This is a genomic window from Luedemannella helvata (assembly GCF_039528415.1).
GTDB classification, from domain to species: Bacteria; Actinomycetota; Actinomycetes; order Mycobacteriales; family Micromonosporaceae; genus Luedemannella; species Luedemannella helvata.
In genome coordinates this window covers 115343-172276 of the sequence record NZ_BAAALS010000013.1, presented here as the reverse complement: position 1 = coordinate 172276, position 56934 = coordinate 115343, and the positions used below count along the sequence as shown (strand labels likewise).

52 protein-coding genes and 2 tRNA genes (2 of these 54 only partly in view) are annotated in these 56934 nt (G+C 72.5%); 12 read left to right on the top strand and 42 right to left on the bottom strand.

Features of this window, described 5'->3' with window-relative positions; genetic code table 11:
• The 12 genes from ABD191_RS15310 to betA form a co-directional block, all read right to left on the bottom strand.
• A protein-coding gene (locus ABD191_RS15310) for a sarcosine oxidase subunit delta (protein ID WP_344082021.1) crosses the window boundary here: on the bottom strand, window positions 1-97 show its start. The gene continues 146 nt to the left of window position 1, outside the view; the window shows 97 of its 243 coding nt (coding positions 1-97); the start codon lies at window positions 95-97; its stop codon lies beyond the left edge, outside the window.
• Between the two features lie 14 nt (window positions 98-111).
• Window positions 112-1305: a sarcosine oxidase subunit beta family protein gene (locus ABD191_RS15305; protein WP_344082019.1), complete on the bottom strand. Its 1194-nt coding sequence runs from the start codon at window positions 1303-1305 to the stop codon at window positions 112-114.
• On the bottom strand, window positions 1302-3731 hold the full coding sequence (locus ABD191_RS15300) for a GcvT family protein (RefSeq protein WP_344082017.1): 2430 nt from the start codon (window positions 3729-3731) through the stop codon (window positions 1302-1304). Before ABD191_RS15300 ends, ABD191_RS15305 begins: the two co-directional genes overlap by 4 nt.
• Window positions 3732-3957: 226 nt before the next feature.
• Window positions 3958-4479 carry a DUF1707 SHOCT-like domain-containing protein gene (locus ABD191_RS15295; protein ID WP_425560724.1) on the bottom strand — a complete coding sequence of 174 codons (522 nt, stop codon included), beginning with the start codon at window positions 4477-4479 and terminating at the stop codon, window positions 3958-3960.
• A 60-nt stretch (window positions 4480-4539) separates the two neighbouring features.
• A complete protein-coding gene (locus ABD191_RS15290) occupies window positions 4540-5502 on the bottom strand; it encodes an ABC transporter substrate-binding protein (RefSeq protein ID WP_425560722.1) in 963 nt (320 codons plus the stop codon).
• A 1-nt stretch (window position 5503) separates the two neighbouring features.
• Complete coding sequence (locus ABD191_RS15285; RefSeq protein ID WP_344082015.1) at window positions 5504-7522, bottom strand: ABC transporter permease; 2019 nt, start codon at window positions 7520-7522, stop codon at window positions 5504-5506.
• Complete coding sequence (locus tag ABD191_RS15280; protein WP_344082013.1) at window positions 7522-8598, bottom strand: quaternary amine ABC transporter ATP-binding protein; 1077 nt, start codon at window positions 8596-8598, stop codon at window positions 7522-7524. Before ABD191_RS15280 ends, ABD191_RS15285 begins: the two co-directional genes overlap by 1 nt.
• Window positions 8595-9188 (bottom strand): GTP-binding protein, encoded by a 594-nt coding sequence (locus ABD191_RS15275; RefSeq protein ID WP_425560721.1) that lies wholly within the window; start codon window positions 9186-9188, stop codon window positions 8595-8597. Before ABD191_RS15275 ends, ABD191_RS15280 begins: the two co-directional genes overlap by 4 nt.
• On the bottom strand, window positions 9172-9573 hold the full coding sequence (locus ABD191_RS15270) for a DUF742 domain-containing protein (protein WP_344082008.1): 402 nt from the start codon (window positions 9571-9573) through the stop codon (window positions 9172-9174). The genes ABD191_RS15275 and ABD191_RS15270 overlap by 17 nt, the downstream gene beginning before the upstream one ends.
• A 35-nt stretch (window positions 9574-9608) precedes the next feature.
• Complete coding sequence (locus ABD191_RS15265; RefSeq protein WP_344082006.1) at window positions 9609-10034, bottom strand: roadblock/LC7 domain-containing protein; 426 nt, start codon at window positions 10032-10034, stop codon at window positions 9609-9611.
• Complete coding sequence (locus ABD191_RS15260; protein WP_344082004.1) at window positions 10024-12744, bottom strand: sensor histidine kinase; 2721 nt, start codon at window positions 12742-12744, stop codon at window positions 10024-10026. Before ABD191_RS15260 ends, ABD191_RS15265 begins: the two co-directional genes overlap by 11 nt.
• Before the next feature lie 185 nt (window positions 12745-12929).
• Window positions 12930-14585: a choline dehydrogenase gene (betA, locus tag ABD191_RS15255; RefSeq protein WP_344082002.1), complete on the bottom strand. Its 1656-nt coding sequence runs from the start codon at window positions 14583-14585 to the stop codon at window positions 12930-12932.
• 38 nt (window positions 14586-14623) lie between these two features.
• Between betA and ABD191_RS15250 the strand changes: the two genes are divergently transcribed.
• On the top strand, window positions 14624-15397 hold the full coding sequence (locus ABD191_RS15250; protein ID WP_344082000.1) for an IclR family transcriptional regulator: 774 nt from the start codon (window positions 14624-14626) through the stop codon (window positions 15395-15397).
• Here ABD191_RS15250 and ABD191_RS15245 read toward each other — a convergent pair.
• Window positions 15369-16505, bottom strand: a complete 1137-nt coding sequence (locus ABD191_RS15245) for an aromatic ring-hydroxylating oxygenase subunit alpha (RefSeq protein ID WP_344081998.1) — start codon at window positions 16503-16505, stop codon at window positions 15369-15371. The genes ABD191_RS15250 and ABD191_RS15245 overlap by 29 nt on opposite strands.
• Before the next feature lie 213 nt (window positions 16506-16718).
• Between ABD191_RS15245 and ABD191_RS15240 the strand changes: the two genes are divergently transcribed.
• The gene (locus tag ABD191_RS15240; protein ID WP_344081996.1) at window positions 16719-17246 is read left to right on the top strand and encodes a hypothetical protein; all 528 of its coding nucleotides are present in this window, start codon (window positions 16719-16721) and stop codon (window positions 17244-17246) included.
• 69 nt (window positions 17247-17315) lie between these two features.
• Here ABD191_RS15240 and ABD191_RS15235 read toward each other — a convergent pair whose 3' ends face one another.
• The 11 genes from ABD191_RS15235 to ABD191_RS15180 all read right to left on the bottom strand — a co-directional run bounded on the left by ABD191_RS15235 (window position 17316) and on the right by ABD191_RS15180 (window position 28507).
• Window positions 17316-17777: a ribosomal protein L7/L12 gene (locus ABD191_RS15235; protein WP_344081994.1), complete on the bottom strand. Its 462-nt coding sequence runs from the start codon at window positions 17775-17777 to the stop codon at window positions 17316-17318.
• A gap of 40 nt (window positions 17778-17817) precedes the next feature.
• A complete protein-coding gene (locus tag ABD191_RS15230) occupies window positions 17818-19875 on the bottom strand; it encodes a hypothetical protein (RefSeq protein WP_344081992.1) in 2058 nt (685 codons plus the stop codon).
• Between the two features lie 94 nt (window positions 19876-19969).
• Window positions 19970-21466 (bottom strand): collagen-binding domain-containing protein, encoded by a 1497-nt coding sequence (locus ABD191_RS15225; RefSeq protein WP_344081990.1) that lies wholly within the window; start codon window positions 21464-21466, stop codon window positions 19970-19972.
• An 85-nt stretch (window positions 21467-21551) separates the two neighbouring features.
• Window positions 21552-22334 (bottom strand): IclR family transcriptional regulator domain-containing protein, encoded by a 783-nt coding sequence (locus ABD191_RS15220; protein ID WP_344081988.1) that lies wholly within the window; start codon window positions 22332-22334, stop codon window positions 21552-21554.
• Window positions 22331-23491 carry a bifunctional 3-oxoadipate enol-lactonase/4-carboxymuconolactone decarboxylase PcaDC gene (gene pcaDC / locus ABD191_RS29265; protein ID WP_425560720.1) on the bottom strand — a complete coding sequence of 387 codons (1161 nt, stop codon included), beginning with the start codon at window positions 23489-23491 and terminating at the stop codon, window positions 22331-22333. Before pcaDC ends, ABD191_RS15220 begins: the two co-directional genes overlap by 4 nt.
• Entirely contained in the window at window positions 23488-24543 is a 1056-nt protein-coding gene (gene pcaB, locus ABD191_RS15205; protein WP_344081986.1) for a 3-carboxy-cis,cis-muconate cycloisomerase, read from the bottom strand. The genes pcaDC and pcaB overlap by 4 nt, the downstream gene beginning before the upstream one ends.
• Entirely contained in the window at window positions 24536-25093 is a 558-nt protein-coding gene (gene pcaG / locus ABD191_RS15200; protein ID WP_344081984.1) for a protocatechuate 3,4-dioxygenase subunit alpha, read from the bottom strand. Before pcaG ends, pcaB begins: the two co-directional genes overlap by 8 nt.
• Window positions 25086-25799, bottom strand: a complete 714-nt coding sequence (pcaH, locus tag ABD191_RS15195; RefSeq protein ID WP_344081982.1) for a protocatechuate 3,4-dioxygenase subunit beta — start codon at window positions 25797-25799, stop codon at window positions 25086-25088. Before pcaH ends, pcaG begins: the two co-directional genes overlap by 8 nt.
• Window positions 25796-26974, bottom strand: coding sequence for an acetyl-CoA C-acyltransferase (locus ABD191_RS15190; protein WP_344081980.1), 1179 nt, complete (start codon window positions 26972-26974; stop codon window positions 25796-25798). The genes pcaH and ABD191_RS15190 overlap by 4 nt, the downstream gene beginning before the upstream one ends.
• On the bottom strand, window positions 26971-27717 hold the full coding sequence (locus ABD191_RS15185) for a CoA-transferase subunit beta (protein WP_344081978.1): 747 nt from the start codon (window positions 27715-27717) through the stop codon (window positions 26971-26973). Before ABD191_RS15185 ends, ABD191_RS15190 begins: the two co-directional genes overlap by 4 nt.
• Window positions 27707-28507: a CoA transferase subunit A gene (locus ABD191_RS15180; RefSeq protein WP_344081976.1), complete on the bottom strand. Its 801-nt coding sequence runs from the start codon at window positions 28505-28507 to the stop codon at window positions 27707-27709. The genes ABD191_RS15185 and ABD191_RS15180 overlap by 11 nt, the downstream gene beginning before the upstream one ends.
• A 157-nt stretch (window positions 28508-28664) precedes the next feature.
• On the opposite strand from ABD191_RS15180, the gene ABD191_RS15175 reads away from it, so the two are divergent.
• Both ABD191_RS15175 and ABD191_RS15170 read left to right on the top strand, forming a co-directional pair.
• Complete coding sequence (locus tag ABD191_RS15175; protein ID WP_344081974.1) at window positions 28665-29831, top strand: 4-hydroxybenzoate 3-monooxygenase; 1167 nt, start codon at window positions 28665-28667, stop codon at window positions 29829-29831.
• Window positions 29832-30058: 227 nt separating this feature from the next.
• On the top strand, window positions 30059-30601 hold the full coding sequence (locus ABD191_RS15170) for a Uma2 family endonuclease (protein ID WP_344081972.1): 543 nt from the start codon (window positions 30059-30061) through the stop codon (window positions 30599-30601).
• Here ABD191_RS15170 and ABD191_RS15165 read toward each other — a convergent pair.
• The 3 genes from ABD191_RS15165 to ABD191_RS15155 are packed head-to-tail and all read right to left on the bottom strand — an operon-like array spanning window position 30562 to window position 32351.
• Entirely contained in the window at window positions 30562-31479 is a 918-nt protein-coding gene (locus tag ABD191_RS15165; RefSeq protein ID WP_344081970.1) for a diacylglycerol/lipid kinase family protein, read from the bottom strand. The two genes, ABD191_RS15170 and ABD191_RS15165, sit on opposite strands and share 40 nt — an antisense overlap.
• Window positions 31464-32030: a DUF1206 domain-containing protein gene (locus tag ABD191_RS15160; RefSeq protein ID WP_344081968.1), complete on the bottom strand. Its 567-nt coding sequence runs from the start codon at window positions 32028-32030 to the stop codon at window positions 31464-31466. The genes ABD191_RS15165 and ABD191_RS15160 overlap by 16 nt, the downstream gene beginning before the upstream one ends.
• Before the next feature lie 12 nt (window positions 32031-32042).
• Window positions 32043-32351 carry a DUF1206 domain-containing protein gene (locus ABD191_RS15155; RefSeq protein ID WP_344081966.1) on the bottom strand — a complete coding sequence of 103 codons (309 nt, stop codon included), beginning with the start codon at window positions 32349-32351 and terminating at the stop codon, window positions 32043-32045.
• Between the two features lie 76 nt (window positions 32352-32427).
• Between ABD191_RS15155 and ABD191_RS15150 the strand changes: the two genes are divergently transcribed.
• Complete coding sequence (locus ABD191_RS15150; protein WP_344081964.1) at window positions 32428-34008, top strand: phosphatase PAP2 family protein; 1581 nt, start codon at window positions 32428-32430, stop codon at window positions 34006-34008.
• A gap of 91 nt (window positions 34009-34099) precedes the next feature.
• Window positions 34100-34738 (top strand): hypothetical protein, encoded by a 639-nt coding sequence (locus tag ABD191_RS15145; RefSeq protein ID WP_344081962.1) that lies wholly within the window; start codon window positions 34100-34102, stop codon window positions 34736-34738.
• A 77-nt stretch (window positions 34739-34815) separates the two neighbouring features.
• Here the strand turns inward: ABD191_RS15145 and hutH are convergent, their stop codons facing one another.
• The 8 genes from hutH to ABD191_RS15105 form a co-directional block, all read right to left on the bottom strand.
• A complete protein-coding gene (gene hutH / locus ABD191_RS15140) occupies window positions 34816-36399 on the bottom strand; it encodes a histidine ammonia-lyase (RefSeq protein WP_344081960.1) in 1584 nt (527 codons plus the stop codon).
• A complete protein-coding gene (hutI, locus tag ABD191_RS15135) occupies window positions 36396-37598 on the bottom strand; it encodes an imidazolonepropionase (RefSeq protein WP_344081958.1) in 1203 nt (400 codons plus the stop codon). Before hutI ends, hutH begins: the two co-directional genes overlap by 4 nt.
• On the bottom strand, window positions 37595-38920 hold the full coding sequence (locus ABD191_RS15130) for a formimidoylglutamate deiminase (RefSeq protein ID WP_344082040.1): 1326 nt from the start codon (window positions 38918-38920) through the stop codon (window positions 37595-37597). Before ABD191_RS15130 ends, hutI begins: the two co-directional genes overlap by 4 nt.
• A complete protein-coding gene (locus tag ABD191_RS15125; RefSeq protein WP_344081956.1) occupies window positions 38917-40137 on the bottom strand; it encodes an allantoate amidohydrolase in 1221 nt (406 codons plus the stop codon). The genes ABD191_RS15130 and ABD191_RS15125 overlap by 4 nt, the downstream gene beginning before the upstream one ends.
• Before the next feature lie 303 nt (window positions 40138-40440).
• A complete protein-coding gene (hutU, locus tag ABD191_RS15120; RefSeq protein ID WP_344081954.1) occupies window positions 40441-42117 on the bottom strand; it encodes a urocanate hydratase in 1677 nt (558 codons plus the stop codon).
• 65 nt (window positions 42118-42182) lie between these two features.
• Window positions 42183-43184 (bottom strand): glycine betaine ABC transporter substrate-binding protein, encoded by a 1002-nt coding sequence (locus ABD191_RS15115; protein ID WP_344081952.1) that lies wholly within the window; start codon window positions 43182-43184, stop codon window positions 42183-42185.
• 150 nt (window positions 43185-43334) lie between these two features.
• Entirely contained in the window at window positions 43335-44084 is a 750-nt protein-coding gene (locus ABD191_RS15110) for an ABC transporter permease (RefSeq protein WP_344082038.1), read from the bottom strand.
• Window positions 44081-44779, bottom strand: a complete 699-nt coding sequence (locus tag ABD191_RS15105; protein WP_344081950.1) for an ABC transporter permease — start codon at window positions 44777-44779, stop codon at window positions 44081-44083. Before ABD191_RS15105 ends, ABD191_RS15110 begins: the two co-directional genes overlap by 4 nt.
• Window positions 44780-44782: 3 nt before the next feature.
• Between ABD191_RS15105 and ABD191_RS15100 the strand changes: the two genes are divergently transcribed.
• Both ABD191_RS15100 and ABD191_RS15095 read left to right on the top strand, forming a co-directional pair.
• Window positions 44783-45766 (top strand): ABC transporter ATP-binding protein, encoded by a 984-nt coding sequence (locus tag ABD191_RS15100; RefSeq protein WP_344081948.1) that lies wholly within the window; start codon window positions 44783-44785, stop codon window positions 45764-45766.
• Between the two features lie 4 nt (window positions 45767-45770).
• Entirely contained in the window at window positions 45771-46586 is an 816-nt protein-coding gene (locus tag ABD191_RS15095) for an MOSC domain-containing protein (protein WP_344081946.1), read from the top strand.
• 15 nt (window positions 46587-46601) lie between these two features.
• Here the strand turns inward: ABD191_RS15095 and ABD191_RS15090 are convergent.
• From ABD191_RS15090 to ABD191_RS15075, 4 genes are all read right to left on the bottom strand, one after another.
• Window positions 46602-46674 (bottom strand) — tRNA-Leu (locus tag ABD191_RS15090).
• A gap of 27 nt (window positions 46675-46701) precedes the next feature.
• Complete coding sequence (gene bcp / locus ABD191_RS15085) at window positions 46702-47178, bottom strand: thioredoxin-dependent thiol peroxidase (protein ID WP_344081944.1); 477 nt, start codon at window positions 47176-47178, stop codon at window positions 46702-46704.
• Window positions 47179-47188: 10 nt separating this feature from the next.
• On the bottom strand, window positions 47189-47902 hold the full coding sequence (locus tag ABD191_RS15080; RefSeq protein WP_344081942.1) for a DsbA family protein: 714 nt from the start codon (window positions 47900-47902) through the stop codon (window positions 47189-47191).
• The gene (locus ABD191_RS15075; protein ID WP_344081940.1) at window positions 47841-48419 is read right to left on the bottom strand and encodes a MauE/DoxX family redox-associated membrane protein; all 579 of its coding nucleotides are present in this window, start codon (window positions 48417-48419) and stop codon (window positions 47841-47843) included. Before ABD191_RS15075 ends, ABD191_RS15080 begins: the two co-directional genes overlap by 62 nt.
• Before the next feature lie 117 nt (window positions 48420-48536).
• On the opposite strand from ABD191_RS15075, the gene ABD191_RS15070 reads away from it, so the two are divergent.
• Window positions 48537-50204 (top strand): copper resistance CopC/CopD family protein, encoded by a 1668-nt coding sequence (locus tag ABD191_RS15070; RefSeq protein ID WP_344081938.1) that lies wholly within the window; start codon window positions 48537-48539, stop codon window positions 50202-50204.
• Window positions 50205-50284: 80 nt separating this feature from the next.
• Window positions 50285-52183 (top strand): hypothetical protein, encoded by a 1899-nt coding sequence (locus ABD191_RS15065; protein WP_344081936.1) that lies wholly within the window; start codon window positions 50285-50287, stop codon window positions 52181-52183.
• 826 nt (window positions 52184-53009) lie between these two features.
• On the opposite strand, the gene ABD191_RS15060 is transcribed toward ABD191_RS15065, so the two are convergent.
• The gene (locus ABD191_RS15060) at window positions 53010-54230 is read right to left on the bottom strand and encodes a glycosyltransferase 87 family protein (protein ID WP_344081934.1); all 1221 of its coding nucleotides are present in this window, start codon (window positions 54228-54230) and stop codon (window positions 53010-53012) included.
• Window positions 54231-54337: 107 nt separating this feature from the next.
• Here ABD191_RS15060 and orn point away from each other — a divergent pair, with 107 nt between their 5' ends.
• Together orn and ABD191_RS15050 are read left to right on the top strand one after the other, a co-directional pair.
• Entirely contained in the window at window positions 54338-54955 is a 618-nt protein-coding gene (orn, locus tag ABD191_RS15055) for an oligoribonuclease (protein ID WP_344081932.1), read from the top strand.
• 116 nt (window positions 54956-55071) lie between these two features.
• A tRNA-His gene (locus ABD191_RS15050) sits at window positions 55072-55147 on the top strand.
• A gap of 42 nt (window positions 55148-55189) precedes the next feature.
• Here ABD191_RS15050 and ABD191_RS15045 read toward each other — a convergent pair.
• The gene (locus ABD191_RS15045; protein WP_344081930.1) at window positions 55190-55726 is read right to left on the bottom strand and encodes an Rv1352/Rv1906c domain-containing protein; all 537 of its coding nucleotides are present in this window, start codon (window positions 55724-55726) and stop codon (window positions 55190-55192) included.
• 80 nt (window positions 55727-55806) lie between these two features.
• Window positions 55807-56934: the 3' portion of a L,D-transpeptidase gene (locus ABD191_RS15040; protein WP_344081928.1), read on the bottom strand. The gene runs 90 nt beyond the window's last position; only the last 1128 of its 1218 coding nucleotides appear in the window; its start codon lies off the right edge, out of view — the gene reads right to left on this strand; it ends in the stop codon at window positions 55807-55809.

Sequence of the window (56934 nt, the reverse complement as noted above, 5' to 3'; positions counted from 1 at the left end):
CGCCCGGATCGGCCGGGTAGGTCACGCCCGCCTGGCCGCCGTAGTGGAACTCCGTCTCGTTGCGCGGCCCGCACCAGGGACAGCGGATGAGCAGCACGGCATGGACTCCGTTCAGTGCGCCACGGCGGCGGCGCCGTGCTCGTCGACGAGGGCCCCGGTGGTGAACCGCTCCAGGGCGAACGGCACCGCGAGCGGGTGGGGGCGGCCGTGCGCGATCGTGTCCGCGTAGACGTCGCCGATGCCCGGGGTGGCCTTGAAGCCGCCGGTACCCCAGCCGCAGTTGATCATCAGGCCGTGGATGCCGGTCGGGCCGATGATCGGCGAGGCGTCGGGGGAGACGTCGACGACGCCGCCCCAGGTCCGCAGCACGTGCGCGCCCGCGAAGACCGGGAACAGTTCCAGGGCGGCGGCCATCTGCGCCTCGATGACGTGCGGGCCGCCGCGCTGGGTGTACGAGTTGTACGCGTCGATGCCCGCGCCCATGACCAGCTCGCCCTTGTGCGCCTGGCTGACGTACACGTGGACGGCGTTCGACATGACGACCGTCGGGTGGACGGGTTCGAGCAGCTCGGACACCAGCGCCTGGAGCGGGTGGCTCTGCAGGGGCAGCGGCAGGCCGACCAGCTCGGCGAGCACGCTCGTGTGGCCGGCGGCCGACAGCGCGACCGTGGACGCGTGGATGTCGCCCCGGTTGGTGCGCACCCCGGTCACCCGCGAGCCGGACCGCACGAACCCGGTCACCTCGCAGTTCTCGATCAGGTCGACGCCCAGCCGGTCGGCGGCCCGGGCGAAGCCCCAGGCCACGTGGTCGTGCTTGGCGATGCCGGCGCGCGGCTGGAACGTGGCGCCGAGCACGGGGTAGCGGGCGTCCGGGTCCACGTTCACGATCGGGCAGACGTCCAGGATCCCGGCCGGCGACAGCCAGTCGGCGTCGATGCCGGCGAGCCGGTTGGCGTGCACCCGCCGCACCCCGTCGCGGACGTCCTGCTCCGAATGGGCCAGGTTCAGCACGCCGCGCTGGCTGAACAGCAGCGGATAGTCCAACTCCGCCTCAAGGCCCTCCCACAGCGCGAGGGCGTGTTCGTAAATGCCGGCGCTGGGCTCCCACAGGTAGTTCGACCGGATGATCGTCGTGTTGCGGGCCATGTTGCCGCCCGCGAGCCAGCCCTTGTCGAGGACGGCCACGTCGGTGATGCCGTGCTTGCGGGCCAGGTAGTACGCGGTCGCCAGCCCGTGCCCGCCCGCGCCCACGACGACGACCTCGTAGGCCCGCTTCGGGGTGGGGTGGCGCCACAACGTCGTCACGCGCGCAGCCTCGTCATGGCCGGGTCGAACAGCGGGGCGTTCGCCACGACCGCGTCGACGCGCTCGTCGAAGTAGCCGATCTGCACCTCGCGCCCCGGCACGGCCAGCGCCGCCGGCAGCCAGGCGTAGGCGATCCCCTTGCCGACCGTGTACCCGTACCCCGCGCTGGTGACGTAGCCGACGCAGCCCGTCCCGTCGTACACGGGCTCCCTGCCCATGACCACGTCGACCGGGTTGTCGATGGTCAGGCAGGCCAGCCGCCGTCCCGGCCCGGCCGCGGCGCGCAGCAGCAGCGCGTCGCGCCCCACGAACTCCCGCCCGTCGTCGAGCTTCACGGCGAAGTCCAGCCCCGCTTCGTACGGGTCGTGCTCGTCGGTCATGTCGAGCCCGTACGCCCGGTAGCCCTTCTCCAGGCGCAGGCTGGTGAACGCGCCCCGGCCGGCGGCGATCGCGTCGTGGTCGCGGCCGGCCGCCCACAGCGCGTCCCACAGGGCCAGCCCGTGGTCGGCGGTCGTGTACAGCTCGTAGCCCAGCTCGCCCACGTAGGACAGCCGCAGCGCGGTGACCGGCGCGGCGCCGATGTGGGTGCGGCGGCCCTGGAAGTAGCGCAGCCCGGCCAGGTCCGGGGTCAGCTCGCGCAGCAGGTCGCGGGCGCGCGGGCCCCACACGCCGACGCAGCAGGTGGCGCCGGTGATCTCGGCGATGTGGACCGGGGCGGCGACCGCGTCGGCGTGGCGGGTCAGCCAGTCCAGGTCGAGGTGCGAGTTGACCCCGATCTGGTAGTGGTCGGCGCCCAGCCGGGCCACGGTCACGTCGCTGCGGATGCGCCCGTCGGCGTCGAGCAGCAGGGTGTAGGTGACCGAGCCGACCGCCTTGTCCACCGTTCCGGTCGTGAGCCAGCGCAGCAGCGTGGTCGCGCCCGGACCCGTGATCTCCAGGCGGCGCAGCGGCGTCATGTCGTAGAACGCGACCGCCGACCGGGTGTGCAGCGCCTCCGCGCCGACGATCGGCGACCAGTGCCGCGCGGCCCAGTCGTTGGGCACCGGCACGGCGTACCGGCCGAGCAGGCCCGCGTTCGCCTCGAACCACTGCGGGCGCTCGTAGCCGCCGGCCTCCAGGAAGTATCCGCCCAGCTCCTGGTGGCGTGGGTGGAACGGGCTCGTGCGCATCGGCCGCAGCTCGACCATCGGGTCGAGCGGGTGCAGCACGTCGTACACCTCGACGTAGTTGCGCTTGTTCTTGGTCTCGATGTAGACCGGTCCCAGCTGGTACGGCTCGAAGCGGTTCACGTCGCACTCGTGCAGCGCGAACGACTCGCTGCGCCCCTCCACCAGCCACTCGGCCACCGCCCGGCCGACGCCGGCCGAGTGGGTGACCCACACGGCCTCCGCCACCCAGAACCCGGCGACGCCGCGTGCCTCCCCGAGCAGCGGCAGGTTGTCCGGCGTGAACGAGAACAGCCCGTTGATGCCCTCGGCGACCCGCGCGTCGCGCAGCGCGGGGATCAGCGCCTGCGCCCCGGCCCAGCCGGGGGCGAAGTCGTCCGGCGTGAAGTCGAGCTCGGAGCCTTCGATGTCCTCCGGCGCGACCGGGATCGGGTCGTGGCCGTAGTAGCCGACCCCGAGCCGGTCGAAGCGCTCCCGCAGGTACAGGTCCGCGCCCTGGTGCCGCAGGATCGGGCGGGTCGCCTCGCTGGTCGGGTCCAGGGCCGGCAGGGGGGTCGACCAGGCGAGCTGGTGCGCCAGCGGCGTCAGCGGCAGGGTGACCCCGACCATGCCCGCGATGATCGGGCCCCAGATGCCGGCCGCGCAGACCACGATGTCGGCCGGGAGGTCGCCCTGGTCGGTCACCACGGCGGTCACCCGGGGCCGCCCGTTGGCGCCCAGGTCGCTGTCCGTGGTCGTGCGGATGTCGAGCACCCGGTGCCGGTCCAGCACCCGTACGCCTCTGCGCCGCGCGCGGTCGAGCTGGGCCCCGACCGCGTCGACCGCGTGGACGAGGCCGTCCGACGGCACATAGAGCCCGCCCAGCACCACGGAGGGGTCGAGCAGGTCGTGCTTGTCGACCGTCTCGGTCGCGTCGAGCACGTGCGACAGCAACCCCCACGAGGTGGCCCAGCCGTGCCGTCGGTGCAGCTCCGCGAGCCGCTCGCTCGTCGTGGCGACTTCAAGACTTCCCGTACGGGTGAAGCACGGCCGCCCCTCGTGCGACATCGCGCCGAGCTTCTCGACGGTGTAGCGGGCCAGTCGCGCCATGGTCTTCACGCTGTTGACCTGGAACACCAGCCCGGGCGCGTGCGAGGACGAGCCGCCGGGCCTGGGCAGCGCGCCCTGGTCGACGACGGTCACGTCCGTCCACCCGCGCACGGACAGCTCGTCGGCCAGCGCCGCCCCGACCACCCCGGCGCCCACGATGACTACCTTCACCGCCCGCCTTCCCGGGCATGAGGCGCCCTGAGCAACACGTGCGAATGCCGCAACAAGCGTCCCGGCCACTCACGGGCCCTGTCAACGCCCGAGGTGGTGAAGGTCGGGCGCCGAGGTATCTATCGGCTGATGGGGCGGGCGCAGTTTTGTGGACATCGTGTGGAAGCGCTGTGGAAGCTCTGTAGCAGCACGGTGCTCGACGTGCGGTGTGGGCCGCGCGCCGGACTCAGTCGTCCTTGCGGGACTGACGGCGGGACTCGCGGTAGGCCGCGCGTTGTTCCTCGTTGTGGTCCGGGTCGATGAAGCTGCGGATCGTGCGGGCCAGGCACACCGCGCCCCACGGGCCGATCACCCAGACGGGCCAGAAGTACTGCCAGTGCCAGCCGCTGCCGGCGGCGGACGAGGCCGCCCAGACACCGGTGCAGATGACGGACGTGGCCAGCCAGGAGCCCCACATGCCGGCCAGCCAGCGCCGGGGCGGGTCGGCGTCAACGGCGCCGGCCACGGCCGGCTCGGCGGCGGGCGCGCGCGGGGCGAGCTGCGAACGGGCCTCGGGCGCGACCGGCGGGAGATCGTCGAGCAGCCCGTCGAGGTCGCCGTACGTCCTGGCGGCGTACGCCTTCTGCAGGCGCTCGTCATACTCGTGCAGGTCGAGGCGCCCCTCGTCGACCGCCTCGCGGAGGCGGTCCGCGACGGCCTGCCGGTCGGCGTCGGCGGCCCGCATTTTTGCTCGTTCGTCCACGCCCATGAGCATGCCACCAATGCGCACGGGCCGGTCGCTGGGACAGCGACCGGCCCGTGCCACGACCTACTTGAGCCAGGCGGCGACCTTGTCGGCGTTCGCGTCCACCCACTTCTTGGCCGCGTCCTCGTAGGAAACCTTCTTGGAGATGTCGATGGCGACCGAGTTCTGGTCGTCGTTGGTCCACTGGAAGTTCTTGATGAGGTTCACCGCGGGGCTGTTCGAGTCGGCGAACTTCTTGCTCACGATCTTGTCCAGGTCGTACGGCTGGTAGTCGCAGGCGACCTTCTTCGGGTCCGCGTCACAGCCCGGGGTGTACGGGGGCAGGTTGACGTGCGCCAGGGCCACGTCGGAGAGGAACCACTGCGGCTCGTAGAAGTACCCGATGAGCCACTGCTTCTGCTCCTCGGCCTTCTTGAACGCGGCGATGAGCGCGTCCTCGCTGCCGGCGTACACCACCTTGAAGTTGAGGCCCAGGTTCTTCACGAGCGCCTCGTCGTTGGTCACGTACGACGGGTCGCCGTCCAGGAGCTGGCCCTTGCCGCCCGACTCCGAGGTGGCGAACTTGTCGGCGTACTTGTTGAGGTTCTTGTAGTCGAGAACGTCGGGGTACTCCTTGGCCAGCCACGGCGGCACGTACCAGCCGATGATGCCCTTGTTGCCGGTCAGGCCGCTCTCGACCGCGACCTTCTGCTGCTCGATGTACTTCTGCTTGAGGTCGTTGTGGCCCCAGTTCTCGAGGATGACGTCGACCTGGCCGTTGGCGAAGCCCTGCCAGGACACCTCCTCGGTCAGCTCCTTCAGGGTGACCGTGCAGCCCAGCTTCGTCTTCGCGACGTACTGCACGACCGCCGCGTTGGCCTCGTAGCCGACCCACGGGTTGACCGCGATCGTGAACGGGTCGCACGGGACGGCGCTCGCCGAGGCCGGTGCCTCCGTCTGTTCGATCTTCTTGCCACAGCCGGCGAGCACCAGGGCCGCCACGGTGACGCCCGCCACCGCGGTGGCCCAGCGTGTACCTACCTTCACCTCACACATCTCCTTGTGTCGTGGACAGAGGGCTTTGGATGGGACGTCGTTGCCGCGCCGCGGCACCCTGGGCGATGCGGTCCAACATCAGCCCCAGCAGGACGATCGCGAAGCCGGCGGCCAGGCCCTTGCCGAACACCCTGTTCTGCACCAGGCCCGCGACCACGAGATAACCGAGGGCGCCGGCGCCGACGAGGCCGCCCACGACGACCATCGAGAGCACGTAGTTGAGGCCCTGGTTGGCGGCGAGCGCGACCGCGCGGACGGCCAGCGGCAGCTGCACCTTCGCGACGAGCTGCCGCGCGGTCGCGCCGCTCGCGGTGGCCGCCTCGACGACCGTGGCGGGCACCTCGCGGATGCCGGCGGCGATCAGCTTGATCGCGACGGGGGCGGCGAAGACGACGGCCGCGACGATCGCGGTGAACCGGGTGGGGTCGAACAGCGCCACGCACGGCACCAGGTAGACGAACGCCGGCATGACCTGCGCCGCGTCCAGCACGGGGCGCAGCAGGCGGTCGGCCCGGTCGCTGCGGCCGAGCCAGACGCCGAAGATCAGCCCGACGATCAGCACGAGGGCGGTCGCGATGAGGGTGATGGTCAGCGTCTGCATGGCCGCCTCCCACAGCCCGGTCGCGATGATCAGGCCCAGGCAGGCCGCCACGATGGGCAGGGTGCGCGGGCCCGCGACGATCCAGGTGACGGCCAGCACGGCGGCGGCGACCAGCCACCAGGGCGACTGGGCCAGCAGCGCTTCCAGCGGGTTGATCAGCCCGTACGTGACGGCGTTCTTCACCGCGCCGGTCACGTCGACCAGGTTGAGTCGCACCCACTCGGCGGCGGCGTTCACGCCGTCGGCCAGCGGGGTGCCCAGGTAGCCGCCGACCGTCGGCCCGGGGAACAGGGCCGCCCAGTAGAACGTGTACGACAGGTAGGCCGCGACCGCGGCCAGGGCGGCGGCGCCCAGCAGCAGCGAGCGGCGCCGGCGGACGCGGCGCCCGGCCCGACGGACCGCGCCTGTGGTGATCCGGTCGAGCACCACGGCCATGATGACGATGGCCAGCCCGGCCGCGAACGCGCCGCCCGTGTCGTGGATGCGCAACGACTGCAGCACGGTCGAGCCCAGGCCGGGCGCGGCGATGAGGGCCGCGATCGTCACCATGGACAGCGCGCACATGGTCGTCTGGTTGATGCCCACCGCGATCAGGCGGCGGGCGGCCGGCAACCGCACCGTGCGCAGCAGTTGCCAGCCGGTGGCGCCCAGCGATCGGCCGCTCTCCAGTGCGGCGGCGCTCGCGCCGGACACGCCCAGCGCGGTCACCCGCACGACCGGGGCCAGCGCGAAGATGACCGTGGCGATCACGCCCGTGGCCGGGCCGATGAGGAACAGCAGCGCCAGCGGCGCCAGATAGGCGAACGTCGGCATGGTCTGGGTGAGGTCCAGCACCGGGTTCACGAGGCGGGCCACGCGGGGCGCCAGCCCCAGCAGGACACCCAGCGGCACCCCGATGACGACACAGATGAGTACGGCCGTGAGCGTCAGCGCGAGCGTGTCCATGCTCTCGCGCCACAGCCCGAGCAGCCCGAAGCTGGCGAAGCCGGCCGCCGCCAGGGCCGCGATCCGGGGCCCGGCCAGCCAGTACCCGAGCAGGGCGACCAGCCCGACGACCCCGAGCCAGCCGATCACCGGCACCGGCCGGCCGTACGCGGGCTGGCTGAGCAGCGACAGCAGGAGCGTGGCGAGCCCGTCCACCGCCTGGCGGATCGTCTCGATGACCCCCGTGAAGAACGGGTTGTCGGCCCGGTGGGCGTCGACCCAGTCGCGCAGCTCGTTGAGGCGGTCGTGGGCGGGCGTCAGGTCGGAGGTCGGCAGGCTCAGCGTGTCGCGCCCGCGCAGCGGGAACCACGCGACGACCCAGGCCGCGAGGACGCCCGCCAGCAGCCACCCCCGCCGGGGCCGGCGGGCGCTCATGGGCGCGCGGGTCGGCACCGGCGCCGGCGACGCCGCGGAGACAGTGGCCATCAGGCCGCCCCGGCGGCGGTGACGGCGGGCGTGCCGCCGGGGCGCGTGGTCGCGTCCTCGGCCACGATGACGCGCAGGATCGCGTCCTGGTCGACGACGCCCAGCAGCTCGCCGTCCTCGACCACGCGTACGGGCGCGGTCGAGGAGAGCACCGTGCGCACCGCGTCCCGCACGACCACGTCCGCGCCCAGCTCCGGGCCGTCGAGCGCGTCGTCCGGGCGGCGGGCGCGCAGCACCCAGCGCAGCGTCAGCACGTGCGAGCGCGGCACGTCGGCGACGAAGTCGCGCACGTAGTCGTCCGCGGGGGCGCCCACGACCTCGTCCGGCCGGCCGACCTGCACCGTCCCGCCGTCGCGCATGATGAGGATCCGGTCGCCGAGCCGCAGCGCCTCGTGCAGGTCGTGGGTGATGAAGACCATGGTCTTGCCGACCTCGCGGTGCAGCCGGATGACCTCGTTCTGCATGTCGCGGCGGATCAGTGGGTCCAGGGCCGAGAACGGCTCGTCGAAGAGCAGGATCTCGGGGTCCACGGCGAGCGCGCGCCCCAGGCCGACCCGCTGCTGCATGCCGCCGGACAGCTGGTCGGGGTACGCGTCGTCGTAGCCGTGCAGGCCGACCAGCTCCAGCACCTCGGCGGCGCGGCGGTACCGTTCCGCGCGGCCCGTGCCGCGGATCTCCAGGCCGTACGCGACGTTGTCGAGGACGCGCCGGTGAGGGAGCAGGCCGAAGTGCTGGAACACCATGCCGATCCGGTGCCGGCGCAGGTCGCGCAGCCCGCGCGCGTCGAGGGCGCCCACGTCCACGCCGTCGAGCAGCACCTGCCCGGAGGTCGGCTCGATGAGCCGGTTCATGCAGCGCACCAGCGTCGACTTGCCGGAGCCGGACAGGCCCATCACCACGAACAGCTCGCCCGGGCTTACCCGGAAGGAGATGTCGCGCACGGCGGCGACGCAGCCGGTCCTCGCGAGCAGGTCCGCCCGGGACAGGTCGGCGAGCGGCGTGCCGACGACCCGGTCGGCGCGTGGCCCGAACACCTTCCACAGATGCCGCACGTCGAGCGTGGCGTCGCCGCTCACCGGCTGCCCACCGTGGCCTGACCCATCCGGTGGGCCAGCACCTGCTCGATGAGCGCGACAAGGACGCCCTTGACGGACGCGCGCTGGCGCGCGTCGCACTCCACGATCGGCACGTAGCTGTCGACGCCGAGCGCCTCGCGCACCTCGGCCAGGTCGAACCGGGGCGCGTGGTCGAACGTGTTGATCGCCAGCAGGAACGGCATGTTCCGCTCTTCGAAGAAGTCGATGGACGGGAAGCTGTCCTCGATGCGGCGGGTGTCGACGAGGATCACCGCGCCCAGCGCGCCGTCGACGAGGTCCTCCCACAGGAACGAGAACCGGTCCTGGCCGGGCGTGCCGAACAGGTAGAGCACCAGCGTGGAGTCCAGGCCGATGCGGCCGAAGTCCAGCGCCACCGTGGTGGTGGTCTTGCCGTCGACGCCGGTGGTGTCGTCCACGCCGATGGAGATCTCGGTCATGTCGGCCTCTGTCACCAGTGGCTCGATCTCCGAGATAGCGCCGACGAAGGTCGTCTTGCCGACGCCGAAGCCCCCGCTGATCACGATCTTCACCGACATGGGCGGTGAGGGTTGGCTAGAGCGCCCGAACACGATCCCTGATCCTCTCGATGATGTCGATGGGAAGCTCGACGTGCTCGTGGCACGTCACGTAGCCGTCGGCGGCCAGGTCGGCGATGAGCACCTTCGTCACCCCGATCGGTACGCCGAGGCCGGAGGCGATCTCGGCGACCGACCGCGGCGACTGGCACATCGTCACGATCTGCTGCGCCTCGAAGCGCAGCGGCGCGTGCGCGGCCCACGGCTGCGCGCTGATGAGCGTCTCGACGCGCAGCCCGTCCCGCAGCGGGTGCGTCCGGCCGCCGGTCACGAAGAACGGCCGGATGAGCGGGTCGTCCGGCGACCGGGGCGGCTCCGGCGGCGGTCCGTCGTCGTCCGCGGCGTGCCGCGGCGCCGGCGCCTGCCACTGCGGGATCATCCGCGGATCCGGCAGCCTCGGCCCTATGTCGCCGCTCATTGGGGCAGGTATCTACGCGACTCTGCGATGAGGCCGGGGGTCAGCATGGCGCCGAACCGGTCGGCCAGGGTGGTGATCTCGTACCCGATGAGGCCGAGGTCGCCGGTCGAGTCCGCGATGACGCCGAGGCAACTGCCGCCGCTGATGGCGGACACGAGCAGGAAGCCCCTCTTCATCTCGATCATGATGAGTTTGAGGGCCTCGAAGTCGTAGCGCCGCGACGCGCTGCGCGACAGGCTCACGAGGCTCGACACGATGGCCGCGAGCTGGTCGCCGGAGGCGCGGTCGAGGCCGTCGGAGGTCGCGACGAGCAGCCCGTCCGACGACACGGCCACGGCGTCGCGGACCCCGTCGGTGTTCCGGACGAAGTTCGCCAGGAGCCAGTTGAGGTTGTTGACGTCGGCTTGGAGATCAACGGGCACGGGAGCCCCCTTCCGCGTCGGAGCCGGGCCACGCGCCGAGCCCGCTGGATGTGTCCTGTTCGCCCCGCAGCATGCCGGCGCGCAGGGAGGTCAGCCGCGACCGGACGTCGTCCGGCGAGTGGCTGATCTCCGCGGCGCGCGCGACGTCCGGCTGCCGGGGCACGGTGGTGCTGGTGCGGTCCGCGCGGTTGCGCGGCTGTCGCTTGAGTAGCCCGTTCGCGGTGCGATCGGTGCCCGGGGCGGGTCCGCCCACCACCGGGACGCCCGTCGTCGGCTGGGTGAACGCGTCGCCGGGCGCCGTGACGTACTCCACGACGGAGACCGGCCGGGCCGAGATCGCGCGGGGCGACTCGGCGAGCGGGGCGTCCAGCCACGAGGTGTCGGCGCGCAGCGGCTGGTCCCACTGCGGGTCCGTGAGCGGGTCCCAGCTCTCGCCGCTCGCCGACCACGACGGTGTGGCGGGTTCGGCCGGCCGGGAGGTGGCGTACCCGGGCTCGGCCGTCGCCGTGTAGGCGGGGGCCGGCTCCGGCTGGGGGGCGGCCTGCGGCGCGCTGGCGCTGCCGGCCGCCCTGGCGGAGACGCTGGGCGGGGCGGCGAGCACCGAGCCCGGCAGCGTCACCCGCGCGGTGATGCCGGTGACCGGCGACGGTGCGAGCTGGACGTCGATGTCCATCTGCCGGGCCAGGTGACCCACCACGTAATGGCCGAGGTACCGGGTCGGCGCGGTGAGGAAGTTCTCGCCGCCCCGAAGGCGCTCGTTGGCCCGGGCCAGCTCGGACTCCTCCATGCCGATGCCCTGGTCGGTGACCGCGATGAGGTACTTGCCGGGCAGCTGCCGCCCCTGGATCTCCACGTCGACGTCGGGCGGGGAGAACGACAGGCCGTTCTCCACCAGCTCGGCGATCATGTGGGCGATGCTGGCGACGTACTGCCCACCGATCCACGCGTCGTCGATGCGGCGCAGCTGCACCCGCCGGTACTCCTCCACTTCGGAGATCGCGGCCCGCAGCACGTCGGCCACCGGCAGCGGCTGCGACCAGCTGCGCGGGGCCGCCTCGCCGACGAGCACGAGGACGCTCTCCGCGTTGCGTCGCATGCGGGTCGCCAGGTGGTCCAGCTCGAACAGGTTGGCCAGCCCGGCCGGGTCGGTCTCCTCCCGCTCCAGCTGGGTGATGAAGCCGAGCTGGCGGCGCAGCAGGTTCTGGTTGCGCCGGCCCAGGTTGGCCAGCGACTCGGTCGTGGTGCGGCGCAGCAGGGCCTGCTCGGTCGCCAGCGCGTACGCCGTGGACTGCACCCGGTCGAGCGCCGTGGCCACCGACTGGATCTCGTGGCTGGCCCGTGCCGGCACGCGTACGGGTTCGGGCGGCGGTAGGTCGTCGACATCGACGCTGTTCTGCGCGCGCGACACCGCGTCGGGCAGCCGGCGGGTGGCGACCGCGTCGGCCTCGGTCGCGAGCGCGGCGAGCGGGCGGGTGATCGACCGGGCGGCCGCGACGACGAGGATGACCGCGCCGGCGGCGCAGAGCAGGACGAGCGCGAGCAGCAGGCCCAGCCGCCAGCTGGCGTCGAGTTGCAGGTTGTGGGCCCGGATGGAGATGCCCTCGCCGATCTCCTCCTCGACCTCGCGCATGTCGTCGAGGACGGTGGTGCCCGCCGACCACCACGACTGCGGGTCGACGACGAACCGCTTGCCGGTGCCGGCGGCCACGGCCACGTCGCGGAACGCGGCCGCCTCGTACGCGGCGCCCGTGTCGAGCGCCTTGTCGAGCAGCCAGGCCTGGTATCCGTTGGCGTAGCGGTGGAAGCGTTCGAGCGCCGCCCGGTACTCGCCCTGGATCGCGGAGAACTGCACGTACTCCGTGCCCTTGAAGCCGCCGGCGGCGAAGACGCCGTTGAGGAACGCCCGCTCCAGCGCGGTCGTCTCCTTGATCTGGCCCAGCTCCTCCATGGCGGCCGCGGCGCGACGCAGCTTCAGGTCGCCGACGCTGTCGAGGCCGAAGTCGATGTCGTTGAGCGCCGTGATGTGCCTGGTGTAGAAGGCGAGGGCCGCGGCGCGGCTGACCTTCTTCGCGTCGACCTTCTCGCGCATGGCCCCGACGTCGGCGAGCGTGGCGACGGCCGCGCGCACCTCGGCGGCGCCCTGCGCGGTGCCGGTGGCACCGTCGCGCACCGCCACCACCTGGGCGTCGACCCGGGCGCGCGCGTCGGCCATGACGTTGGTGAACCAGGCGTTGCCACCGAGCAGGCCACTGACGACGCCGCGTTCGTCCTGCAGCTCCTGCACCAGGTTCTGTACCCGCAGGGTCAGCTCGACGGCGCGGGTGGCGCGCGTCGAGGTCTGGTACGAGTCGAAGTCGTCGACGACCACGACCGCGAGCAGGCCGATGACGGCGACCAGCAGCAGCGCGAGGATGCGCGCCAGCCGGCCCCGGATGGAGCCGCCGGGCTCGACCGGCGCCTGCCAGCCGGGCGGCGGCGGGGGCGGCGCGTCGAGCGGCGCGGCCGGCGGCCAGGGCGCGGCGTGCCCGGGGGGCGGCGCGTGCTCCGTGGGCCCGCCGTCGCCGGACACGGCCATGTTGCCGGGCAGGTCGCCGGGCCAGCCGGAGCGTTCGCGCGCCGCCGCACGGGACCGGCGGTGTCCAACGACCTCGTTAGCGGAGGTGCGCATGGACGGTGGCCGGTTGTTCGGGGGCGTCGTGGCCGGTCTCATCAGGAGGCACCGCTTCCCATCTGCGCCTGGGCACTATTGATCTCCCGCCCGACGGACATCATGAATCGGACTCAGGATTGGTGACCATCATTTCCATCAAATTAAATGATTGTTACTAAAGGCACAATCCCGGCGGACCGATAATCTGGGCGCGGCATGGTCCGGGAGGGCATGATCCGCGGAAATCAGGCGGGGGCCCCGCGGCGATAGAACTCTACTGTGGACGGGTCGAGCGGTGGTCTCCCCAGGATCAGATCGGCCGCCTTTTCGGCGACCATCATGGTCGGGGCGTAGATGTTGCCGTTGGTGATGTAGGGGAACACCGACGCGTCCACCACGCGGACGCCGGTCAGCCCATTAACGGCCATGCTGTCCGGGTCCACAACGGACATGCGGTCCGTTCCCATGCGGCACGTGCACGACGGATGCAGCGCCGTCTCGGCATCGCGGGCGACCCAGTCCAGGATCTGGGCGTCCGTGTCGACGGCCGGACCGGGCGACAGCTCGCCGCCGTTGAACGGCGCCAGCGCGCTCTGCTGGAGAATGTCCCGCGCCACTCGCACCGCTTCCACCCATTCACGTCGGTCAGTGTCGGTGGACAGGTAGTTGAACCGCAACGCCGGTTTGTCGCGCGGATTCGTCGAACGGATCTTCACGGTGCCCCGGGCGTCGGAGTACATGGGTCCGACATGCACCTGATAGCCGTGGCCGCCGGCGGGCGCCGAGCCGTCGTAGCGCACCGCGACCGGCAGGAAATGAAACATCAGATTCGGGTACCCGACGCCGTCGTTGCTCCGCACGAAGCCGCCCGACTCGAAGTGGTTGGTCGCGCCCGGGCCACGCCGGGCGAACAGCCACGCCGCGCCGATCCACGGCCGGTGCCGCCACTTCAGGTACGGCTGCATGGACACGGGCTGCTTCGACGCGTACTGGATGTAGACCTCCAGGTGGTCCTGCAGGTGCTCGCCGACCCCGGGCAGGTCGGCGACCACCTCGACGCCGAGGGCGCGCAGCTCGCGGGCGTCGCCGACGCCGGACAGCTGCAGCAGCTGCGGGGAGTTGAACGCCCCGCCGCACAGGATCACCTCGCCGGCGTGCACGGTCGCCAGCCGGCCGCCGCGCTCGTAGACCACCCCGACCGCCCGGGTGCCCGAGAACAGCACGCGATGCGCGAGCGCTCTGGTGCGTACGGTCAGGTTCTTCCGCCGCATCGCGGGCCGTAGGTAGGCCCGCGTGGCCGACCACCGGCGGCCGGCGCGGATCGTCCGGTCGAACGCCCCGAAGCCCTCCTGGCGGTAGCCGTTCACATCGTCGGTGAGGGCGTAGCCCGCCTGCTGGGCGGCGCCGAGGAACGCGCCCACGAGCGGGTTGTCGGCCGGGCCGCGCTCCAGCGTCAACGGGCCGCCGTGGCCCCGGAACTCGTCGTCCGGCGCGGCCGCCGTGGCGTCCTCAAGCTTCTTGAAGTACGGCAGGCAGTGCGCGAAGTCCCAGTCGCTCATGCCCGGGTCGGCGGCCCAACGCTCGTAGTCCAGCGGGTTGCCGCGCTGGAAGATCATGCCGTTGATGCTGCTGGAGCCGCCCAGCAGCTTGCCGCGAGCGTGATAGATCCGTCGGTCGTTGAGGTGCGGCTCCGGCTCGGACTCGTAACCCCAGTCGTAGAACCGGTTGCCGATCGGGAAGGTGAGCGCGGCCGGCATGTGCACGTACACGTCCCACGGATAGTCCGGCCGGCCGGCCTCCAGCACGAGCACCGAGGTGGCCGGGTCCTCGCTGAGGCGGTTGGCCAGCACGCTGCCGGCCGACCCACCGCCCACGATCACCACGTCATATGTCGGCGCCATGCCACCCCGCTCTCGCGATCTTGCGTATGGTTTCGCCCATGAGCCACAGCCAGGACTCCGGCGGCGTCCAGTCGGTCGACCGCGCCATCAGCGTGTTGGAGCTCCTGGCCAGGCGCGGGCCGAGCCGGGTCACGGAGGTCGCCGACGAGCTCGGCGTGCACAAGTCCACGGCCTTCCGGCTGCTCGGCGCCCTGGAGTCGCGGGGGCTCGTCGAGCAGGACGGCGACCGGGGTCGCTACCAGCTGGGCTTCGGCATCGTCCGGCTGGCCGGCGCGGTCACCGCGCGGATGGACCTGAGCCGGTGCGCCCGCCCGGTCTGCGAGCGGCTGGCCGGCGCGCTGGGCGAGACCATCAACGTGGCGGTCGCCCGGGACCATCACGCCGTCAACGTCGACCAGGTGCAGGGCCCCGCTTCGGTTTCGGCGCAGAACTGGGTCGGCCGGGCCACCCCGCTGCACGCCACGTCCAGCGGCAAAGTGCTGCTCGCCCACCTGCCGAAGGGCCGGCGCGCCGAGCTGCTGCGCGCGGCCGGGCAGGCGGGCTTCACGCCGGCGACGCTCACCTCGCGGACCGCGCTCGAACGCGACCTCTCGGCGGTGCTGTCCCGCGGGTACGCGCAGACCCTGGAGGAGTACGAGGTGGGGCTCAACGCCATCGCGGCCCCGGTGCGCGACGCGCGCGGCGACGTCGTGGCGGCCGTGAGCGCGTCCGGCCCGGCGTACCGGTTCACGCCGGACCGGATGGCCGAGTGCGCGCCCCGGCTGGTGGCGGGTGCCGACGAGATCAGTCATTGTCTGGGCTGGCTTGGTTGAGTCGGGCCGCGACCCAGGCGTGGAAGTCCGCGAGGTGATGCTCGCTCGGCACGAGCACCCCGCCGTCGGCGTACGCGCGCGACGACATGGCCGGCTGGCAGCGCTCGCAGGCGTCGAAGTCCTGCCGGTTGACCCGGTCGAACAGCTCCACGGACGCGGACACGTCGCGGCCCTCGGCGACGATGTGCGGCTGGAAGAGCCAGTCGCACTCCACGACCGTGCGGTCCACGGCCAGCGGGGTCATGCGCATGAGGATCGCGTGGTCCGGTACCAGGTTGATGAACAGGTTGGGTCGGATCGTCACCGCGTAGTAGCGCCGGTCCTGTTCGGGGGCGAGCGTGGGGATCGGGTCGTGGCCCGGTGAGCCGTCGACCGTGAAGCCCTCGACGCGCGGGCCGAACTCGGCGCCGTGGCCCACGAAGTACTGCGCCGCGTAGCCCTTCGCGAACTCCGGCAGCACGCCCACCAGCTCGGGGTGGATGGTCGAGCAGTGGTAGCACTCCATGAAGTTCTCGACGATCAACTTCCAGTTGGCGCGTACGTCGTAGGTGATGCGCCGGGCGACGGCGAGGTCGGCGAGGCCGTAACGGTCGATGGCGGCGACGTCGCCGAGCCGGGTGACGACCGCGCCCACCACCTCGTCGTCGAAGCTCGGGGGTTCGTCGGCCACGCACACCCACACGTAGCCGAGCCATTCGCGGCTGTGCACCGCTCTCAACCCGTAGGCGACCCGGTCGATGTCGGGCATGTGGGCCAGGTTCGGCGCGGCGACCAGGCGGCCGTCGAGATCATAGGACCAGGCATGGTACGGGCACCGCAGCGTCCGCTTCACCGATCCCTGCTCGTCGGCGCACACCCGGGCTCCCCGGTGCCGGCACACGTTGAAAAACGCCCGCACGCCGCCGTCGTGGCCCCGTACGACGAGGATGCTCTCCCGCCCGACGGTCACGGTGCGGAAGTCCCCGGCGTCCGCCAGGTCCCCGGCCCGCACCGCGCAGAACCAGGTGCGCTCGAAGATGAGTTCCTGCTCGTGCGCGAAGCGGGCGGGGTCGGTGTACGCGCGGCCGGGTGGTGTGGCCCGCAGGCTGGGTGGCAGCGTGGCCGTCATGGGTGCTCCCGGGGCCGGAGTTCCGTGACTCGAAACATGTTTCGCCAACGGCAACAGCTTTCCGCCGGCGACCCGCTCTGTCAACGCCTTCATACCACGACAGATATCGATGTGTTGCCCCGCGTTGCCTTATCGGAATCGATCGAACTGAAGGGCCGGACAGGGTCGAGCGCGGCGCGTAGACTCCGCGGACATCGGTTGAGGGGGGCCGCTATGCGCCGTGTGATCGCTCTGACCAGCGCCGTCTGCCTCGCCCTCGCCGTCGCCGCGTGCACCGGGGAACCCGACGCCGACGCCCCGGCGACGCCCGCGCCCACCAGCGCCGCCCCGGCTGTCCTGACCATGATTCGGGCGAACTCCACCTGCGAGCACGTCGGCACCACGCCCGCGCCGGTGTGGGTCGACGACGCCGGCCCCGGCCTGCCCGCGACCCAGGTGCGCTCCGCGAAGGGTGACGTGGTCGCGGCCATCTTCGGCGAGCCGCTGCGCGCCGCGCCCCGCGACGACGGCCGCAACAACAAGATCCTGTTCATCGTCGGCAAGCCCCGCAACGGTGAGCCGCTCAGGGTGACCGCCACGCCGGCCGGCGGCGGGGCGGCGACCACCGCGACACAGGAGGCCAACTCCGGGCCGGGCGAGATCTATCCGACCATTGTGGACGTACCCGCGCCCGGCTGCTGGCACCTCGACCTGTCCTGGGCGGGCAACACCGACTCGATGGACCTGCTCTACGCGCCGTAACCCACGGGTGATGGCGGGAAAGAGCCGCCCCGTGGCCCAGGGCCGCCACGACCTGCGGCCGCCGCCGGGTCAGAGCGCGTCGATGGCGTCCTTCGCCTCGCGGAGGCCGACGCCCGTCAGCTCGCGGTAGAGCTTGATGGCGTGGATCTTCTGGCCGCGCGCGACCAGAGCCCGCAACTGGCGCCACGCGGCGTCGTCGAGCTGGGTCGGCGCCGGCGTCGACAACGGCGCGTGGTCAAGCGGCTGCCCGACCTCGTAGCGCTCGACGGCCCGCTTCGCGTCGGCCAGCGTGGCGCCGGTCGCCTCCCGGTACACCTTGACCGCCTCGATCTTGCGACCGCGCCGCAGCGCGTCGAGCACCCGCTCCTCCAGCGAACCGGCGTCCAGGCCCGTCGGCGTGGCCGACCGTTGCGCCAATTGCGAACCGACCAGGTCGGTGTCAGCCTCCCCGCGACGCATCAGCACAGCGATCAGGCCGCCCACGGCGGCTATGCCGGCGATTGCCAGCGCGATGGCGAGGGGCTCGGGCATGCTCCACGCTAACAACGCCGCGTCGCCGGCCGCACGCCGGTTATGCGCCCGCGGTGGCCGCCTCCCACGACGGCGACTGCGCGGGAACCGCCCGTACGGGCAGCGTCGCCTCGATCGCGTCGAGGGCGGCGACGAAGCGGCTGAACGAGTCCGGCCGGGCGGGGCCGAGCAGGTGCTCGCGGGTGGCGCGGCGGCGTTCAGCGAACGGGTCGGCGCCCGGCCCGGCGGCGCGCACGGCCGCCACGACGTCGGCCAGGCCCACTGCGTCCGGGCCGATGAGGTATGCGCCCCCCGCCGTGGCGTTCGCGGCGCGGAACGCCTCGTCGTCGCCGCGCGACACGTTCACCATGAGGTACGGCTTGTCGCTGGCCAGGAAGTCCGTCGCCACCGCCGACAGGTCGCAGACCAGCAGGTCGGCCTCGTTGAAGCAGGCGACCAGGTCCGGCGTCCGGCCGGTGACCACCCGGTGCGCCCACCGCCCCGACGCGACCCAGTCGGCCTCGCGCAGCTGGCGCTCGCACGCGGCGAGCTCGGCGAAGTCGGCCGGATCGGGGCACCCGTTGTCGCGGGCCAACTGCGCGGCGTCGCCGCCGGCCGCGACCGCGGTCAGTTCGGCGACGCGGGCGGTCAGCGCGCGTACCTGCTCGGCGGCGGCCGCCCGCGCGGGCGCCTCGGCCGCGATCACGGCGGCGAATGCCGGGTCGACCGCGCGGAGCTCGTTCGCCCGCGCGATGAGGGCGGCGATCCGCCGGCTCGCCTGGCCCGCGGCCGGGACGCGGCTGCCGGTCAGCGGATGCGGCTTGTAGATGATCCGGACGGCCGGATTCAGGCTCAGCAGTGCGGTGACGATCGCCTCGCCGGCCGGTAGCACGGACGAGAACGCCTGCGAGGCCGAGACGCCCTCCCAGGTCGGGGCGTAGAGGACCGTGAACGGGCGCTCGTGCGGGACGGCCGGCTCGATGCCGGCCGTCTGCGGCCGGCCCACCTCGACGATCATGTCGTCGGTCACCGCGCCGTTCGTCAGCCCGTAGCGTCCGCGGCCCGCCGGACCGGCCACCCACACCGCGTCGTAGACGCGGGTGAACCGGTTGGCGTTGGCGGCCTTGTCGCTCTCGCCGTGGTTGATGAAGACGTGCCGTACGCCGACGCGGCGCAGCATGTGGATGTTCTTGGCCGCATTGGCGACGTAGAACACCACGCGGGCGTCCGGCAGCGCGAGGCCCTGCACGTCGGCCGGGGTCGGCACGCACAGGATCGGCAGATGCGTGGGCGCGATACGGGGCACGTGCTCGCGCTCGCGCACCAGGATGAGCGTGCGGCGAGGCAGCCGGGCCATCGTCGGCAACCACTGGTCGATCTGGTAGGTCGACGTCCCTTCGCCGGTGAGGGTGAAGTAGACGACGGCCTCCGGCCGGTACGCCGCGACCTGCCGCAGGATCTCCGCCGTTGCCCACTTGGTGTTGCCGAGGTGCCGGTTGCGGGGCACCTCCCGGGCGGCGGCCACCGCCACGGCGGCGACCGCGAGCAGGGTCAGTGCCGCCAGGACGGGGGCGCTCACGCGCGTACCCGCGACGGTGTCGACAACGACCCCGACGGCGAGGGGCAGGCCCGCGTAGCCCAGCCACACGCGGCGGGCCCGGCCCAGCCACGCGGCGGGCGCGTCCGGGATGCGCAGCGCGCCGAGGTCGAGGTTGCGGGTCAGCATCGGCAGGGTGCGGAGAAGCTCGACGTTGCGCAGCCGGTTGGCGACAACGCCGCGCAACAGGTGCAGGGCCAGCAGTGTGGCGGCGAGCGCGACGGCGGTCGCCGTGGGCACCGACCGCGCGACGAACGCAAGGATCGCCGCGTCGCGCAGCAACAACCGGTGCGGCGCGTCCAACTGGGCGCGCTTGAGCGCGGTGGCCAGGCCCGGCGCGCGGCCCGGCGCCTGCCACTCCGCGAGCACCACGGCGGTCAGGCTGGCCGCGAACGCGATGACCGAGGTCAGCGCCGCGCTGACGAACAGGGCCGGGTACGCCGCGACGAACAGCACGGCCCAGGCGAGCGCCACCCGTCGGTTGCCCTTGAGGCCCATCCGGAGTTTCTGCCTGATGGCCATGCCCACCTCAGCTCGTCACAGCGGAGGAACGACCGTAGCAATGGCGTCAGACGGGACACAACGCCAGCGTCGGTCACGCTTGCCTGGAAACCGGTCAGGCTTCCTGGTCGCGGCGTCGGCGGGCGACGACGACGCACAGCGTGCCGGTGGCCAGCAGCCCGGCGGCCGCCCAGGTCAGGCCGGAGGCGGGCGAGCCCGTCACGGGCAGCGGGCTGCCGGTGGGACGGACGGTCGGCATGCCCGGTCCGTGGGTCGTCCCCGCCGGCCCGGCGGTGGTCCGGCTGGGGCTGACGGTTGTTTCTGTGGGGCTCGCGGTTGTTTCCATGGGGCTGGCGGTGGTCCCTGTCGGGCTCGCGGTTGTTTCCGTGGGGCTCGCGGTGGTCCCGGTCGGGCTGGCGGTGGTCTCGCTGGGCGCGGCGGTGGTCGGTGTCGGCCCAAGGGTCGTCTGCGTGGGCGCCGCTGTCGTGCCGGTGGGGCTGGGCGTCGTGGTCGGCGCGACGCAGCTGACCGTGCCGAGGAACGGGAAGTTGTGGATCTCGCCGCTGCGCGGGGTGCGGGACGGGCTGCCGTGCACCAGGGACTTCACGATGATCGAACCCTCGTTGTTGCCGGGGCTGTCGTCGAAGAGGTGGGCGTTGGGCGCGTAGATGGTGCCTTCCACCGATGCGCTCACCCACAACGGTTGGGTGATCTGGGTGGCGGTGGGGAAGTTCCACAGGATGTAGTTCGCGGCGTAACCGGTGTCTATCGTCGGCATATCCCAGACGAAGTCGTCGTCGACGTCGGAGGTGTCCACGTTGATGATGAAAGGCGCGTCAGCCGTCTGCGGCGTGGCGAAGCGCAGGATGCTGATGTTGTTCAGCTCGGTGGAGGTCAGGTTCAGCACGTTGGTGACGCCGCGGGTCAACGCGACGGTGACCTGCGTGTCCGGCGGGATGGGGCGGGTCATCGGGGTGCCGGCGGAGTCGGTGAGGGTCACGTTCTGTGCGCACGTGGCCATGGCCGTCGCGTGTTGGCTCATGGTGGCGAAGGCGGTGGAGAAGTCGAGCAGGTCGGCGCGCCCGACGGTCGTGGGGTTCTGCCGCGTGGTCAGCTCGATCCGCGGGTACGCGTCGTAGTTGTCGGAGGGCAGGATGCGGGTGTTGACGTCGGCGCCGTTGTTGTCCGTCCACCGGGCGAAGGTGCCGGTCATGTCGCCGATGTGAACGTAGCTCGGAAGGTTGATGGCGAGGCGCGCGTCGGTCACGCTCGCCGCCCAGTCGACCGCGCCGCCGACCACCAGCGAGGTGGGCAGGGTCTCGCCGGGGACGGTGAAGTCGCCGACGTCGTGGAGGGCGAGCTGGTAGTAGCCGCCGATGATCAGGTCGCCGCCGACGGCGAGCGTGCCCTCACTTTCGTTGGTCACGAGTTTGGCGTTCTCGGCTACGTAGGTGAGGAAGCCGCTGGCGGGGTCGACCGGGTTGAACGGTCCGACGGGCGCGCCGGTCGCGCCCGTCGGCAGGGTCGCCAGGGCGACGGCGAACGCGAGCGACGAGGTCACCGCGGTGGTCGTCAGGATCGCTCGACGGGTCCGCCGGGTAACCGATCGCATGGTAAACCGCCTAGATAGTGGTTACGGCCGTACATAGCTATACCACTATTAGAAGTGCGAAACGGATCAAAAAGGACCATTACGGTCAACGCCCCCCGACCCGCACCGCCCGCAGGTCTTCCTCGATCATTTTCGCGGTCTCCCGCAGCGGGCCGAGGAACTGTGCCCGGACCAGCTCCGCGGGACCGCGGCTGGCGTGCGTCGAGATGTTCACGCCCGCGATCACCCGCCCGTCCGCGTCGTGGATGGGCGTGGCGAGCGAGATGAGGCCCTCTTCCAGTTCCTGGTCGACCAGGGCGTACCCGGCCCGGCGGATCGTCATCAGCTCGGCGCGCAGCCGCTTCGGGTCCGCGATCGTGTTCGGGGTGATGGCGGACAGCTTCGCCGTCGTCAGGTAGCCGTCCAGCCAGTCGTCGGACTGCCCGGCCAGCAGCACCCGGCCCATCGAGGTGGCGAACGCCGGGAACCGGGTGCCGACCGCGATCGCGATGCGCATGATGCGCCGGGTGGGCACGCGGGCCACGTACACGACCTCGTCGCCGTCGAGGACGCATACCGACGACGACTCGTGCACCCGCTCCACCAGGCGCTCCAGGTGTGGCATCGCGACTTCGGGCAGCGACAGGCTCGACAGGTACGCGTACCCCAGCTCCAGGATCTTCGGGCGCAGCGAGAACAGGCGACCGTCGAAGCGCACGTAACCCAGCTCCACGAGGGTGTGCAGGAACCGCCGCGCGGACGCCCGGTTGAGCCCGGTGGCGCGGGCGACCTCGGCCAGGGTCAGCTCCGGGTTGTCCGCGTCGAACGCGCGGATCACCGCCAGCCCACGGTCCAGGGACTGCACGAACTCGGTGGTCGGCTCGGTCACGTGTCGTGGGGCTCCTTCCCGATCGAGGCGAGCGTACGCGCCGCGATCGCGAAAGCCGCGTTCGCGGCGGGGACACCCGCGTAGATCGCCACCTGGAGCAACACCTCCCGGATCTCGTCCGGCGTGAGGCCCTGGCGCAGCGCGGCCCGCACGTGCATCGCGAGCTCGTCCTCGCACCGCAGGGCCGCCAGCATGGCGAGCGTGATGAGGCTGCGCTCGCGCCGGCTGAGCCCGTCGCGCGTCCACACCTCGCCCCACGCGTACCGGGTGATGAGGTCCTGGAAGTCGGCCGTGAAGGCATCGGCGCGCGCGGTCGCCCGGTCGACATGCGCGTCGCCGAGCACCGCCCGCCGCACCGCCATGCCGGCGGCGTGCCGGGAGGCGGCCGGGATGGCCGCCGCGTCGCCCACCGGATCACCCGCGAGGTGCCGCGCGATCAGGTCCGTCACCTCGTCGGGCCGCTGGAGCACGGCGACGTGGGCGGCGTCCGCGACGACGGCGTACCGGGCCCCCGGCACGGACGCGGCGATCTCCGCGCCCAGCACGGGCGGCGTCGCGAGATCCTCCGCGGCGGCGATCACCAGCGTCGGCGCGGCGATCCGGGGCAGTGCCGGCCGCAGGTCCATGGCCGCGATCGCCGCGCAGCACGCGGCGTACCCGTCCGGGGGCGTGCCGAGCAGCATCGCGCGCGGGCCGGGCCCGGGATCGACCCCGGGTGTGACCCACCGCGACAGCACGGCGTCGGCGATCGCGGCGAGGCCGCCCCCGCGCACGGCGGAGGCCCGGTCGAGCCAACCCTGGGCCGGCGGCAGGAACGCCGCCGTACACGCGAGCGCCAGCCGGTCCACCCGCTCCGGCGCGTGCGCGGCCAGCCACATCCCGACCATCCCGCCCAGCGACAGGCCCGCGTAGTGCGCCCGCGGAACCCCGAGGTGGTCCAGCAGCGCGAGCACGTCACGGCCGAGGTCGGCGATCTCATAATCCCCGGATGGTACGGGCGAGAGCCCGTGCCCCCGGTGGTCGAACCGCACGATCCGGTACCGCTGCGACAGCGCCCGGGCGGGCGCCGCCCACAGGGACACGTCGCTGCCGAGCGACCCGCCGAGCAGCAGCACGGGCGCGTCAGCCGGCCCGTCGACGACGTGATGGAGGATCACGACCGTGCCGCCGACAGGTTCGCGGCCATCCGGTCGGGACGCACGCGCAGGTTGTCGAGCATCGCGCGGGCGTGGTGGGCGGCGCCGGCCGTGACCCGCAGCAGGTCGGTGAGGGTCGGCCACTCGGCCTGCCAGCGGCCGGCGGCCCGCTGGAGTTCCTGCGGCATCCCCGCGAACAGGGTCGAGACCAGGGCCGGCGCGCGGTGGGCGGCGGCGGCCGTCAGCACGGCGCGCGCCGGGTTGCGCTTGTGCGGCATGGCCGACGACCGGCCGCCGTCCGCCGAGAACTCGCTCACCTCGCCGACCTCCGCCTGGGACAGCAGGATCACGTCGAGGGCCACCTTGCCCAGGGCCCCGGCGACCACGCCGAGCGCCGCGCCCAGCTCGGCGACCCGCGCCCGGTCGGTCTGCCACGGCTGCGCGTACGCGAGCCCGAGCCGCTCGGCCATGACCAGGCCGACCCGCCGGCCGTGGGGGCCGAACGCGGCCGTGGTGCCCACCGCCCCGCCCAGTTGCACGACCGGCCTCGGGCGGGACAGGCCCGCCCGGGCGTACTCGAGGGCGTCCAGCCAGCCGCCCGCCGTGTCGGCGAACGTCATCGGCTCGGCGGGCTGCAACAGCGTCCGCCCGAGCTGGCCGGCCGTGCCGTGCTGCCTGAGCAGGTCGCCCAGGCGGTCGACGCAGCCGCGCAGGTCGTCCTCGATGATCGGCCGGGTCCGCTGCGTCACCAGCATCATCGCGGTGTCGACGATGTCCTGGCTGGTCGCGCCGACGTGGACGTGCTCGGCGTACTCGGGCACGGCCGCCCGGATCGCCGCGACCAGCGGGATCACCGGGGTGGCCGAGGCGACCGCCGCGCGGCTCAGCTCGGTGGGGTCGACGAGGTCGGTCGCGCACGCGGCGCCGATCGCCTCGGCCGCCGCCCCGGGGATCAGGCCCCGCGCCGCGCAGGCGTGCGCCAGGGCGGCCTCGGCGTCCAGCATCGCGCGCACCCAGGCGGCGTCGCTCGTCGCCGCCACCGCGGCCGGGGAGCCGAAGGTCTCCTCAAACATCGAAGAACACCGTCTCGCCGTCGCCCTGTAGCCGGATGTCGAACCGGTAGCCGCCGTCCACCGGCCGCGCGACCAGGGTGTCACGGCGGCCGGGTTCCACAGTGGACAGGACCGGATCGGCGGCGTTGTCCTCGTCGGCGAAGTAGACGCGGGTGACCACCCGGTCGAGCAGCCCGCGCGCGAACACGGACACGTTGACGTGTGGCGCCTCGGTCGCGCCGCCGGGCGCGGGCAGCCGGCCGGGCTTGAGGGTGCGGATCGCGAACCCGCCGTCGGCGGAGGTCTCGCAGCGGCCGAACCCGCGGAACCCGCCGTACGCCGCGCCGCCGCGCGGGTCGTCCGGGTGGGCGAACCCGCCGTCCGGGTCGGCCTGCCAGGTCTCCACGAGCGCGTCGGTCACGGGCTCGCCGGCGCCGTCGAACACCTGCCCGCTGATGACGATCGCCCCCGGGGTCCCCTCGGCGACCACGTCCGGGCCGTCCACCCACCGCAGCCCGATGTGCAGGAACGGCCCCACGGTCTGCGACGGGGTGAATGCGCGGTCAGTCATCGTGCGGCTCCTCCAGGGGCGTGGCCGCCGGGCCGCGCAGGACGATGTCGAACTCGAAGGCCAGCGCGAACATCGGCGTGGTGCGTTCCAGGCTGAACCGGGACACCAGCCGCTCGCGGGCCGCCGGGTCGGGGATCGAGCCCAGCACCGGGTCGTACGGGATCAGTGGGTCGTCCGGAAAGTACATCTGGGTGACGAGGCGCTGGGTGAAGGCGCGCCCGAACAGCGAGAAGTGGATGTGCGCGGGGCGCCACGCGTTGTCGTGGTTGCGCCACGGGTACGCCCCGGGCCTGACCGTGGTGAACTCGTAGCGGCCCTGCTCGTCCGTGAGCACCCGGCCCACGCCGGTGAAGTGCGGGTCGAGCGGGGCGTTCCAGTTGTCGACCGCGTGGCGGTACCGGCCGGCGGCGTTGGCCTGCCACACCTCCACGAGGCTGTCCGGCACGGGCCGGCCGTCCGAGTCGAGGACCCGCCCGAACACGCGGATGCGCTGCCCCTGGGCCTCGCCGCCCCGCGACATCGTCAGGTCGTTGTCGCCGGGCTGGACCCGGTCGGACCCGAGCAGCGGCCCGGTCACCTCCGTGAGGTGGTGCGGCAGCAGGACCAGGTCCTGCTTGGGCGCGCGCAGCCGCGTCGAGCCGTACTCCGGGCTGTCGAGCGGGGGGTGCAGGCCGACGGGGCGCCGGTACGACGGCAGGATGATCATGCGACTCCCTCCAGCACGACGGCCAGGCCCTGGCCGACGCCGATGCAGATGGCGGCCAGGCCGTACCCGCCGCCGCGCCGGTGCAGCCGCCACGCCAGCGAGCCGAGCAGGCGCGCGCCCGAGCAGCCCAGCGGGTGGCCCAGGGCGATGGCGCCGCCGTTCGGGTTGACCAGGTCGGGGTCCAGGTCGGGCCATTCGGCCAGGCAGGCGAGCGACTGCGCGGCGAACGCCTCGTTCAGCTCCACGGACGCCAGGTCCGACCAGCCGATGCCGGCCCGGGCCAGCGCCGTGCGCGCCGCCGGCACGGGACCGATGCCGAACAGGTGCGGGTCGACCCCGGCCGCCGCGCGGGACACGATGCGGGCCAGCGGCCGGGCGCCGATCCGTTCGGCGGCCTGCTCCGTACCCAGCAGCAGGGCCGCCGCGCCGTCGTTGAGCGGCGACGAGTTGCCCGCGGTCACCGTCCCGTCGGGACGGAACACGGGCTTGAGCCGGGCCAGCTTCTCCAGCGAGGTGTCGGCCCGGATCGACTCGTCCGTGTCCAGTTCGGGCAGGGGCACGAGCTCATGCGCGTACTCCCTGGTGGTGTGGGCAGCAGCCGCGCGGACGTGGCTGCGTAGCGCGAAGGCGTCCTGGTCCGCGCGGGTGATCTTGTATTTGTCCGCGAGGATCTCCGCGCCCTCGCCGAGCGCGACCGTCCACTGTGCCGGCATGCGCGGGTTGACCATGCGCCAGCCCAGCGTGGTGGAGTGCAGCGTCTCGTGCGCGCGTGGAAAGCCCTGCTCGGGCTTGGTCAGCACCCACGGCGCGCGGCTCATCGACTCGACGCCGCCCGCGATGACCAGCGACGCGTCGCCGACCGCGATGGCCCGCGACGCGCCGATGACGGCCTCCAGGCCGGAACCGCACAGCCGGTTCACGGTCGCCCCGGGCACGCTCGTCGGCAGGCCGGCGAGGAGCACGGCCATGCGCGCCACGTCGCGGTTGTCCTCGCCCGCCCCGTTCGCGTCGCCGAGCACCACGTCGTCGATCGTCGAAGGATCCAGTTCAGGGGTACGGGCGACGAGCGCGCGCAGCGCGGCGGCGGCCAGGTCGTCGGGCCGGACCGTGGCCAGCGCCCCGCCGTAGCGCCCGATCGGCGTGCGCACCGCGTCCAGGATGAACACCTCGGTCATGGTGACCTCAACTGGCGCAGCACGGTCAGCTCCTCCGGGGTGGGTGGCGGGGTCGTCGTCACGTCCGGGGCCACGGCCAGGTCCCAGCCGGTCGCCGCCCGTACGGTCTCGACGGCCACGCCGGGGTGCGTGTGGGTGAGCGTCAGCTCGCAGGTGTCCGGGTCGGCTGTCAGGATGCCGAGGTCCGTGATGACCGTACGGGGGCCGGCGCCGCTGAGGTTCAGGCGTTCCCGGTCGCCCGGCCCGGTGCCGAACCCGACGCTCGTCACGAAGTCGACCCGTTGCACGAAGGCGCGGCGGTTCTGCCGGACGACGACGACCACCTCCCGGCACGACGCGGCGATCTCCGGCGCCCCGCCCGCGCCGGGCAGGCGGACCTTCGGGTGGCGGTAGTCGCCGCCGATGACGGTCGTGTTGATGTTGGCGTACCGGTCGATCTGGGCGGCGCCGAGGAAGCCGACATCGACGCGGCCCGGCTGCAGCCAGTAGTTGAAGACCTCGGGCACGCTGACGACGGAGTCGGCCGTGTCGGCGAGGATCCCGTCGCCGATGGACAGCGGCAGGGAGTCCGGCTTGGCGCCCAGGGTGCCGGACTCGTAGATGAGCACCAGGCGCGGCGCGTGGGTGCGCCGGGCCAGGTTGGCCGCCGTGCTGGGCAGGCCGATGCCGACGAAGCACACCGTCCGGTCGCGCAGGGCGCGCGAGGCCGCGACGCACATCATCTCGTCGGAGCTATAGGACATGGGTCTCCATCCACGCGGTGAACCGGTCGCGGTCGCGGCTGATGTCGTCCCAGGCGACGTAGAAGTCGTTGTCGCGGGTGGAGTAGCCGTGCGCGTACGACGGGTGCGCGCCGTTGGGCGCGACCGCCACGCGGGTGAGCGCCCAGGTCGGCAGGACCACCGCGCCGGGCACCGGGGTCAGCTCGTCGACGACCTCCTCGACCGTGACGAGGCTGCGCTTCGCGGCGAGCACGGCCTCCTTCTGCACGCCGGTGATGCCCCACAGCTGAACGTTGCCCTGCCGGTCGGCGCGCTGCGCGTGGATGACGCTGACGTCGGGGCGCAGGGCCGGCACGGCGGTGAGGACCTCGCCCGTGAACGGGCACTCGATCGGCCTGATGTTCGCGGTCTGGCCCGGCAGGTCCGTGCCGACGTACCCGCGCAGCACCGCGAACGGCAGCCCGCTCGCGCCCGCGACGTAGCGGTTGGCCATGCCGGCGTGGCTGTGCTCCTCCAGTTCGAGTGGGCGCGGCCAGCCGTTCTCGACCGCGTCGCGCAGCCGGTGCAGCGACCCGACGCCCGGATTGCCGCCCCACGAGAAGACCAGGCGGCGGGCGCAGCCCATGCCGATCAGCTGGTCGTAGATGACGTCCGGGGTCATCCGGATGAGGGTGAGGTCCCTGCGCCGCTGGCGGATGATCTCCTGCCCGGCGGCGAACGGGATGAGGTGCGTGAAGCCCTCCAGCGCCACCGCGTCGCCGTCGCGGACCAGCTCGCCGACGGCGTCCGCCAGCGACACGATCTCCGCCATCCCGCCCTCTTCCTCGTCGTTCGTTTTGCGAACGAGCGTGCTCCCAGCGAACGCTACGTGCCTCGCGGAGGCCGGTCAACACGTTGACGACGAAGTGGGCCCACGTTAAGTTCGCCCACAGAACCGACGTTCGTATGACGTACCGTGTGGGGTGGGTGTGGAACGCACGCAGGTCGGCATCATCGGGGCGGGGCCGGCAGGGCTGCTGCTGTCGCACCTGCTGGCCCTCGCCGGCATCGAGTCGGTCGTCGTCGAGCTGCGCAGTCGCCAACACTGCGAGCAACGTCAGCGGGCCGGCCTGCTGGAGGCCGGCACCGTGGCGACCCTGCGCGACGCCGGGCTCGCGAAGCGCCTCGACGTCGAGGGCATCGAGCACGGCGGGATCTACCTGCAGTACGCGGGGGAGCGCCACCACCTCGACTTCCGCGACCTGGTCGACCGGACCGTCACGATCTACGCCCAGACGGAGATCGTGAAGGACCTCATCGCGGCCCGGCTGGCGGCCGGCCAGCGCATCGACTTCTCGATCACGGACACCTCCGTGTCCGATGTGGACTCATCCCGGCCGGTGCTCCGCTACGTCGACGAGGCCGGCGCCGCCCGTGCCGTCGAGTGCGACGTGATCGCGGGCTGCGACGGGTTCCACGGGATCAGCCGCGCGGCGGTACCGGACGTCGTGGCGTACGAGCGGGCCTATCCCTTCTCGTGGCTGGGCATCATCGCGGACGTCGCGCCGTCCACCGACGAGCTGATCTACGCCCACCACCCGGACGGGTTCGCGCTGCACAGCGTCCGCACGCCGCACGTCAGCCGCCTCTACCTCCAGGTGCCGGCCGGCGAGGCGATCGGGTCCTGGTCCGACGAGCGGATCTGGGAGAATCTCCAGAAGCGCTTCGCCCTGCCCGGCTGGACCCTGCGGGAGGGCCCGATCCGCGAGAAGGCCATCACCCCGATGCGCTCGTTCGTCAGTACCCCGATGCGGTACGGGCGCCTGTTCCTGGCCGGCGACGCCGCCCACATCGTCCCGCCCACGGGCGCGAAGGGGTTGAACCTCGCGGTGTCCGACGTCGCCTTGCTGGCCCCCGCGCTCGTCGCGTGGCTGCGCGACGGCGACCCCTCGCTGGCCGACACCTACCCGGAGCGCGCGCTGCGCCGCGTCTGGCGGGCCACCCACTTCTCCTGGTGGATGACCCAGATGCTGCACGCCGTGCCCGGCGACGCCTTCAACACGCAGCTGCAACTGTCCCAACTGCGCTACGTCACCGCCTCCCGCCCCGCGGCTGTCACCCTGGCGGAAAACTACACGGGCTCCGCCCCCGCCTGACCCGAGGTTATGGATTCAATAGCCGGTATAGCGACCCATTGAATCCATAACTCGATGGAAGTACTGGCGCGGGTGACGAGGGTGGCCCGCCGGCTCGGCTTCGACGAACTCGGCGCCCAGCTCAGCGTCCGCCTCACGGCACCCTGCTGATCAGGATCTGGTGGCTGCCCGACCGCTAAACTGGGCGTGGCGAGGTATGCGACCCGTAACGGGAGGTGAAGGACTTCGTGACCACGCAGATGTTGCCCCTCCCGAGCGACGGGGCGCTGCGCCGGACCGACTTCGACAACCTTCCCGAGGCGCCGGACGGGTGGGCATGGGAACTGCACGACGGAGTCCTGGAGCTGAAGCCCATGCCCGTGTCGTACTGGCACGCCGAGATCATCCTGATGCTCCTGCTGCACTGGCGCGCGCGTGGCCGCAAGGTCGCCGCCGAGCAGCGGGTGGCGGACAGCGGATATGTCGGCGGCGGAACGACCCGCAACAACCGGGTCGCGGACGGTGTCGTCTTCATCGACGGTCACGTGCCGGCGGCGGACGACGCGACACACTCTCCGGACGTCATCGACGTGATCATTGAGGCGGTCTCCTCGACGAGCGAGGACCGCGACAGCGTCGACAAACTGGCGCTCTACGCCGAACTCGGCATCCGCCACTACTGGATCGTGCGGCAGTCGCCGGGCGAGGCGATCGACGGCGTCGTTTCGATGTACGACCTGGTGGGCGGTCGTTACGAGCTGGTGGGCACGACGCTGGCGTCGGCGCTCTGAGGTCCGTGGGCGCAGAGCCAGAGTGCGGACGGGCGGACCGTGACCGTCAGGTGGGTGGCGGGTTCGATCGTCTCGCCGTCGAGTTCGCGGGGCTCCGGCTCGGTGCTGCGGATCTCCACCGACTTCGCGCGGAACGTTCTCAGGTGACGGCGCGCCGGCCGGCGGCGGCGGAGCACCGCGTACGCCAGCGCCGCCCACTGGCCGAGCGTGCGCGGCGACACGATCGCCACGTCGAGCGTCCCGTCGTCGGGGCGGGCGTCCGTGAACAGTTCGATGCCGCCCTGCAATCGGCCCACGTTCGCGATCAGGACGCTGCGGGCGCGGTGCCGCCGCGCCGGGCCGCCGTCGAGTGAGACCGTCAGGGTCATCGGGCGGTCGCGCAGCCGCCGCAGCCCGCCGGCCACGTAGGCGGGCCAGCCGAACCAGCGCTTCCACCTCTCCGGGGTGGCCTCCATCATGGCGGCGTCGAAGCCCATGCCCGCCATCACCGTGAACGGCAGGCCGTCCAGTTCGCCCACGTCGATGCACCGGCGCGCGCCGGACGTCGCCAGCGCGACCACCCCGGCGACGTCCGAGGGCAGGTCCAGGTTCGTGACGAGCAGGTTGCCCGTACCGGTGGGCAGGATCGCCAGCGGCACGTCCGTGCCGGCGAGGGCCTCCGCGCAGGCGCGGATCGTACCGTCGCCGCCGCAGGCGATGACCACGTCGGCGCCCTGCTCGACGGCCGCGCGCGCCTGCCCGCACCCCGGGTCCTCGACGGTCGTCTCGAACCACAGCGGCTCGGGGCAGCCGGCGTCCGCCAACGCCCCGGCGATCGCCTCCCGCTGCCCGTCCAGGTCGATGATTTTGGAGGGGTTGAGGATCACGGCGCCGCGCATGGGACCACCTTCCGGTACCGGTACTGGAAGAAGCAGTACACCCCGAACGCGGCGAGGCCCGCCGCGACGGCGAACAGCAGAATCTGGCCGACCGGGCGGTCCGACAGGTACCGCAGCACGCCGTCGAGGCCGGCGGACCTGCGCGCGTCGGACGACGCGGCCGCCCCGATCAGGAAGACGCCCACGATCCCGTACGCGATGCCCTTCGCGACGTACCCGAACAGGCCCAGCCCCACGACGGCCCGCCGCACGAGCGTACCCATGGTCGACAGGCGCAGGCGCCGGGCGAAGCCGCGAGTCACCCCGTAGATCGCCATGCCGACCCCGCAGCCGGCCACGAACAGGCCGAGAAACCAGACCAGCGCGACGCCGGCCGGATGGCCGAGCAGGCCCGCGGTCGTGTCACGTTGCGAGGCGACGGCCGACAGGGGGTGACCGTCGACGACGCTGAACGCCGTCCACGCGAGCGCGAAGTAGATCACCGCCCGGAACCCGGACACGACGCGCTCGCCCACCCGGCGCAGGCCGGTGTCGTCCAGGTGCCCGAGCACGCTCTCCAGGGCCTACCACACCGCCATCGCGCCCAGCCCGATCACGATGGCCCAGACCACGAGGAAGCCGAACGGCTGCCCCGCCAGCAGGCGGAAGGCGCCCGTCTGATCGCCGTCCACCGCCGGCTCGTGCAGGGCGATCCGCACCGCCACCCACGCCACCGTGAGGTGCAGCACGCCGTAGCCGACGAGTCCGGCGCGGATCAGGTGCTCCAGGACCGCGCTGCGGGCGACCCGTCGCACGACCCGGACGGCCTCGGCCACGACCGCGTGGTGGCTCACCTCGTACGCGGTTCGGCGCGCGACCCTCAGCACGGACACGCCCGACACGGTGCCCGGTGGCGGGTGCCCCGCAAACGTGGTGTCGCGCGGCGGGCCGTCGGGTACATCCCCCCGCATGACGCAGCCGACCTCCACGGACGCCGCCCGCCTGCGCCACATCGTGGCCGTATCTGTCGCGGGCCTGTTGTTCGGCCTGCTCGCGTTGCTGGTCCGGGTCGGGTGGACGCCCCTGGAGAACGTGGACACGAGCGTGGCCCACTGGTTCAACGACCTCGTCGCCCCGAACCCGGACGTGGTCCGCGCGCTGAACGCGGTGACCCGGCTGGGCAGTTGGGGGCTGATGCTGTGGCTTGTCGCGTTGGCGGTCATCGTGCTCGCGTCGCGGCGGCAGGCGCGGCTCGCCGCGTTCCTCGTGGTGAGCGCGATGGGCGCGGCCATCCTCGACCCGGGCCTCAAGGCGCTCATCGGCCGGCTGCGCCCGGAGGTGCCGAGCCCCGTCGCCTTCGGTGAGGGCAGCAGCTTCCCCAGTGGACACACGCTCAACTCGTTCATCTGCTACGGCGCGCTCGTGCTGGTGTTCCTGCCCGCCCTGTCGCCGCGCGGGCGCCGGGTCCTCATCGGCGCGGTGGCCACGCTGCTGGGCCTCATCGGGCTGACCCGGGTGATGCTCGGCGTGCACTACGTGTCCGACGTCGTCGGCGCCTGGTGCGTGGGCGTGGCGTGGCTCGGCCTGACGGTGTTCGCCTTCGAGCTGTACCGCAGCCGCCACGGTCAGCCGGTTTCCGAGCCGCTGGCGGAGGGTCTCGAGCCGGAGGCGGCCGCCGACGTCAGCCCGACGGGTGACGCGCCGCCCGGCCGGGGCGACGGCATCCTGCGCCTGGCCGCGCTGGTGCTCGTCGGGCTGGTCCTGACCTTCGGCCTCGTGGTCGGGTGGGGAGAACTGATCAAGCTCGGAGGGGACAACCTGCTCGGCGACCGCACCATCCCGCAGTGGTTCGCCGACCACCGCACCCCCGGCTGGGATGACGTCAGCTTCTTCTGGAGCCAGGCCGGCAACACGCACGCCATCATGGCCGTGGGCCTCATCTCGGGCGCCCTGGCGCTGGGCCTCATCCGCCGCTGGCGTCCCGTGCTGTTCCTCGTGACGGTCATGTTCGGGGAGCTGGCGCTGTTCCTCGGCGCGTCCGCGATCCTTGGCCGGGACCGGCCGGCGGTCACCCAACTGGACGGCAAGCTGCCCACGTCGGCGTACCCGTCCGGGCACATCGCCGCGACGCTGTGCCTCTACGCCGCGCTGGCGCTACTGATCATCCCGCGGTTCCGGGCTTGGTGGCGCTGGCTGGCGCTCGTACCCGCGGTGCTCATGCCGGTACTCGTGATGCTGTCGCGGTTCTACCGCGGCATGCACCATCCCACGGACGCCGTCGGCAGCCTGCTACTGGCCGCCGCCTGGGTGGGCGTGTGCTACCTGGTGATCCGGCCCAACCACGACGTCGAGCGCGGGACCGGGGTCGGGGGGCACCTCACGGAACGGGGCGAGCCGGGTGGCGCCGACGATGAACGCGATGATCAGCAGCCGCGAACCCACGCCGAGCACGCCACCGTCCAGGCCAAGCCACGCGTCGAATCCCATGCCCTAGAGCGTTCCAGCGACGGTGTCCTGGCGACACCAGGCCATCTCGACAATCGGGGGTAGGGCTAGCCCTACCGTGATGGGTGGAAACCCTGGCCCGCTCTCGGGGTTTCCTCGGATGTGCGCCAGCGCCCGCTCCACCAGCATCAATGCCATGACGAAGCGGTGGCGGCAGCTCGCCCTGTGGCTGCACATCTTAAGTTCGGCGGGCTGGATGGCGCAGGCCATGACCTTGTGCGTGCTGTTCAGCGTGGGGGTCGCGACCGATACGCCGTTCGTACGCGACGCGTCGACCTCGATGGCCCTGGCCATCGACGGGCGGCTGGTCGGTCCGCTGGCCAACGCGTCCGCCCTCACGGGCATCGTCCTGGCGGTGGCGACCCCGTGGGGCCTGGTGCGGCACTGGTGGGTCCTCGCCAAGTTCGCCATCACGCTCGTCCAGCTCTACCTCGGCATCTTCCTGCTGTCGGGCGCCCTCGAAGACGCCGTGGAGACCGGCCCTTCCGTGGCCAACATCGTCGGGGCGGTACTGATGGCGAGCGCGATCGCGTTCCAGGGCTGGCTGTCGGTGGCCAAGCCGTGGGGCCGCGTGCGTCCCGACCGGCGTACGGTCGGCGTCACCGCGCCCGCGTGGGTCTTCGTCGCCACGGTGCTGGTCGGGCTGGTTGACCTGGCGGTCGCCCTGGTGATCGGCAGCCCGATGCCGCTGCTGTCCATGATCCTGCTGGTGACGATCCTGGTCACCCGCCGCCGCTGGGGAACCGTCCGGCGGGTGGCGGCCACGGCGTCATGACGCGATGAGCGTGGCGATGCCGTCGAGGATGCGGTCCAGGCCGAGCTGTCCGGGCTGCTGTTCGCCCGGCGTACCCGCTAGGCCAGCGGGCCCACCTCGGCCTCGAGCCGGTCGCGCAGGACGCGGCCGGCGATGAGGTCGCGGGCGGACTCCAGGACGGGGGCGAGGAAGACGTCCGGCCCGGGGGACCCGGCGAACTGCGCGACGGCCGACACCGCCTGCCGGCCGGCCGGCGACGGGGCCAGCGGGGCGCGCAGCTGCAGGCCCCGCACGGCGGCGAGCAGCTCCACCGCGAGCAGGCTCGTCAGGTTGTCCAGCACCACGCGCAGCTTGCGGGCGGCGGCCCAGCCCATCGAGACGTGATCCTCCTGCATGCCGGACGTGGGCACCGAGTCGACGGACGCCGGCGAGGCAAGCCGACGGTTCTCGGCGACGATCCCCGCCGCCGTGTACTGGGCGATCATCAGGCCGGAGTTCACCCCCGGGTCCGGGGTCAGGAACGCCGGCAGGTCCCGCGAGCGGGTCACGTCCAGCAGCCGGTCCGTGCGCCGCTCCGAGATCGCGCCCACCTCGGCCGCCGCGATCGCCAGGAAGTCGGCCGCGAACCCCAGCGGCGCGCCGTGGAAGTTGCCGGTCGACAGCACGCGCCCATCCGGCAGTACCACCGGGTTGTCCACCACGGACGCCAGCTCCCGCGACGCGACCAGCCGCGCGTGGTCCAGGGTGTCGCGGGCCGCGCCGGCCACCTGCGGCGCGCACCGGATCGAGTACGCGTCCTGCACCGCGTGCGCCAGATCCTCGCGGTGGGAGTCCATGATGGCCGACCGTTGCAGCAGCCGGTGGATGTTCGCCGCCGACACCGCCTGACCGGGGTGCGGCCGGATCGCGTGCAACTCCGGCTGGAACGGCCGGTCCGAGCCGAGCATCGCCTCCGTCGACAGGGCCGCCGTCACGTCCGCCATGGCCAGCAGGTGGTCCAGGTCCGCGATGGCGAGCAGCAGCATCGCCAACATCCCGTCCGTACCGTTGATGAGCGCCAGGCCCTCCTTGGCGGCCAGGGTGAGCGGCGCCAGCCCGGCGGCGGCGAGCGCCTCCCCGCCCGGGACCCGCGACCCGGCCACCCCGACCGGGCCGACCGGTACGGCGTCCTTGCCGAGCACCCAGCCCTCGCCGAGCAGGACGAGCGCGCAGTGCGCCAGCGGCGCCAGGTCGCCCGAGGCGCCCAGCGACCCGTGTTCGGGCACCCACGGGGTGATGTCGTGGTTGAGCAGGTCCACCAGGGCCTGCGCCACCTTCGGGCGCACCCCGGAGCGGCCCAGCGCCAGGGACCGCACCCGCAGCAGGATCATCGCCCGGACCACCTCGCGCGGCATGGGTACCCCGACCCCGGCCGCGTGCGACCGGATCAGCGCGTGCTGCAGCTCCTCGCGCCGCGCGGGGCTGATCGGCGTACCGGCCAGCGCCCCGAACCCGGTCGACACGCCGTACACGGGCCGGCCGTCGCGTTCGATCGCGTCGATGAGCGACCGGGACGCGGCCATCGCGGCGACCGCGTCGGACGACAGCGCCACGGGTGCGTCCTGACGGGCGACGGCGAGCACATCGGCGGCCGTGACGCCGGTGGACGAGACATGAACGGGGGCGGACAGGGCAGCGGTCATGAGAGCACTCCATCGTGCACAACGGACTCGATCAGCGGTACGCCCGGCCGGTAGGCCAGGTGCAGGTAGGAGGGCGCGTCCAGCAGCGCGACGTCGGCGCGGGCCCCCACGCCCAAGTGGCCCACGTCGTCGCGGCGCAGCGCCCGCGCCCCGCCCGCCGTGGCCGCCCACAGCGCCTCGGCGGGCGTCATCCGCATCTCCCGCACGGCCAGCGCCACACAGAACGGCATCGACGACGTGAACGACGAGCCGGGGTTGCAGTCGCTGGCCAGCGCCACCGTGGCACCCGCGTCCAGCAGCCGCCGCGCGGGGGGATACGGCGACCGCGTGCTGAACTCCGCCCCGGGCAGCAGCGTGGCCACCGTGGACGAACCGGCGAGCGCGTCGATGTCGGCGCCGGACAGGTGCGTGCAATGGTCCGCGCTCGCCGCGCCCACCTCCACCGCCAGCCGCACCCCGCCACCGGCGGTCAGCTGGTTGGCGTGCACCCGCGGCAGCAGCCCGGCCCGTACGCCGGCCGTCAACACCGCGCGGGACTGCTCCACGTCGAACGCGCCACGTTCACAGAACACGTCAACCCACTTCGCGTACGCCGCGACGGCCGCCATCATGGGCCCGCCGACGAGCGCCACATAGTCGTCCGGTCGGTCCGCGTACTCGGCCGGGACGACGTGGGCGCCCAGGAACGTCGTCTCCGCCGTCGCCTCGGCGGCCAGCCGCAGACAGCGCTGCTCGTCGGCGACGTTCAGCCCGTACCCGCTCTTGATCTCGATCGTGGTGGTGCCCTGCCGCAGCGCCTCGCGGCGCAGGCGCCCCACGGACGCGCGCAGCACGTCGTCGCTCGCCGCCCGGGTCGCGGCGACCGTCGTGCGGATGCCCCCGCCGGTGTACGGTTCGCCGGCCATGCGGGCGGCGAACTCGGCCGCCCGGTCGCCGGCGAAGACCAGATGCGTGTGGCTGTCCACGAACCCCGGGATCGCGGCCCGGCCGGCGGCGTCGATCCGTTGATCCGCGGCTGGCGCTTCCGCCGCCCGGCCCACCCAGGCCACCCTGCCGTCGACCGCCACGAGGGCCGCGTCGGTGAGTACGCCGAGCGGGCTGTGGTCGCCGAGCCGTGGGTCGTTCGTGACCAGCTCGCCGATGTTGGTGACCAGCAGGCTGGTGCCCGGTCCGGACGCCGCCGCGTCGTGTGCCCTCACGACGTCACCGTGGCGATCGCGGCGGCGAGCGCGCGGGGCACGTCGTCGACGAGCTGGTGGCGGCCGTCGCGGACGACGACCCGGCCGTCGACGACGACGTGGGTGACGTCGGCGGCCGTGGCCGCGTAGAGGGCGGCGGCGTGCGGGGCGTTGCGGTCGTAGCCGGCCGTACGGACCGTGTCGAGCCGCACGGTCACCAGGTCGGCGCGGGCGCCGGGCGAGATCGTCCCGGCGTCGGGCCAGCCGAGCGCGTGGTGGCCGGCGGCCGTCGCGGCGGCGAGCAGTTCGTCGGCGCTGAAGTGGCCGCGCCGCTCGTCGCGCAGCCGTGCGTTGAGTTCCACGGCCCGCGCCTCCTCGAGCAGGTCGATGACGGCGTGGGAGTCCGAGCCGACGCTCAGCGGGCAGCCGGCGTCGACGAGGGCGCGGGCCGGTCCGATGCCGTCGGCCAGGTCGCGTTCGGTGGTGGGGCAGAAGCACACGCCGGCCCCGGCGTCGCCGAGCAGGGTGCGGTCGAGGTCGGTCAGGTGGGTGGCGTGGACGGCCGTCAGCCACGGGCCGACCAGCCCGGCCCGGTCGAGCAGCTCCGTGGGCGTGCACCCGTGGGCAGCCAGGCACGCCTCGTTCTCGGCCCGCTGCTCGGAAAGGTGTACGTGCACGGTGGCCTGGTTCGTTCGCGCCAGCGCGGCCAGCTGCGGGCGGGGGACGGCCCGCACGGAGTGGGCGGCGGCGCCGACCCGGGCGTGCGGTCCGGGCCTCAGCTCGGCGACCCGCGCGGCCCAGCGGTCCACATCGCCGTCGGAGAACCGGCGTTGCACCCCCTCAGGTTTGGCTCCGTCCACCGTGGACGCCAGGTAGACCGTGTCGAGCAGGGTCAGCCGGACGCCGGCCTGCGCGGCGGCCTCGATGAGCGCGTGGCCCATCGCGTTCGGGTCGGCGTACGGGCGGCCCTGCGGGTCGTGATGCACGTAGTGGAACTCGCCCACGCAGGTGATGCCGGCCAGCGCCATCTCGGCGTACGTGGCCCGGGCCAGGGACAGGTAACTGTCCGGGTCGAGGGCGGCCGCGACGGCGTACATCCGCTCGCGCCAGGTCCAGAACGTGCCCCGCCCGGCGTGGGTACGCCCGCGCAGCGCGCGGTGGAACGCGTGGGAGTGGGCGTTGGCGAGGCCGGGCAGGGTGAGCCCGGCGAGCGCGGTGGCCTCCCCGTGTCTCGTCGCGGGGGAGACCGCCGCGATGCGGCCGTCGGTCACCTCGATGAGGACGTCGTGCGCCAGCCCCACCGGGCCTCCCAGCCAGGCGTGCTCGGCGAGGTAGCGGGTCACCGGCACGCCAGCTCCTCCAGCGCGGTGGCGAGCGCCTCGACCCCGGCGGCGCAGTCCTCGTCGGTGGCGTGCTCGGCGGGGGCGTGCGATACCCCGCTCGGGTTGCGGACGAACAGCATCGCGGTCGGCATGACCGCGGACAACACCCCGGCGTCGTGGCCCGCGCCGGTCGGCAGCACCGGAATGCCGTTGAGCGCGCCACGTAGCCGGTCGCGTAGTGCGGCGTCGAAGTCGACGACGGGCGTGACCGACTCGGCCGTCACGGTGACGGTCGTGCCGTCGCGGGCAGCCCGCTCGGTCGCCTTGGCCGTCACGGACATGATCAGTCCATCCAGTGTGGACTGTGTGGCGGCGCGGGCGTCGAGCCACGCGGTGACCCGGCCCGGCACCGCGTTCGTGGCGTTGGGGCGCACGGCAACGCGGCCCATGGTGGCGTGCGCGCCGGACAGCCGCGCCTCCTTGTTCGCGGCGAGCACCGTGAACGCGAACGTGAGCATGGGGTCGTGCCGGTCTGCCATCCGGGTGGTGCCGGCGTGGTTGGCGTCGCCGACGAACTCGAAACGCCAGCGCCCGTGCGGCCAGATGGCGCTCGCGAGGCCGACGGGTGCGTTGAGGTCGGCGAGCGCCCGCCCCTGCTCGATGTGCAGCTCCACGAAGCACCCGAACCTGCTCAGCAGCTCCGGGTCGGGGCCGACGGTCGCGGGGTCGCCGCCGGCCGCCATGATGGCCTGCGTGAGCGTCACCCCGTCCCGGTCGGTGAGCGCCAGCGCGGTGTCGGCCGCCGTAACCCCGGTGAGCAGCCGCGACCCGAGGCATGCGAGCCCGAACCGGGATCCCTCCTCCTCGGCGAAGGCCCCGATGACGATGGGCCGGCGCGGCGTGGCCCCGCGCTCGCGCAGCAGGTCGACCGCGAGCAACGCGGACACGATCCCGAGTGGCCCGTCATAGCCGCCGCCGTCCGGCACGGAGTCGAAGTGGCTCCCGGTCAGCACGGCGTCGCCGGTGCGCGGCTCGCCCCACCAGGCGAACACGTTGCCGTTGCCGTCCTCGCGGACGGTCAGCTCCCGGTCGGCGGCCTCCTCGGCGAACCATTCCCGGCAGGCCAGCTCGTGGGCGTCCCACCCGTGCCGCCGGTAACCTCCGGTCGCCTCGTCCCGCCCGATCTTCTCCAGCGACCGCCACAGCGCCCGAAACCGCTCCACCACCTCAACCGACATGGCCACCACCACTACAGCGCGTAGTTCTCTCTCGCCCACCCCCCACACCCACCCACCGCCCTTTGCTCTGCTTACCAATACGCATCGGCTGCGGAGAGTAGTTGAAGCGGAAGACAACACATCGCGACGATATCGATGCGTTACGTGATATCTGCTGGACAACCACAGTGCTTACCGAAAGTAAGCAGAGCAAAGCGTGCGGGGAGGTGGGGGTCCTCGGTCGGCGGCGGAGGGGGCGCATGGGCAGAGCGCATACGGAACGTGACATCGGTTCCCCCGCCTCGAAGTTACGGATCGTGACCGTCATGGCTGGCGTGACGCGGCGGAGGCATCGGACTCGCGCATGGGGACGCGGACGCCGCGAGCCTGGGCGATCTGGTCGGCCTCCTCGTAGCCGGCGTCGACGTGGCGGATCACCCCCATGCCGGGGTCGTTCGTGAGGACGCGGGCGATCTTCTGGGCTGCCAGCGGCGTGCCGTCGGCCACCGTGACCTGTCCCGCGTGGATCGAGCGGCCGATGCCCACGCCGCCGCCGTGGTGGATCGACACCCACGAGGCGCCGCTGGCCGTGTTGACGAGGGCGTTCAGCAGCGGCCAGTCGGCGATGGCGTCGGAGCCGTCGCGCATGGCCTCCGTCTCCCGGTACGGGGAGGCGACACTGCCGCAGTCCAGGTGGTCACGCCCGATCACGATGGGGGCCGACAGCTCGCCGGAGGCCACCATCTCGTTGAAGCGCAGTCCCGCCCGGTCCCGCTCGCCGTAGCCCAGCCAGCAGATTCTCGCCGGCAACCCCTGGAACGCCACCCGCTCGCCGGCCATCCGGATCCACCGGGCGAGCGACTCGTTCTCCGGGAACAGTTCCAGCACGGCGCGGTCGGTCGCGGCGATGTCGGCCGGGTCGCCCGACAGGGCTGCCCAGCGAAAGGGGCCCTTGCCCTCGCAGAACAGCGGCCGGATGTACGCCGGGACGAAGCCCGGGAACGCGAACGCGCGCTCGAAGCCACCCAGTTCCGCCTCACCCCGGATCGAGTTGCCGTAGTCGAACACCTCCGCCCCGGCGTCGAGGAAGCCGACCATCGCCGCCACATGGCGGGCCATCGACTCGCGGGCACGGTCCGTGAACTCGGCCGGCTTGGCCGCCGCGTAGTCGGCGACATCCGCCGGGGCGACGCCGGTCGGGACGTAGCTGAGCGGGTCGTGGGCGCTGGTCTGGTCGGTGACGATGTCGACCGGCACGCCCCGGCGCAGCAGCTCGGGCAGGACCTCGGCCGCGTTGCCGACCACGCCCACCGACAGCGCGCGCCGCTCCCGCTTCGCGGCAAGGGCCAGGTCGACCGCCTCGTCGAGGGAGCCGGCGACGAGGTCCAGGTAGCGGGTGCGGACCCGGCGGTCCAGCCGCGTCGGGTCCACGTCGACGATCAGGCACGCGCCGCCATTCATCGTCACCGCGAGCGGCTGGGCGCCGCCCATACCGCCGCAGCCCGCCGTCAGGGTCAGCGTGCCGGCCAACGACGCGCGGCCCAGCTTCGCGGCCACGGCCGCGAACGTTTCGTACGTACCCTGCAGGATGCCCTGCGTGCCGATGTAGATCCACGAGCCGGCCGTCATCTGCCCGTACATCGTCAGGCCCAGGGACTCCAGGCGGCGGAACTCCGGCCACGTCGCCCAGTCGCCGACCAGGTTCGAGTTGGCGATCAGTACCCGGGGCGCCCACTCGTGGGTGCGGAACACGCCGACCGGTCGGCCCGACTGCACCAGCATGGTCTCGTCGTCGCCGAGCGTCGTCAGCGTGCGCACCAGCGCCTCGTACGAGCGCCAGTCGCGGGCCGCCTTGCCCGTCCCGCCGTAAACGACCAGGTCATCGGGGCGCTCCGCCACGTCCGGGTCCAGGTTGTTCATGAGCATCCGCAGGGCGGCCTCCTGCGGCCAGCCCTTCGCGCTCAGGGTCCGACCCCGGGCGGCGCGCACCATTGCACCCATGCCAGCAGCCTAAAACGGTTCGGGCCCGGTCGTGGGAGACCGGGCCCGAACCGTGATCAGTCAGCTCACGCGGGGGTGAGCGAGCTGTCCGACGAGAAGACCAGCGCCAGCGAGGCGTTGCCGTTCTTCAGGGCGCCCTTGGCGAGCGGGCCACCCGCGTCGGCCTGGAAGAAGTTGCCGAAGCTGATGCCGTAGGTCTCCAGCAGGCCCGGCTGGCAGAACGGCCGCTGCGGGCACTCCGGCGGGCCGGCCAGGACCGACGCCCCGCCGTTGCACTTGGCCGCGAAGTCCGACAGCGTCTTCAGGCCGTACTTGTCGGCGAGCGGCTTGGTCGTGGCGAACGCGTTCTGGTCCGTGGCCGCCGAGGGGGTGCCCACCACCAGCTGGTACTTGTCGGCGAGCGGCTTCAGCGCCTCGATCGTGGCGTTGATGTCGCCGCTCGCGACCGGCTTGGCGTCCTTGCCGTTCGCCTTCTGGTTGAGGAACTCGGTGAGCGTCGCGGCGTACTCCGGGAAGACCGTGATCTCGCCACGCTCGATCGCCGGCTCGTACACCTCACGGTTGGTGCTCTTCTTCACGGTGGCCTTGAAGCCGGCCGCGTTGAGCGCCAGCTTGTACAGCTCGGCCAGGGTCTCGCTCTCGGGGAAGTTGGCCGCGCCGACCACCACGTCGCCGCTGCCGCCCGACAGGCCGGTCGTGAGGGAGTTGGCCTCGGCGAACTCCTTCGCCGCCACGGCCGGGGTCTTGCGGTCGACGTCGACCGCCTTGTTCAACGCCACGAGCTTCGTCGTGTCCAGCGCGGCACCGACCTTGTCCACCGCGGCGAGCAGGGCCGGGGTCGACTTGGACTTGTTGGCGACCGCGACGATGTTGTCGGAGTTCTGCAGCTTCTTGTCGTCCGCGAGGACGACCAGGACGTCGCTCTTCTCCGGGGCGCAGCCGGCGCCCGCCGCCGTCGCCGTGGGCGGCGCGGTCGTGCCGGAGGAGCCCGCGTCGCCGCACGCCGTGAGCGTGCCCGCCACGACCAGCAAGCCGGCCGCGGTCAACAGGGAAAGCCGCGATGACATATGCGGTGACCCGCCTTTCGTGTCCCGGCTCGGAGCCGACGGCCCGGCCGCGTGTCCGACGGAACGGGTGTATCCCGCCCGCGCGATCCAGCCAAGCTCGCTGGGCTGATCTTGGCAACTCCAATCGGCCTGGTGGGGATAACCGTCTGATTAAGGTTTCGCCGCGGCCGCGCTCGCGTCGACCCGATCGGCCGCTGAGCTGGGCATACGCCGTACCCCCTGGCGCAGGGCGCGCGGGGTGAGCGCGCGCTGCGCGAGCGCCAGTACGCCCTCAAGCGTGAGGCACAGCACAATGACGATCAATCCGCCCGCGACCACCTGGCCGCCGCCGGAGTCGAGGCCGAGCCCGAAACCGCGACTGATGATCATGCCGAGGCCGCCGCCGTTGACGAACGCCGCGAGCGTCGCGGTCGCGACGATCTGCACGGCCGCCGTGCGGAAACCACTGAGGATGTACGGCACGGCGAGCGGCAACTCGACCCGCCCCACCACCTGCGCGCCCGACAGGCCCATGCCGCGCGCCGCGTCGCGCACGTCCGGGTCGACCTCGCGCATGCCCAGGTACGCGTTGGACAGCAACGGCGGAATGCCGAACACCGTCAACGCCAGAATGATCGGCGGGTACCCGGCGCCGAAACCCGCCACCACGAACAAGGTGAGCAGCGCCATCGTGGGGATGGCGAGGGTGAGGTTGGCCAGCGCCACGATAAAGCCGCCGCCCTTGCCGGTGTGGCCGAGGACGACCCCGATCGGTACGGCGATCACGAACGCGAGCGCGAGCGCGCACACCGAGATGAACAGGTGCTCCGCCGCCCGGGCGAGGATGCCGTCCGGATTCGTCCAGTTCAGCGGGTCGTTGAGCCATGTCATGGCATCGCTGAGGATCCGGCCGATGTTCATGTCGCCCGCCTCCGTCGCGACCACGGCATGAGGACCTTGCCCAACAGGACCAGCAGCAGGTCGAAGGTGAGCGCCAGGGTGACGCAGGCCAGTGTGGCGAACATGATCTGCGGCCGGTAGAAGTCGTGATTGAAGCCCGTCAGGATCTCCATGCCGAAGCCGCCGTAGCTGACGATCGAGGTGACCGTGACCAGTGCCACCGTGGAGACCGTGGCGATGCGCAGGCCCGTGAGGATGCCGGGCAGGGCCAGTGGCAGGTCGATGCGCCACAGCAGCTGGGCCGGGCCGTACCCCATGCCCCGGGCGGCGTCGCGGACCTCGGCGGGCACCTGGCGCAGGCCCGTGAGCGCGTTGCGGACGATCGCCAGCAGGGCGTACATGACGAGGCCGACCAGCGCCGTGCGTACGGTGAGGCCCAGCAACGGGCCGAGGAGAGCGAACAACGCCAGGGAGGGAATGGTGTAGAGCACGCCCGACAGTGACAGGATCGGGCCCGCGAGCCAGCGCACCCGGCTCGCCACGATCGCCAACGGGATCGCGATGGCCGCGGCGATCGCGATCGCGAGGACGGTCAGCTGCACGTGCTGCGTCAACGCGGCCTGGATGGAGTCGGAGTTCTGTCTGATGTACTCCCACGAGAACCACGGGTTGCGCGGATCGTCCGCGGGAACCGCCCGGACCACGAGGAAGGCCATGGGGTGAACGCTACCGTTGCGGCGTCGATCCGGCTGGAGTCGGTACGCAAGCAGTACGACGACGGCACCGTGGCCGTGCGTGAACTCACGCTCGACGTACCCGCCGGTGAGCTGGTCGTGCTGATCGGGCCGTCCGGGTGCGGCAAGTCCACCATCCTGCGGATGATCAATCGGCTGATTGAGCCGACGGCCGGTCGCATCGTCGTCGACGGCGAGGACGTCACCCGCGCCGACCCGGTCGCCCTGCGCCGCCGCGTGGGGTATGTCATCCAGCACGTCGGGCTGTTCCCGCACCAGACGATCCGGGCGAACGTCGCCACCGTTCCCAAGCTCCTCGGGTGGCCCCGTGACCGGATCAGGTCCCGTGTCGACGAGCTGCTCGACCTCGTGGGCCTCGACCCGGCCCGCCACGGCGGCCGGTACCCGCACGAGCTGTCGGGCGGGCAGCGCCAGCGCGTCGGCGTCGCCCGGGCCCTGGCCGCCGACCCCGTGGTGCTGCTGATGGACGAGCCGTTCTCGGCCGTGGACCCGATCGTGCGCGGCCGGCTGCAGGAGGAGTTCCTTCGGTTGCAGGCGAGCGTCCGCAAGACGATCGTGTTCGTCACCCACGACGTGGACGAGGCCGTCCGGCTCGGCGACCGCATCGCGGTCCTCTCCGAGGCCGGCAAGCTTGAGCAGTACGACGTGCCCGCGCGTGTCCTCGCGGCACCCGCCAACGACTTCGTGGCCGACTTCGTGGGCGCCGACCGGGGCATCAAGCGCCTCGCGGTCACCCCGATCCCGGCCGAGGGCCTCCGCCCCCTCCCGGCCGACGGCGACCAAGGGCCGGCCGTCAACGCGGGTGCCACGCTGCGCGACGCCCTCGCCGCCCTGCTGGAGGGCGGTACGGGCTGGGTCGCGGTCGTCGCGGACGGGCAGCGCCGGGGCATCCTCACGCCGGCGGACGTTTATGCCGTGCTGCGCGACGCCGCGACCGTGAAAGAGTAGGAACATGCAGGTCACCGCTCTGACGACGTACCCGATCAAGGGTTGTTACCGGGTGGCGCGGCAACGGGCGCGCGTACATCCGTGGGGTCTTGACGGGGATCGGCGGTGGCTGATCGTCGACGCGGCGACGGGCGACGCGGTGACGCAGCGCGAGGTGGCGGCACTCACGTCGTTGCGGCCCAGCCTCGGCGCGGACGGCGCGCTCACCGTCGCCGCACCGGAGCGACCGGACCTGGTGGTCGCCGAGCCGGCGGACGGGCCGGCGCAGACAGTCACCGTGTGGGGGTTCACGGGCGCGGCCGCGCGCGCCGGCGAGGCGGCCGACGACTGGCTGTCGGACGCGCTCGACCGCAAGGTTCGCCTGGTCTGGCTCGACGATCCGACCCGTCGGGTGATCAAGCCGCCGTACGCGTGGCCGGGCGACGTGGTCAGCTTCGCGGACGGGTACCCGCTGCTGCTCGCCAACGCCGCGTCGCTGGTGGCGCTCAACGACTGGCTGGCCGAGGCGCAGGAGCCGGAGTGGCCGCTGCCGATGGAGCGGTTCCGGCCCAACGTGGTCGTGTCGGGGGCGCCCGCGTGGGCGGAGGACGACTGGGTGGGCCGCGTGCTGCGCATCGGCGGCGTGACCTACCGGGTGCCCGAGGCGTGCGGGCGGTGCGTGGTGACGACGACCGACCAGGAGACCGGGGAGCGCGGGCGGGAGCCGCTGCGCACGCTGGCCCGCTACCGGACGGTCGGGCAGAAGCTGCTGTTCGGGGTGAACCTGATCCCGGAAAGCCCCGGGGAGATCGCCGTCGGGGACCCGGTCACCGTGGGGTGACCGGGCCCACCGGCGTGGGGCCGGTGAGAGTCGAACTCACACTGGCACGGACCTAAACCGTGTGCCTCTGCCATTGGGCTACGGCCCCGGGACCTTCCCCCAGAAGCTTAGGCCGTCAGTCCAGGTTCAGGTCACGGCGGAGCTTCGCCACGTGGCCGGTCGCCTTGACGTTGTAGAACGCCCGCTCGATCGTGCCGTCGGCGTCGATGACGAACGTCGAGCGGATCACGCCCTGCACGGTGCGGCCGTAGTTCTGCTTCTCGCCGAACGCGCCGTACGCGGTGAGCACGCTCTTGTCCGCGTCCGATACCAGCGGGAACGTCAGCGCGTCGCGCTCGCGGAACTTCGCCAGCTTCGCCGGGCTGTCCGGCGAGATGCCGACCACCCGGTAGTCGGCCTTCTGTAGGGACGCCAGCGAGTCGCGGAAGTCGCACGCCTGCTTGGTGCAGCCGGGCGTCATGGCGGCCGGGTACGCGTACAGGATGACCTTCTCGCCGCGCAGGTCCTTGAGGGCCAACCGGCCGCCGTCGTCGGTGGGCAGGTCGAAGTCGGGCGCCGGGTCGCCGGCCGCCAGCCGTACGGGTTCGGTCATGGCGCCGACCCTACTGCGCCGCGTTGACGGCCGCCGTGAGGGCCTGCACAGTGGCCTCGACCGCCTTGCCGTCGACGTAGACGGTCGGGGTGCCCCGCACGCCGCGCTCGGAGGCCGCGTTCGTGACCTTCGACACCCAGGTGACGTACTTCTTGTCGGACACGCACTGCGCGAAGTCGTCGCCGAGGCCGACGCCCCGGCCGATCGTGATGAGCTCGGCGTCGCTGAGCCCGGGACCGCCCTCGGCGGGCTGTTGGGCGAACAGCGCCTTGCTGAACTCGTTGAGCTTGCCGCCGTCCGAGGCGCAGGCGGCCGCCGCGGATGCGCGGGTCGAGAAGTCCGTGGTCGACGCGTCGTCGAGGTAGGCGACCGGGTGCATGATGACCTCGGCCCTGCCGCTGCTCATCATCTCGTCGAGCGTGCCCGCGGCCGACTCCTCGAACGTCTTGCAGTGCGGGCACATGAAGTCCACGTACAGCTCGACCTTGGCCTTGCCGCCGTTGCCGCCCACGATCAGGCCGACCCCGTCGGAGCTGGCCCCGGTGGGCGTCTGCGCCTTCGTGGACCGCTGCGCGGACGCGATGCCCCACCCGATGAAGCCGGCGATGACGATCAATGCGCCGGCGATGAGGGTGATCATCCGCAGCCGGCGCTTGCGCTCCTCACGCGCCAGTTGCGCGCGTACCACCTGGTTGGCTTGCTTGCTCTTCACCCTGCTGCTCATGGTCATCCTCCAGCACCACGTCGCCCAGTACATATGCGTCAACGGATAGAGGTGTCCGGGGGTACGCGACGAGGAAGACGGCGAGGGCGAGCAGGACCACGTCGCGGGCGATCTCCGAGCCGTACTGCGGGCTCTGCCCCGGCGCCAGTTCGCCGCCGGAGCCGAAGCAGCCACAGTCGATCGACAGGCCGCGCGCCCACACCGAGGCGATGCCCGCGATGAAGACGCTCAGCAGCACCGCGCTCAGCACGCCGGCCAGCCGGGTGGCGAGGCCGAGGAGAAGCAGCAGGCCGATCGCGATCTCGATGAAGGGGAGCGCGGCACCCACCGCCGTGGCCAGGCCGTAAGGCATGAGCTCGTACGCGTGCACCGCGCGGCCGGAGGCGGCGAGGTCGCCGACCTTCGTGCCGCCCGCGAAGAGAAACACCCCAGCGAGGACGACCCGGGCGATGAGCCCGATCCATGGTCGTACCCTCGCCCATGCGCCGACATGCGTCGTCACCGATGTCACGTCCATTTGTCGTTGCGAACGGGTCCGGGGTTCCCAGCCAATTTACCCTGGCCGGCCCGTGGATCCACGCCGCACCGCGATGGGCCATGATGGTTCGTCACCCGGTGGGAGGAGTAAACGGTCGTGACCGAGACTGTCCACCGCGTCCCGCGTCGGCGGCGCGCGGCGACCCTGCTGGCGGGAGCCCTGCTGGCGCTCGTCGTTGTGCTGCTCGGGCCGGCCGCCCCGGCGAGCGCGCACGCCACGCTGCTGAGCACGTCCCCGGCCGCGAACTCCGTCGTGAGCCAGCCGCCCGCCGCGGTCCTGCTGACGTTCAGCGAGCCGGTGAGCCCGATCGCGGGCAAGCTGCGGGTGACCGGACCGGACGGGCGGGCTGACGCCGGGGAGCCCCGCGTCGAGGGTACGAACGTCTACCTCAATCTCGGGCCGAACACCCCGAACGGCACCTATCTGGTGACATACCGGGTCATCTCGGCCGACGGGCACCCGGTCGTCGGGGCGTTCACCTTCTCGATCGGCGCGCCGTCGCCGGGCGGCCCGCCGGCCGAGGCCGAGGAGGCCGCCACCAGTCCGGTCGTGACCACGCTGTTCCCGATCGTCCGGTATATCGGGTACGCGGGCCTGCTGCTGCTCGTCGGCGCCGTTCTCGTGCTCACCACCCTCTGGCCGCAGCGGCTCGCGTCCGGTCCGCTCGTGCGCCTGGCGTACGTGGGCGCCGCCCTGATCGGTGTCGCGACGGTGCTCGAGGTCGCCCTCGAGGTGCCGTACGTGGTCGGCGGCGGGCTGCTCAGCGGTGGCGTGGACGGCTGGAAGGAAGTGCTCGGCAGCCGGTTCGGGACGGCGCACCTCGTGCGGTTGGGCGTACTCGGGGTGTCGTTGCTCCTGTTGCGGCCGGTGGTGCGTGGCAGAAGCTGGGGCTCGGACCGCATCCTGCTCTGCGTGCTCGGCGTCGTCGGCCTGGCCACCTGGTCGGTCTCCGGGCATCCGGGCGCGTCGCCCGCGCCGATGATCTCCGTGGTCGCGGACATGGTGCACCTGGGCTCGATGAGCATCTGGGTCGGCGGCCTGGTGATGCTGTTCCTGTTCGTGCTGCCCCGGGCCAACGCCGTGGAGTTGAGCGCGATCGTGCCGGTGTGGTCGCGGTGGGCCACCTACGCGGTCGGCGCGCTGATCCTGACCGGCATCGCGCAGGCGCTCATCGAGGTCGGCTCGTTCAACGCGCTCATCGACACCCGGTACGGCTGGCTGGTCATGGCGAAGGCCGGTCTCGTCCTGGTGATCCTCGCGGTGGCCTCCGGCTCGCGCCGGCTGGTCGCGCCCATCGCGACCGAGGAGCCCGGCGCGGCGAACAAGCTGCGCATGATCGTGCTGGCCGAGGTCGCCATCATCGCGCTGGTGCTCGGCACGACCGCCGTGCTCGTGCAGACCACGCCGGCCCGCACCGCCGCCAATCAGGTCGAGGGGCCGCAGCTGCGCTCGATGACCATGAACAGCAAGCTGTTCACCCTCCAGAGCGACGTCGCGCCGGCCGCCATCGGCATCAACGAGGTGCACCTGTACGCGTTCTCGCCGACCGGCGGGCCGATCACGATCGAGGAGTGGAAGGCCACGGCGAGCCTGCCCAGCCAGGGCATCGACGCCATCGAGATCACGTTGCTGCGGCTCAGCGAGTCCCACGCGATCGGGCAGGTCACTTTGCCCGCGGCCGGCGACTGGGAGTTCACCTTCACGCTGCGGACCACCGAGATCGATCAGGCCACGGTGAAGGCGACGGTGAATATCACCTCCTGACCTGGGCGCGTTTCGTCGCTACCGGTGGTGGATTCGCATATGGTGCGAAAACACCCTATTCACCGGTATGTGGGGGCACTATGGCGCCGCTGCGCGCGCTCGCGACCCTGGCCAGGGCCAGCCGGCTGCAACTGGCCGCCGGACGGCTACGAACCGCGGCGGGCATCGCCGTGCTGCTCGTCGCCGTCCCGCTGACCATCGGCGGCCTCGTCGGCTGGAACGTCATGCAGCACCGGGGCGCCGACGGCGGGTTCGGCGCCACGCTGGCGCCGCTCGACACCGACGGGTACGCCATCGTCGTGCCCGACCCGTCCACCCTGTTCGCCGCCCAGGGCCGGATCGCCGGCATGGGCACCTCGCGGGTCCGCGTCACGGCGACCTCGCCCGACGGGCCGCTGCTGATCGGGCTGCCCGCCAATCTCGAATACCTCGCCGGGGTCCGGCGCGGCGTCCTCACCGAGGTGCGCATGGCCCGCGGGCCGCTGCCGGTCCGCGTCGACACGGTCGCCGGTGCCCGTACGCCCGCCAACCCGCGTACCCAGACGTTCTGGCACGCCGACGCACTCGACCTGACCATGGGCGGTTCGTCCGCCCCCGCGCCCACGGTCGTGTTCATGCGCGCCGACGGCGCGCCCGGGCTGCACGTCACCGTGCGGGTCACGGTCTTCCCCCGCTGGCTCAACCCGCTCACCTGGGGCCTGCTCGTCGTCGGGCCGCTGCTGCTCGTCCTCGGCGTCCTCATCCTCACCCGGCGCCGCCGCCCCGCCACCGTCGTCGTCGTACCCACCACGGACGTCGCCGAACTGGTCACCGTCCTGCGCCAGGCGACCGGACAGCTGCCGACCGTACCCGCGGCCCGCCACCGCCACGACTCCGTACGCCCTCCGCGCCTCACGGGCGAACCGGCGCGAGCGGCAATCCCCGCGCCGGCGAAACCCCCGATGTCCGGGTCCCTCCCGGTCTCGGCGGCTCTCCCGGCGGCATCTCCGGCGTCGGGGCGGTCGGCGTCGGCCGCCTCTGCGGCGTCGGCGGACCCTGCGTTCGCCGCTCTGCCGGCGGGCGCTCGCGCCGTCGAGCTGCCGTCGTCGGCCGGCTGGGATGGCGCGGACGACTCCGCGGACGCATCGGACGCGACGGAGTCGACCGACGTGACGCGGATGCTCCGGCCGGGCGAGTGGAGCCTGTCAGGGCCGGCGGACCCCATCCGGTGGCCCAGCTTCCCCGGCTTCGACGCCCGGACGGACGCCGACGGAGAAGAGCCGGCAACGCCCTTGGACGACCAGGATGCGCGACCCACCGCGCGAGCGCCGCTGGGCGGTTCGCCCGGTGAGGTGAGTGGCTCGCCCGCGAACACGTCGGGGTCATCCGGGTCGTCGGGATCGTCGGGGTCATCGGGATCGTCGGGGTCATCGGGATCGTCGGGATCGTCGGGGTCGTCGGGGTCGTTGGCGGGCGCGGCCGCGTCGCTTGCCGGCGGCGCCGGAGCCCGGCTCGACTCGAGTCCACGTGAACGGGCAGCCGCGATCGCGGCGCACGCGCGGGCGTTGCCGGGCCTCCGCGCGGTCCACGTACCGTCGATCACGCCCCTGCCCCCACTCACGCTCGACATCCGCTGGCGGCCCCGCGGTGTTGGCGGCGCTGAGCGCGATCAGGACACCCGGGCGTCCGACCCGGTCGCAATCGAGGCGTTCCCGGCGCCTCCCACGCCGCCGGGCGCGGCGCCGTCACCGGTAGGCGCGCCGCCGGGCGCGGCGCCGTCACCCGTGGGCGCGCCGCCGGGCGCGGCGCCGTCACCCGTGGGCGCGCCGACAGCCGCGCTGTCGGAAGCCTCGTCGTCAACCGCTTCGCCGGCCGACGTGTCGGTGAGCGCCCCGTCGCCGACCGTTGGGTCCTCCGCTGCCGCGCCGTCCGATCCACCGAGCGCCCAGGCCGCTTCCTCGGACGGAGACGCTGGGGACCAGCCAGTCTCCGGCCGCTGATCGGCGCGCTCCCGGGACCGGGAAGCCTTGCCAGGCCAGGCACTGCCGGCGACCGCGGGCGAGTCGACAACGACGCCAGGATGGCCATCGGCGGGGCGCCTGTTGCCCGTTCGGTTGGCGCTCGGATTGGACTGAGACGCTGCCCGGGCAGGCGATTCCAGCGCTATGGCCTCATAGTGCTGGAATCAAAGCCCGCATTCCAGCGCTATGGCCACATAACGCTGTCTCCGGCCGATGGTCCACTCCCCGCATGTGGGCGGCGGGTCGCAGGCAGCTGCCGTCTGGCTCTCTGGACGCCCGCAACGGGTTTCGTCTGGGCTAAAGGGTGCAATTCGACGGGAGGTGAGTGGCCCGCGTCGCCAGAGTCGCGACTCGATCGGCTGGCGGGCGCCCTCTCGTCGCCAAAGTCGTGACACTGGCGAGTGGGGAGCGCATCGCGCTCGCCAAAGTGATGCTTTTGGCGGGCGAGGGGACGCTGACGCTCGCCAATGTCGCGACTATGGCGGGGGAGCGGGCGGTGGCGCTCGCCATAGTCGCGACTTTGGTGAAGGGGCGGGCGGTGGCGCTCGCCAAAGTGATGGTTTTGGTGGGTGGGCGGGCGGTGGCACTCGCCATAGTCGCGACTTTGGTGGGTGGGCGGGCGGTGGCACTCGCCATAGTCGCGACTTTGGTGAAGGGGCGGGCGGTGGCGCTCGCCAAAGTGATGGTTTCGGTGGGTGGGCGGGCGGTGACGCTCGCCAATGTCGCGACTATGGCGAAAAGGGGGCGGGCGAGCGCCCTTGCCGGCGTCGCGGGTCACGGGAGCGGCGGCCGGACCCCTGGCCGGTCATCCCGCGACAAGCGCGTCTTTGGTGGGTTCCGTGTGCGGCGCCCGGTCCTCCCGGGCCGCCGGTCGGGTCACCGGCAGCACGACGACCAGGAGTAGCGCCAACCAGACGTACCAGTTGACCAGCAGCGGACGGACGATGCCGCCGGGATGCAGGAGGTGGTCCTGGTAGTACGCCAGCGGGCTGAACACCAGGCAGGCGTAGCAGGCGAGCGTGCCCGCGAGCAGCAGTCGCCGGCGGGTGAGCAGTGCCGCTGTCGCGAGGCTCGCGACCGCGGGCGCCAGCCAGACGAGGTGGTGGTGCCACGTTACCGGGCTGACGAGGCCGCCGGTGAGGCCGACGAGGGCGATGGCGGTGATCTCGTCGCCGGCCTGGGCCGCCCGGCGGGCACGCCACAGCCCGAACGCGCACATCGGGAGGGCGAGGGCCAGCCACAGCGCCGTTTCCGGGACGCCGGCCCGGGCGAGGGCGCCCAGCAGGGACTGGTTGCTGAAGTATTCGAGCTGCCCGATGCCGGTGAGGTTGCGCAGCGTCTGCGACCAGAAGCGCCACGATTCCGTTGGTGCGAGGGCACCGGCGAGGAGCGTGGCGCCCACCGTCGTGCCCGCCGCCACGGCGGCGACGCGCCAGCGGCGCGTTGCCAGGGCGTACACGATGAAGATGGCTGGGACGAGCTTGATGGCGGCCGCCAAGCCGACGCCGACCCCCGCGAACCTGCTGCGACGCGGGCCGAGGATGAGCAGGTCGCCGAGTACGAGCGCCATGAGCAGCAGGTTGACCTGTCCGAAGTCGACGGTCACCCGGATGGGCTCGATGCCGGTGAGCAGTGGCACGGCCAGGCCGGTGAGGAACCAGCGGGGCTGGCCGAGGCGATCGGCGAGCCGCGCGGTGAGGCAGTACGCGACGAGGAGCAGCGCGGCGGCGGCGGCGATGAGGGAGAGCACGTCGGCCGCGCCGAGGGTGATCCAGGCGAGCGGGCGCATGACGATCGCGGCGAACGGCGGGTACGTGTAGCCGAGCTGGCCCTGGGTGGCGTCGGGGACCGCGAAGTCGTAGAGCGGGTGCCCGTCGTCCCACCAGCGCATCGCGGCGGCGTAGATGTGCAGGTCGAAGAATTTGTTGCGGAGGCCGTACCAGGCGTGGCCGGCGGCTGCCAGACCGGCGAGGGCCGCTATCGCCGCGATGCGCCAAGCCGTGACGGCTCGGGGTGCGGTCGGCATCGGCAACGATCCCTCGTCTCGTCAGGGCCCACGGAATTGCGGAGACCGGCCACACCTTATCGGTCCGGTGTACCAGGGGTGGCCCGGTCGCGGTTGGCCGCTAGGCTGTGCCGATGAATGATCTCCTTGTGTGGGTCGACTGCGAGATGACGGGGCTCGACCTGGGCAGGGACATGTTGATCGAGGTCGCGGCGCTGGTCACGGACGCTGACCTGAAGGTCCTCGGCGACGGTGTCGATGTCGTCATCCACGCGGACGAGGCGGCCCTCGGCGGCATGATCGAGGTCGTTCGTGAGATGCACGACAAGTCGGGCCTCACGGACGAGGTCCGGGCGTCGACGGTCACCCTCCGCGAGGCCGAAGACATGATCATGGAGTACGTGACGGCGTACGTGAAGGAGCCGCGCACCGCCCCGCTGTGCGGCAACTCGATCGCCACCGACCGGGGCTTCCTGGCCCGGGACATGCCCCGCCTCGACAGCCACCTGCACTACCGCATGATCGACGTTTCCTCGATCAAGGAGTTGGCCAGGCGCTGGTTCCCCCGGACGTACTTCGGGCAGCCGCAGAAGGGCCTGGCCCACCGGGCCCTGGCCGACATCCGGGAGAGCATCCGGGAGCTGGAGTACTACCGCCGCACGGTCTTCGTGTCCCCGCCCGGCCCGGACATCGACTCGGCGAAGGGCATCGCCGCCCAGGTCATCGCCGATCATCCGATCGCCTGAGGTCCCGTTCGGGGGGCCCGCGGGACGCGCGGGAAACCCGGTGGTGGCACCCCCGGGGCGAGTGGCTATCATTGTCGGGCACCGTCCGGCAGCACGCCTGCCGGCGGAGCGCGTTGGTGGCTGTAGCTCAGCTGGTAGAGCACTGGGTTGTGGTCCCAGGTGTCGGGGGTTCGAGCCCCCTCAGTCACCCCACCGAGATCGGCCCCGGTCAGCTGACCGGGGCCGAACTCGTGTTCAGCTCGCGATGGCCCGCCAGGTGCCGCACCCGTTCGTGCGGAACACCCGGTCGGTCTTCTTGATCGTGACGACGAGGTTCTCGCCCGGCCTGGCGATGCCGCTGTCGATCACCGACGCGGAGCTCCCGTCGTCGGAGTCGGCCCGCTCCCAGGTGCAGCCCGGCGAGTCGGCCGGGACCGTCGCCGCGAACGTGCCGTAGTCGATGTCGTCGCCGACCACCCACAGGCCGTCGCCGATGAGGTGGCCGTCGCCGGCGGTGCGCTCCTCGGACAGGGTCGCGTCGGCCGCGGATCCGTCGCTGGCCGGGGCGTCGCCGGTCGCTGACGTGGGTGCCTGGTTGAGCGTCCGGTCGAGGAAGATCGCTCCCGCGCCGCAGAGCAACGCGACCAGCAGGCCGCTCACGACGAGGGCCGCCGTGCTCTTGCGCGAGATCACATCGCGCTGGTCGGCGGGTGCCTCCTCGAAGACGTCGGCCTGCTCAGGCTCGTCAGGGGTCGGCTGGTCCGTGGGGCTGACTGTGGGTTGCGCTGACACGTCACCAGTCTGCTCCACGTCGGGGCCATCGTCACCGTACGTCCGGCTGACTTCGACGATGGTCGCACTAACAGTGCGCCTCACCGGCCCCGACGATTCGCCAGATGGGCGGGTACGGGCAGCGCGCCGCCCCGGACGTACTGCTCCCAGGGCTGGTCCCAGGCCGTCCAGCCGTTGCCGGGCGCGACGTGGACCTCGGTGCCCCGGATGACGACCGGGTCGCCGACGCGGGTGAGCCCGAACAACCATTCGGCGTTGTGCCAGGACAGGTTCACGCACCCGTGCGAGACGTTGCGCCGTCCCTGGTCACCCACCGACCAGGGCGCCGCGTGGATGAACTCGCCGCCCCAGGTGAGCCGCTGGGCGTACGTGATGTCGACCCGGTAGCCGCCCGGACCTTCGCGCCGCGTGTCGAACACGGTGCGGTACTCCTTGCTCATGATCACGTGGTGGCCGCTGGACGACGGGGTGCTGGGCTTGCCGAGGCTCACCGGCATCGAGCGGAGCAGGCGCCCGCCCCGGTAGACCCGCATCCGCTTGGTGGCGTTGTCCACGTCGATCAGCACGGAGCGCCCGATGCGTACGCTCGCCGAGCGGTCCGTGTCGCCGTAGCGGTCGCGGCCCGTGGGGTGGCCGCCGAGCGCGGTGCGGACGGTCAGCCGCGTGCCGGGCAGCCAGTACGCGGGCGGGCGGTAGTAGGCCTGCCGGCCGTCCACCCAGTGCCACGCGCCCGGCTGCGGCGGGTCGCTGTGCACGAACAGGCGTCGCTGCACGCCGGCGCGCGCCGCCGCCGGCACGGCCGGGTCGAACTCGACGACGACCGGCATGGCCACGCCGTACTGCTGTCCGTCGAACATGTACAGGCCCGTGCCGGTGAGCTTGGCGGGGCGGCCCATCGTCCGGAAGCGGGTGGTGCGGGTCTCGGTCCGCTCGCCGTCCGCGCTGGTGGCGCTCACGACCGCCGTGTACGCGCTGCCGAACGCGAGCGGACGGGCGGGTACCCAGGCGCGGCCGTCCGCTCGCAGGCTGCCGCGCACGGGCGTGCGGGTGCCCGCGCGGATCACCCGTACGGCGGCGAGGCGGCCGCCCGTGATCTCGATGCCGATCTCCGTGGAGGCGGGCACGCGGGCGGCGCCGTCGCGCGGGCTCACGGCGAGCCGCAGCGGGGCGGGCGGGGTGGGCCGGACGGCGGCGGCCGGGGCTGCCGG

Bases quoted from the DNA above. Each gene is read 5' to 3' on its own strand.
- ABD191_RS15295 (WP_425560724.1), bottom strand. From the start codon at position 4,479: ATGGGCGTGGACGAACGAGCAAAAATGCGGGCCGCCGACGCCGACCGG.
- ABD191_RS15285 (WP_344082015.1), bottom strand. From the start codon at position 7,522: ATGGCCACTGTCTCCGCGGCGTCGCCGGCGCCGGTGCCGACCCGCGCG.
- ABD191_RS15270 (WP_344082008.1), bottom strand. From the start codon at position 9,573: ATGATCCCGCAGTGGCAGGCGCCGGCGCCGCGGCACGCCGCGGACGAC.
- ABD191_RS15260 (WP_344082004.1), bottom strand. From the start codon at position 12,744: ATGAGACCGGCCACGACGCCCCCGAACAACCGGCCACCGTCCATGCGC.
- betA (WP_344082002.1), bottom strand. From the start codon at position 14,585: ATGGCGCCGACATATGACGTGGTGATCGTGGGCGGTGGGTCGGCCGGC.
- ABD191_RS15250 (WP_344082000.1), top strand. From the start codon at position 14,624: ATGAGCCACAGCCAGGACTCCGGCGGCGTCCAGTCGGTCGACCGCGCC.
- ABD191_RS15245 (WP_344081998.1), bottom strand. From the start codon at position 16,505: ATGACGGCCACGCTGCCACCCAGCCTGCGGGCCACACCACCCGGCCGC.
- ABD191_RS15240 (WP_344081996.1), top strand. From the start codon at position 16,719: ATGCGCCGTGTGATCGCTCTGACCAGCGCCGTCTGCCTCGCCCTCGCC.
- ABD191_RS15235 (WP_344081994.1), bottom strand. From the start codon at position 17,777: ATGCCCGAGCCCCTCGCCATCGCGCTGGCAATCGCCGGCATAGCCGCC.
- ABD191_RS15230 (WP_344081992.1), bottom strand. From the start codon at position 19,875: ATGGCCATCAGGCAGAAACTCCGGATGGGCCTCAAGGGCAACCGACGG.
- ABD191_RS15225 (WP_344081990.1), bottom strand. From the start codon at position 21,466: ATGCGATCGGTTACCCGGCGGACCCGTCGAGCGATCCTGACGACCACC.
- pcaB (WP_344081986.1), bottom strand. From the start codon at position 24,543: ATGTTTGAGGAGACCTTCGGCTCCCCGGCCGCGGTGGCGGCGACGAGC.
- pcaG (WP_344081984.1), bottom strand. From the start codon at position 25,093: ATGACTGACCGCGCATTCACCCCGTCGCAGACCGTGGGGCCGTTCCTG.
- pcaH (WP_344081982.1), bottom strand. From the start codon at position 25,799: ATGATCATCCTGCCGTCGTACCGGCGCCCCGTCGGCCTGCACCCCCCG.
- ABD191_RS15190 (WP_344081980.1), bottom strand. From the start codon at position 26,974: ATGACCGAGGTGTTCATCCTGGACGCGGTGCGCACGCCGATCGGGCGC.
- ABD191_RS15185 (WP_344081978.1), bottom strand. From the start codon at position 27,717: ATGTCCTATAGCTCCGACGAGATGATGTGCGTCGCGGCCTCGCGCGCC.
- ABD191_RS15180 (WP_344081976.1), bottom strand. From the start codon at position 28,507: ATGGCGGAGATCGTGTCGCTGGCGGACGCCGTCGGCGAGCTGGTCCGC.
- ABD191_RS15165 (WP_344081970.1), bottom strand. From the start codon at position 31,479: ATGCGCGGCGCCGTGATCCTCAACCCCTCCAAAATCATCGACCTGGAC.
- ABD191_RS15150 (WP_344081964.1), top strand. From the start codon at position 32,428: ATGACGCAGCCGACCTCCACGGACGCCGCCCGCCTGCGCCACATCGTG.
- ABD191_RS15145 (WP_344081962.1), top strand. From the start codon at position 34,100: ATGACGAAGCGGTGGCGGCAGCTCGCCCTGTGGCTGCACATCTTAAGT.
- hutH (WP_344081960.1), bottom strand. From the start codon at position 36,399: ATGACCGCTGCCCTGTCCGCCCCCGTTCATGTCTCGTCCACCGGCGTC.
- ABD191_RS15125 (WP_344081956.1), bottom strand. From the start codon at position 40,137: ATGTCGGTTGAGGTGGTGGAGCGGTTTCGGGCGCTGTGGCGGTCGCTG.
- hutU (WP_344081954.1), bottom strand. From the start codon at position 42,117: ATGGGTGCAATGGTGCGCGCCGCCCGGGGTCGGACCCTGAGCGCGAAG.
- ABD191_RS15115 (WP_344081952.1), bottom strand. From the start codon at position 43,184: ATGTCATCGCGGCTTTCCCTGTTGACCGCGGCCGGCTTGCTGGTCGTG.
- ABD191_RS15110 (WP_344082038.1), bottom strand. From the start codon at position 44,084: ATGAACATCGGCCGGATCCTCAGCGATGCCATGACATGGCTCAACGAC.
- ABD191_RS15105 (WP_344081950.1), bottom strand. From the start codon at position 44,779: ATGGCCTTCCTCGTGGTCCGGGCGGTTCCCGCGGACGATCCGCGCAAC.
- ABD191_RS15095 (WP_344081946.1), top strand. From the start codon at position 45,771: ATGCAGGTCACCGCTCTGACGACGTACCCGATCAAGGGTTGTTACCGG.
- bcp (WP_344081944.1), bottom strand. From the start codon at position 47,178: ATGACCGAACCCGTACGGCTGGCGGCCGGCGACCCGGCGCCCGACTTC.
- ABD191_RS15080 (WP_344081942.1), bottom strand. From the start codon at position 47,902: ATGAGCAGCAGGGTGAAGAGCAAGCAAGCCAACCAGGTGGTACGCGCG.
- ABD191_RS15075 (WP_344081940.1), bottom strand. From the start codon at position 48,419: ATGGACGTGACATCGGTGACGACGCATGTCGGCGCATGGGCGAGGGTA.
- ABD191_RS15065 (WP_344081936.1), top strand. From the start codon at position 50,285: ATGGCGCCGCTGCGCGCGCTCGCGACCCTGGCCAGGGCCAGCCGGCTG.
- ABD191_RS15060 (WP_344081934.1), bottom strand. From the start codon at position 54,230: ATGCCGACCGCACCCCGAGCCGTCACGGCTTGGCGCATCGCGGCGATA.